The organism is Paraburkholderia sp. J7 (assembly GCF_905220155.1).
In the GTDB taxonomy this organism is placed as follows: Bacteria; Pseudomonadota; Gammaproteobacteria; order Burkholderiales; family Burkholderiaceae; genus Paraburkholderia.
In genome coordinates this window covers 170,476-211,265 of the sequence record NZ_CAJMYZ010000019.1, presented here as the reverse complement: position 1 = coordinate 211,265, position 40,790 = coordinate 170,476, and the positions used below count along the sequence as shown (strand labels likewise).

At 65.2% G+C, this 40,790-nt stretch carries 35 protein-coding genes (1 of these 35 running past the window's edge); 16 read left to right on the top strand and 19 right to left on the bottom strand.

Features of this window, described 5'->3' with window-relative positions; all coding sequences use genetic code 11:
* Positions 1–477: 477 nt before the first annotated feature.
* The 3 genes from U5A58_RS28375 to U5A58_RS28365 are packed head-to-tail and all read left to right on the top strand — an operon-like array spanning position 478 to position 2,260.
* Complete coding sequence (locus U5A58_RS28375) at positions 478–1,155, top strand: CsgG/HfaB family protein (RefSeq protein ID WP_321936612.1); 678 nt, start codon at positions 478–480, stop codon at positions 1,153–1,155.
* Between the two features lie 59 nt (positions 1,156–1,214).
* Positions 1,215–1,580 (top strand): DUF4810 domain-containing protein, encoded by a 366-nt coding sequence (locus U5A58_RS28370; RefSeq protein ID WP_321936613.1) that lies wholly within the window; start codon positions 1,215–1,217, stop codon positions 1,578–1,580.
* 14 nt (positions 1,581–1,594) lie between these two features.
* The gene (locus U5A58_RS28365; protein WP_321963886.1) at positions 1,595–2,260 is read left to right on the top strand and encodes a DUF799 domain-containing protein; all 666 of its coding nucleotides are present in this window, start codon (positions 1,595–1,597) and stop codon (positions 2,258–2,260) included.
* A gap of 102 nt (positions 2,261–2,362) precedes the next feature.
* On the opposite strand, the gene rpoD is transcribed toward U5A58_RS28365, so the two are convergent.
* The 4 genes from rpoD to U5A58_RS28345 form a co-directional block, all read right to left on the bottom strand.
* Complete coding sequence (rpoD, locus tag U5A58_RS28360; protein ID WP_321948602.1) at positions 2,363–4,342, bottom strand: RNA polymerase sigma factor RpoD; 1,980 nt, start codon at positions 4,340–4,342, stop codon at positions 2,363–2,365.
* 411 nt (positions 4,343–4,753) lie between these two features.
* Positions 4,754–5,344, bottom strand: coding sequence for a class I SAM-dependent methyltransferase (locus tag U5A58_RS28355; RefSeq protein WP_321963885.1), 591 nt, complete (start codon positions 5,342–5,344; stop codon positions 4,754–4,756).
* Between the two features lie 128 nt (positions 5,345–5,472).
* Positions 5,473–5,910: a GFA family protein gene (locus tag U5A58_RS28350; protein WP_321963884.1), complete on the bottom strand. Its 438-nt coding sequence runs from the start codon at positions 5,908–5,910 to the stop codon at positions 5,473–5,475.
* A gap of 262 nt (positions 5,911–6,172) precedes the next feature.
* On the bottom strand, positions 6,173–6,514 hold the full coding sequence (locus U5A58_RS28345) for an XRE family transcriptional regulator (protein ID WP_321914148.1): 342 nt from the start codon (positions 6,512–6,514) through the stop codon (positions 6,173–6,175).
* Positions 6,515–6,593: 79 nt separating this feature from the next.
* Between U5A58_RS28345 and U5A58_RS28340 the strand changes: the two genes are divergently transcribed.
* From U5A58_RS28340 to U5A58_RS28330, 3 genes are all read left to right on the top strand, one after another.
* The gene (locus U5A58_RS28340) at positions 6,594–7,490 is read left to right on the top strand and encodes a hypothetical protein (protein ID WP_321963883.1); all 897 of its coding nucleotides are present in this window, start codon (positions 6,594–6,596) and stop codon (positions 7,488–7,490) included.
* The gene (locus U5A58_RS28335) at positions 7,438–7,686 is read left to right on the top strand and encodes a hypothetical protein (protein WP_321914146.1); all 249 of its coding nucleotides are present in this window, start codon (positions 7,438–7,440) and stop codon (positions 7,684–7,686) included. Before U5A58_RS28340 ends, U5A58_RS28335 begins: the two co-directional genes overlap by 53 nt.
* Positions 7,687–7,914: 228 nt before the next feature.
* The gene (locus U5A58_RS28330; protein WP_321963882.1) at positions 7,915–10,146 is read left to right on the top strand and encodes a tetratricopeptide repeat protein; all 2,232 of its coding nucleotides are present in this window, start codon (positions 7,915–7,917) and stop codon (positions 10,144–10,146) included.
* A 1-nt stretch (position 10,147) separates the two neighbouring features.
* Here U5A58_RS28330 and bcsR read toward each other — a convergent pair whose 3' ends face one another.
* The 9 genes from bcsR to bcsB form a co-directional block, all read right to left on the bottom strand.
* Positions 10,148–10,357 (bottom strand): BcsR/BcsP family cellulose biosynthesis protein, encoded by a 210-nt coding sequence (gene bcsR / locus U5A58_RS28325; protein WP_321914145.1) that lies wholly within the window; start codon positions 10,355–10,357, stop codon positions 10,148–10,150.
* Entirely contained in the window at positions 10,357–11,943 is a 1,587-nt protein-coding gene (bcsG, locus tag U5A58_RS28320; RefSeq protein ID WP_321963881.1) for a cellulose biosynthesis protein BcsG, read from the bottom strand. Before bcsG ends, bcsR begins: the two co-directional genes overlap by 1 nt.
* Positions 11,944–11,992: 49 nt before the next feature.
* A complete protein-coding gene (gene bcsA, locus U5A58_RS28315) occupies positions 11,993–14,587 on the bottom strand; it encodes a UDP-forming cellulose synthase catalytic subunit (RefSeq protein WP_321963880.1) in 2,595 nt (864 codons plus the stop codon).
* Positions 14,584–15,408: a cellulose biosynthesis protein BcsQ gene (gene bcsQ, locus U5A58_RS28310; RefSeq protein ID WP_321963879.1), complete on the bottom strand. Its 825-nt coding sequence runs from the start codon at positions 15,406–15,408 to the stop codon at positions 14,584–14,586. Before bcsQ ends, bcsA begins: the two co-directional genes overlap by 4 nt.
* Positions 15,405–15,608 carry a hypothetical protein gene (locus U5A58_RS28305; RefSeq protein WP_321914141.1) on the bottom strand — a complete coding sequence of 68 codons (204 nt, stop codon included), beginning with the start codon at positions 15,606–15,608 and terminating at the stop codon, positions 15,405–15,407. The genes bcsQ and U5A58_RS28305 overlap by 4 nt, the downstream gene beginning before the upstream one ends.
* Positions 15,609–15,617: 9 nt before the next feature.
* Positions 15,618–17,462, bottom strand: coding sequence for a cellulose biosynthesis protein BcsE (gene bcsE, locus U5A58_RS28300; protein ID WP_321963878.1), 1,845 nt, complete (start codon positions 17,460–17,462; stop codon positions 15,618–15,620).
* 87 nt (positions 17,463–17,549) lie between these two features.
* Positions 17,550–21,632: a cellulose synthase subunit BcsC-related outer membrane protein gene (locus tag U5A58_RS28295; RefSeq protein ID WP_321963877.1), complete on the bottom strand. Its 4,083-nt coding sequence runs from the start codon at positions 21,630–21,632 to the stop codon at positions 17,550–17,552.
* Positions 21,614–23,005 (bottom strand): cellulose synthase complex periplasmic endoglucanase BcsZ, encoded by a 1,392-nt coding sequence (gene bcsZ / locus U5A58_RS28290; protein WP_321963876.1) that lies wholly within the window; start codon positions 23,003–23,005, stop codon positions 21,614–21,616. Before bcsZ ends, U5A58_RS28295 begins: the two co-directional genes overlap by 19 nt.
* Positions 23,006–23,007: 2 nt before the next feature.
* Positions 23,008–25,395: a cellulose biosynthesis cyclic di-GMP-binding regulatory protein BcsB gene (bcsB, locus tag U5A58_RS28285; RefSeq protein ID WP_321963875.1), complete on the bottom strand. Its 2,388-nt coding sequence runs from the start codon at positions 25,393–25,395 to the stop codon at positions 23,008–23,010.
* Positions 25,396–25,829: 434 nt separating this feature from the next.
* Between bcsB and U5A58_RS28280 the strand changes: the two genes are divergently transcribed.
* The gene (locus tag U5A58_RS28280) at positions 25,830–26,498 is read left to right on the top strand and encodes an O-methyltransferase (protein WP_321963874.1); all 669 of its coding nucleotides are present in this window, start codon (positions 25,830–25,832) and stop codon (positions 26,496–26,498) included.
* A gap of 101 nt (positions 26,499–26,599) precedes the next feature.
* Here U5A58_RS28280 and U5A58_RS28275 read toward each other — a convergent pair whose 3' ends face one another.
* Positions 26,600–28,831, bottom strand: a complete 2,232-nt coding sequence (locus U5A58_RS28275) for a TonB-dependent siderophore receptor (RefSeq protein ID WP_321963873.1) — start codon at positions 28,829–28,831, stop codon at positions 26,600–26,602.
* Positions 28,832–29,329: 498 nt separating this feature from the next.
* Here U5A58_RS28275 and U5A58_RS28270 point away from each other — a divergent pair, with 498 nt between their 5' ends.
* Together U5A58_RS28270 and U5A58_RS28265 are read left to right on the top strand one after the other, a co-directional pair.
* Positions 29,330–30,061, top strand: coding sequence for a PIG-L deacetylase family protein (locus U5A58_RS28270; protein ID WP_321914134.1), 732 nt, complete (start codon positions 29,330–29,332; stop codon positions 30,059–30,061).
* A complete protein-coding gene (locus U5A58_RS28265) occupies positions 30,058–30,753 on the top strand; it encodes a 4-carboxy-4-hydroxy-2-oxoadipate aldolase/oxaloacetate decarboxylase (RefSeq protein WP_321963872.1) in 696 nt (231 codons plus the stop codon). Before U5A58_RS28270 ends, U5A58_RS28265 begins: the two co-directional genes overlap by 4 nt.
* A gap of 89 nt (positions 30,754–30,842) precedes the next feature.
* On the opposite strand, the gene U5A58_RS28260 is transcribed toward U5A58_RS28265, so the two are convergent.
* The 4 genes from U5A58_RS28260 to U5A58_RS28245 form a co-directional block, all read right to left on the bottom strand.
* Entirely contained in the window at positions 30,843–31,970 is a 1,128-nt protein-coding gene (locus U5A58_RS28260) for an aminotransferase class V-fold PLP-dependent enzyme (protein WP_321963871.1), read from the bottom strand.
* Positions 31,971–32,167: 197 nt separating this feature from the next.
* Positions 32,168–32,602: a hypothetical protein gene (locus U5A58_RS28255; protein ID WP_321963870.1), complete on the bottom strand. Its 435-nt coding sequence runs from the start codon at positions 32,600–32,602 to the stop codon at positions 32,168–32,170.
* A 47-nt stretch (positions 32,603–32,649) separates the two neighbouring features.
* On the bottom strand, positions 32,650–33,909 hold the full coding sequence (locus U5A58_RS28250) for a LysR family transcriptional regulator (protein WP_321914131.1): 1,260 nt from the start codon (positions 33,907–33,909) through the stop codon (positions 32,650–32,652).
* Positions 33,910–33,949: 40 nt separating this feature from the next.
* Entirely contained in the window at positions 33,950–34,663 is a 714-nt protein-coding gene (locus U5A58_RS28245) for a GntR family transcriptional regulator (protein WP_321963869.1), read from the bottom strand.
* Positions 34,664–35,036: 373 nt separating this feature from the next.
* Here U5A58_RS28245 and U5A58_RS28240 point away from each other — a divergent pair, with 373 nt between their 5' ends.
* From U5A58_RS28240 to U5A58_RS28210, 7 genes are all read left to right on the top strand, one after another.
* Complete coding sequence (locus tag U5A58_RS28240; RefSeq protein ID WP_321963868.1) at positions 35,037–35,882, top strand: gallate dioxygenase; 846 nt, start codon at positions 35,037–35,039, stop codon at positions 35,880–35,882.
* Positions 35,879–36,238, top strand: coding sequence for a protocatechuate 3,4-dioxygenase (locus U5A58_RS28235; protein ID WP_321963867.1), 360 nt, complete (start codon positions 35,879–35,881; stop codon positions 36,236–36,238). Before U5A58_RS28240 ends, U5A58_RS28235 begins: the two co-directional genes overlap by 4 nt.
* A gap of 202 nt (positions 36,239–36,440) precedes the next feature.
* Positions 36,441–37,556: a porin gene (locus tag U5A58_RS28230; protein WP_415774304.1), complete on the top strand. Its 1,116-nt coding sequence runs from the start codon at positions 36,441–36,443 to the stop codon at positions 37,554–37,556.
* A gap of 160 nt (positions 37,557–37,716) precedes the next feature.
* Positions 37,717–38,826 carry an NAD(P)/FAD-dependent oxidoreductase gene (locus U5A58_RS28225; protein WP_321963866.1) on the top strand — a complete coding sequence of 370 codons (1,110 nt, stop codon included), beginning with the start codon at positions 37,717–37,719 and terminating at the stop codon, positions 38,824–38,826.
* Between the two features lie 39 nt (positions 38,827–38,865).
* Complete coding sequence (locus U5A58_RS28220) at positions 38,866–39,159, top strand: antibiotic biosynthesis monooxygenase (protein WP_321914126.1); 294 nt, start codon at positions 38,866–38,868, stop codon at positions 39,157–39,159.
* 455 nt (positions 39,160–39,614) lie between these two features.
* Complete coding sequence (locus U5A58_RS28215) at positions 39,615–39,965, top strand: PAAR domain-containing protein (protein WP_321963865.1); 351 nt, start codon at positions 39,615–39,617, stop codon at positions 39,963–39,965.
* Positions 39,854–40,084 carry a T6SS effector amidase Tae4 family protein gene (locus U5A58_RS28210; RefSeq protein WP_321963890.1) on the top strand — a complete coding sequence of 77 codons (231 nt, stop codon included), beginning with the start codon at positions 39,854–39,856 and terminating at the stop codon, positions 40,082–40,084. Before U5A58_RS28215 ends, U5A58_RS28210 begins: the two co-directional genes overlap by 112 nt.
* A 429-nt stretch (positions 40,085–40,513) precedes the next feature.
* On the opposite strand, the gene U5A58_RS28205 is transcribed toward U5A58_RS28210, so the two are convergent.
* Positions 40,514–40,790, bottom strand: partial view of a CmpA/NrtA family ABC transporter substrate-binding protein gene (locus U5A58_RS28205; protein ID WP_321963864.1) — the 3' end only. Its footprint extends 845 nt past the window's final position; 277 of the gene's 1,122 nt are visible here — the last part of the coding sequence; its start codon lies beyond the right edge, outside the window — the gene reads right to left on this strand; its stop codon occupies positions 40,514–40,516.

The following is a 40,790-nucleotide window of genomic DNA, read 5'->3' as shown; positions in this document are numbered from 1 at the left end:
ATGCAACACCTCTCCCGCAGCATTTCACAGCCGCGATAACGGAAAGCACGACTCCGTTTTTAAAACGTATTTCCCTAATGCGTTAATGCGATTCAAAATTTCGCAAAATCAATCTAATAAGCATTAAATAACCAATCTCCTAAAGTTTCTCTAAAACCCGCCGATACATGCGTTTGTAGTTTTTAACTACGAATTAAAAAAACACGCTACATCGACAAGAATCCGGGGGCTTCCGCGTGCGCGCTTGCGCACGGGAGGCGAGAAACATGCAATGCCGATGGAATAACCACGCGCGCAGCGACACACTGCGCCCTTTGTGCTCGCCCGCACCTCCGTGCGCCGGGCCGACATGCCCCACGTGCGCGCCGCCGCACAGCACCGCATTTCGCCGCTCCCATTTCTCCAGTCGCTTCAATCCGTGCGCGCAGCAAACGCGCGCGCCTGCTGTCGTTTCTGTTCCACCACCAAGGAGAATCCATGAAGTTGTCCAGAACCTGCGGTGCCGTGCTGGCCGCCGCCGCTATCGCGGCGCTGAGCGCCTGCGCGACGGAGTCGTCGCGTTCGCTGCCGGTCCCGCCGGTCGCGAGCGCGCAGCGCCCGGCCGTCGGCAAGCCGGTGCAGATCGCAGTTGGCAAGTTCGACAATCGCTCGAGCTATATGCGCGGCATCTTCTCCGACGGCATCGACCGTCTCGGCGGCCAGGCGAAGACCATCCTGATCACGTCGCTGCAGCAAAGCGGGCGCTTCAGCGTGCTCGATCGTGACAACCTCGACGAGATCCGCCAGGAAGCCGGCTTCACGAAGAAAGCCCAGGTGATCAAGGGCGCGAACTACGTCATCACCGGCGACGTGACCGAGTTCGGCCGCAAGGAAGTGGGCGACCACCAGTTGTTTGGCATTCTCGGAAGCGGCAAGAACCAGATTGCGTACGCGAAGGTGAACATCAACGTCGTCGATACCACGACTTCGGAAGTGGTCGCTTCGGCGCAAGGCGCGGGCGAATACAGCCTGTCGAACCGCGAAATTATCGGCTTTGGCGGCACCGCGAGCTATGACTCGACGCTCAACGGCAAGGTGCTCGAGCTCGCGATCCAGGAGGCAGTCAACCATCTGGCCGATCAGGTCGACGCGGGCGCGTTGCGCACCGCACATTGAGCGCGCGCGTCGTCCGCGCTTCACGCTCGATCACAACAACTACGCATACGGGGTTTTCAATGAAATACATCGGCACGCTTCGGGGACTCTGCCTGCCCGTCACGGCAGCGACGCTGCTGCTCGCGGGCTGCGCGAACACCACGCCGCCGCTTTACCAGTGGACCAGCTATCAGCCCGCGGTCTACGACTACCTGAAGGGCCAGAAGGCGCCGCAGGAACAGATCGATGTGCTCGAGAAGTCGTTGCAGGAGATTCGCGCGAAGGGCAACACACCGCCGCCGGGCTTCCATGCGCAGCTGGGCATGCTGTACGCCAACGTCGGCAACGACACGCAAGCCATGCAGGAATTCGACGCCGAGAAGCATCTCTTCCCGGAGTCGACGACCTATATGGACTTCCTCATGAAGAAACCGAAACAACAATAAGCGAGCGTACCGATATGTCCAGATTCTCTTCCCTCAAGCTCGGGCTGGCCCTCTGCGCGCTCGCGCTGCTGGCCGCCTGCGCGCAGCCCGTCAGGCACGCGGACTACACGGCGTTCAAGAACGCGCGTCCGCGCTCGATTCTCGTGCTGCCGCCCGACAATGCGACGACCGATGTGAATGCGTCGAACAGCATGCTCTCCCAGATGACGATGCCGCTCGCCGAAGCGGGCTACTACGTGATTCCGGTCGCGGTCATGGAGGAGACGTTCAAGCAGAACGGTCTCACGACGGCAGGCGATATCCAGCAGACCTCGCCCGCGAAGCTGCGAGAGATCTTCGGCGCCGACGCGGCGGTGTATTCGAAGATCACGCAATTCGGCACGCAGTATCGCGTGCTCGACAGCGCGACGGTCGTCACGGCGTCGGCGAAGCTCGTCGATCTGAAGAGCGGAGACGTGCTTTGGCAAGGCTCAGCGACCGCGAACAGCAACGAGGGCAATAACAGTAGCGGCGGCGGTCTGATTGGCATGCTCGTGATGGCGGCGATCAAGCAGGTCGCGAATTCGCTGACCGACAAGAGCCACGATATCGCTGGTGTCACGAGCTATCGCCTGCTGCACGCGGGGCCGCCGACCGGTCTGCTCTACGGTCCGCACTCGCCGAAGTACGGTACGGACTGACCTGCGCTCGCGTCAGACCAAACAAAAAGGCCCGTCACCGAAGTGACGGGCCTTTTTCATTCTGGCTCCGAAACGCGCCGCGCTAGAGCGCGACTAACGCGATCAGCGCTCTAGGAACGGCCGCAGCTTGTCTGCGCGGCTCGGGTGCATCAGCTTGCGCATTGCCTTGCTCTCGATCTGGCGAATACGCTCACGCGTCACGTCGAACTGCTTGCCCACTTCTTCGAGCGTGTGGTCCGAAGTCGTGTCGATGCCGTAGCGCATACGCAGCACCTTGGCTTCGCGCGGCGAGAGCGCCTTGAGCGCTTCGTCGATGGCAGCGCGCATGTTCGCGTGGATCGCGGCATCGGCCGGCGAGGCCGAGCCTGCGTCCTCGATCATGTCGCCGAGCGTCGCGTCGCCGTCGTCGCCCACCGGGCTTTCGAGCGAGACCGGTTGCTTGGCGATCTTGAGGATGCCGCGCACCTTCTCTTCGGTCATGCCCATGCGTGCGGCGAGGTCCGCCGGATGCGCTTCCATGCCCGTTTGCTGCAGGATCTCGCGCGAAATGCGGTTGAGCTTGTTGATCGTTTCGATCATGTGCACCGGCACGCGGATCGTGCGCGCCTGGTCGGCGAGCGCACGCGTCACGGCCTGACGCACCCACCACGTCGCGTACGTCGAGAACTTCCAGCCGCGGCGATATTCGAACTTGTCCACCGCCTTCATCAGGCCGATGTTGCCTTCCTGGATCAGGTCGAGGAACTGCATGCCGCGGTTCACGTACTTCTTCGCGATCGAAATCACGAGACGCAGGTTGGCCTTGACCATCTCGCCCTTCGCCTGACGCATCTTCGATTCGGCAACGGTCATGCGGCGATTGATCGCCTTGATCTGTTGCAGCGACAGCGATGCGGCCGCTTCGATCTCGGCGAGCTTGCGCTGTTCTGCCTGGATAGCCGGCAGGCTGCGCTCGATCGCGGGACCGTACTTGCTCGACGCGGCTGCGGCGCGCACGCCCCAGTCCAGATCGGTTTCGTGACCCGGGAACTGCTCGACGAAGGCTTCGCGCGGCATGCCGCAGCGATCGACGACGATGGAGAGCACATTGCGCTCAATCGCGCGAATTTGCGCGACCTGCTCGTGCAGCAGCGAGCACAGGCGGTCGATGGTGCGAGCCGTGAAGCGGATCGGCGCGAGTTCCGTCTGGATGTCGGCGCAGATCTTCATTTCCGAGGCCGACGCACGCGCATTGGCGTCCGACGTGCAAGCCATCTGTTCGAACAGCGTGCGAACGCGCGCGAAGATCGCGAGGCTGTCTGCCTTCAACTGTGCGAGCAGGGCTTCGTTCGCCTTGCTGTTGTCGGCGTCGGCGTCGTCTTCGTCATCGCTCGAATCGTCCGATTCTTCTTCGTCGGAGGCCGCTTCGACGTCTTCGCTGGCGTCGGCTTCGGCCGCGGCCGGTTCTTGCGCGGCTTCGTCGCTGCCGATGCCGTCGACGAGTTCGTCGATGCGCATTTCGTCAGCCGCGATGCGGTCGGCGTCGGCAAGGATGGTCGCGACGATCGACGGGCATGCCGCGATCGCCTGGATCATTTCCTGGAGACCGTCTTCGATACGCTTCGCCACTTCGATTTCGCCGGCGCGCGTGAGCAGCTCGCTCGAGCCCATTTCGCGCATGTACATGCGCACGGGGTCGGTGGTGCGGCCGAATTCGGAGTCGACCGTCGAGAGCGCGACTTCGACTTCTTCGTCGGCTTCGTCGTCGGCCTGCTGGTCGGCGCGGGAATCTTCGTTCAGGAGCAGCGTGTCGGCGTCGGGCGCCTGTTCGTACACCTGCACGCCCATGTCGTTGAACGTGGCGACGATCGTTTCCAGCGCGGCCGTCTGCGCGAAGTTGTCGGGCAGATGGTCGTTGATGTCCGCGTGCGTCAGATAACCGCGCTCACGGCCGAGCTTGATGAGCGCCCGCATTTGATGCTGGCGTTTTTCGAGTTGCGAGCCTGCGTCCATGGGCGTCGTATCGCCGGATTTGTCTTTCGACGAACGGCGTGCGGGGCGGGCAGACGAGATCAGCGCGTCGTCCCGGTCATGGCTTGTCAATACATTCTCCTCGAAGGGATAGCCCGACAAGGGCAAAAAGGGTCACGCGCCAGCGGCGTGGCGTCCTGGCGATGACGAAATTGCAGGGGAGTGGGCGGGGGCGCATGCCGGTCCCGCCAAGCGAGCGCCAAACGTCGACGACGTGGCAGCCTGGATTTTCGTGCAATGCAGAAAGACCGCGTATGGTAGTGCGTTACTGCATGCGAGGCAACCTGAATCGTCGTGTTTGCGGCACATTGTCCGCCTTCAGGGTCGTACCGCTTGCTAACGCTCCACCTTACATATCTCCTACATGAGTGCGTTAGACCATTTTTCAAGCGAATAGTTCACGTATTTGTCACTCGCTCGGTGCCTGGCGCTCTGTTGTTTCCCCACTAATCCCCGTTGCCGGATCGTCGTGCGCGGCAACGCTCACGCACGAATCGCGACAATACGTTGAACGCGTTTGCCGGAAGAGCGGTTGACCGCGTCCTCGTCGAGCGCGAGGGACGTGCCCTCGAGCGCGCCCGTCACGAGCGCGGGGTCGAAGGCACTATATAGACGCCCCGCAGGGTCGCGTGCGCTGTCGCCTTCGGTTACGCGCCAGCTAAGGTACAGCACGCCACCGGGCGTGAGCAGCTCGACGAGGCGGCGGCAGGCCGGGCCGATCTGCGCGACAGGCAAATGCATGATCACGGTTTCGCAGAGGACGTTGTCAAAGCTCGCGGCCGGTACATTCTCCAGATCGGGCAACGTGGCAAGGCCGAACGCGTATTGCGGGTATTCAGCGGCAGCCTGCGCGATCAAACCCTGCGACGCGTCGTACCCGGCCGCCGGATAACCGTGTGCGTTCAGCCACGCCACGTCGCGACCCGATCCGCACCCGATATCGACTGTCCGTCCCTCGGGGCGGAAATGCTGCGTGAGACGCGCATAGAGGTCGTCCGGCTCGGGCTGGTTTGCCCATTCGGCTGCGTAGCTTGCGGCGCCGCTCGTGTATGTCTCGATCGTCTTGGAGTCCATATGGGGCTCGGAGTCCTTGGGGACAAGGGGAAGGGACGCTTCGAGACTAGCCGAACCATGTACCGGCAGGCAGTAGTGCGGCGATACCGGTATGGTCGCTGCCACGCATGTCTGCAGGAACGCACGCGTCAGGGCGGGAATTCGTCGTACTGGGGGAGCGAGTCGGCGATCTCGAACCACGGCGCTTTCGAGCGCACGAAGATATGGCCGGCGGGCCGGATGTCGGGCGCATCGGTCAGCGTGCCGAGCGTTACGTGCACATAGGCTCCTTCGCGCACAACTGAATAGAGCAGCGAGCCGCAGCGGCTGCAATGCACGTCATGGGCGGCCTGAGGGTCGCCGTAGACCAACGTCTGCGCTTCGCCCTCGGTCAGGCGCAGCGCCTCGCTTTCGATGCCCGCAAAGGGCTTGAACGCGGACCCGGTCGCGCGGCGGCACTGCGAGCAGTGGCAATTGAATGCATAGCGGAATGCATTCGCGACCGTATAGCGCACGGCGCCGCAAAGGCACTGTCCGCGCAAAGTAGCGGGAGCATTCGTGTGGGCGGGGGAAGTGTCGGCGGACATCGTGGACGCGGTGCTCAGGTAGCGAATCTCACACACTGCAAACGGGCGGCTGCGGTGCGATGGGTGCTCTCACATCATACGTTTGAGTCACCCGCAGCGCAGGAAAACGTCAAGGTCACCACATATGGGGATTTGCCGGCCCGCCGTGGCTTGCGCACGGTTCGTGGCTCCTCTGAAACCCCGAAATGCAAGGCGAATTTCCCATGGATGGTTACCTATGCGTCCTCGCGCAAAACGCTTCATGCCGCCGGCCCAATTGAATCTATGCGGGCCGTTCCCTCAGCTCCTTCAATCCCTTGATGACGACCAGCAGCGCGCGGCCGTGCTCCTCCGAGCCGTCCCACGCCTCGACGATCGCGTTGCGCAGCAATTCGTTGTACGCGGCCGCGTGCCGGCTGGACGGCGGCGCCTTCACGCCATAGAAACTGCATAGCTTATTGAATGACGCGCTCCGGCGTACACGCCTCCCGTTCGACGTGCGAAGACGCGAGACGGTAGGCTGACTGACCCCGGAAAGCCGCGCAATTTCGCTGGCCGAGCGTGAATCGTCCGATAACCGCCGCAGCAGTTCCTGCACCGGAAAATAAGTATCTGGGGCTTCCATGTCATGCATTATACCTATACAGTAACGGTTATTGAATTGCTCACCCTAATCAATGAGCAACTGCATTCCGAGGAAGTCGATGGCACTGAAACACCTACCGCCCACGTTCTGCTGGTCCCGTATCGGGCCGGAGGCCGGCATGGATCTCCCTACGCTGATTCTGCGCAAGGAGTGGGAGCGCCGGCAGGGCGGCGGGCGTTTCCTGTGGGGCATCGGCCAGTCGCTCGGCAGCAGCGCTCAGGTCGCGGCGCTGCGCACCGGCTCGCTCCTTGCCCTGTTCTCAACGGCGGCGAGCCGTCCGCGCGTAGCGCAAGACAAGCGCGGCAAGCGTGCCGGCGTGGTCGTGTGGAATGCGTGGGTCGACGCAAGCGGGCAGGTGCGCCAGCTTCCGCAGCACGTGTTCGTCACGAGCAGCGCCACGCTGCCTTCGGGCGCCGCACGCGAGCATCACTACGCGCTGGTATGCGTCTCGCCAACCGAGCTCAGCGTCGGCAGTTCGCTGCGGGTGTTTCCGGAGCGGCTGCGCAGCGTGAGCACGGCGAAGCCGCCGGGCCGCTCGCAGGGCACCGTAGTGGTGGATTGCGTCGAGCGCGCCGCCGAGGCGGGCGGCAAGAGCCATCCGCTCGTGTTTACGGCGGAACTGGAGGCGCCGTACTTTGTGCGGCTTACGCAGCCCACGCTCGTCAAGGCGCGCGATCTCGCGGCAATTCACGAGGCGTCGCGCATGGGCGACTTCGACACCTACGCGAATCTCACCAAACGCGTGCGCAGCGAGGCCTGTGCGCAGCAGGCGCGTGGCGTGACGCGCGATCTCTTCGACGTGCCGCCGGCCGACCACACGGCGTCTTCACGGCTTGGCGGCGCAAGAACGCGTCACGTCTCCCGGGCGGGAGACTGGACGCAACTCACGATGGAACTCTTCCATGGCGATTCACATCCGTTCACAAGAGGCCGAGGCTGCGCAACGCTTTTTTGAGGCGAGCCGCAACGTCGACCGGGCATTTCGCGCCCTGCGTGCCGAGGTCCAGGGCGACATCGCCGCGCCACTTGCCTATGGCGTCGCGCAATCGCGGCTCGACCGCGCGCTGGACGAACTGGCGCGTGCCGAGGCGTTGTTCGATTCGGTGACTGAAGTCCAGGCGCGTCAGATCAAGGATCATAAGGACCACTGAAGCACCGCTCGCTGGCCTGCATGCCGCTTCCGCGCAGCCTTCTTGCTGAACGCGCGGACCAGGGCGGGCCTGGAGCGCGCTGCGGAGCAAGCCGGCTCGGCCTGGCGCTACAACGGGCGCAATCCAGACGGCCAGTTTCGAGACGCGGCAATAATCGAACGCTTTGCGTCTACACGCATCGCCATCTTCGGACGTTTGCTATCCGAAGCCATGGAAGCGTTCACCCTCATGTCGACCTCCCAAGCTTCCCGCGACGCCACGCCGCACGCGCAAGCAACGCAAGCACCCTTGGCCGCCGCCGAGTCCGCGTGGCAGCGCGGCGAAACTGAAGCGGCGCGCGCCATGTGCGAGCGCCTCATCGCCGCCAATCCGCACGACGCCGACGCGCTGAATCTCGCCGGCCTGATCGAAAACGGGCGCGATCCGCTCGCCGCACGTGCGCTCATCGCCCGCGCGCTGGCCGAGCGGGAGGACCCGGTCTTCCTCGTGAACCTCGCCTTGACCTGTCAGCGCGCGACCGACCGCGACTTCGCGATCCGGGCGCTGCATCGCGCGATCGAGTTGCAGCCGGACTTCGCCGTGGCGCTGAACAATCTCGGTCAGCTCTACGGCGAAGCGGGAAACTGTGCCGAGGCCTCGCGCCATTTCGAGCGTGCCTTGGCGCTTGCGCCCGCCCATGTGGCTATCCACTTCAATTACGGAACGACCCTGTACAAGTCCGGCGAGTTCGCGCGCGCGGAAGCGGTACTGCGGCGCACGCTGGAACTGGCGCCCGGTCATGTGAATGCCTGGAACAATCTTTCACAGGTGCTGCTCGCCACGAACCGCAACACGGAAGCGCTGGCCATGCTCGAACACGCGCGTACGCTCGCGCCGGACTCGGTCGACCTGCTCACGAATCTGGGCTGCATGCTGCTGGGCGCGGGCCGTGTCGACGAAGCGCAGGCCGCACTCATACGCGCGCTCGAACGCGAGCCGGGCAGAGTGTCCGCGTGGAACAACCTCGGCAACCTCATGATGCAGACGGGCCGCATCGACGAGGCGCGCGCGGCCTTCACGCGCGCGATCGAACTCAAGCCGGATTTCGCCGCCGCGCACCTCAACCTCGGCAACACGTGCAGCAAGTCCGGCAGCATCGACGAGGCCATTGCCTGCTATCGGCGCGCCATGGCCTGCGATCCCGCGCATGCCGGCGCGAACAGCAACTTGCTGTGGTCGCTGATGTTCGCCATCGACGACGGCCACGCGCTGCGTGCCGAAGCCGAGCAGTTCTCGGCCCGGCACGAAGCGGCGCTGCTGGCCGCGAGCGCGGGCGCGCACCATGCAAACACGCCCGAACCCGCGCGTCGGCTGCGCATCGGCTACGTCTCGCCCGACTTCCGCAACCACTGCCAGTCGCTTTTTACGACGCCGCTGTTGCGCCATCACGATCACGAGGCGTTCGAAATTTTCTGCTACTCACTGGGCGCACAGACCGACGAGGTAACCGCCCGGCTACGCGGTTTCAGCGATGTCTGGCGCGACGTGCGCGAGGTCGACGATGCGCGCGTAGCCCAGCAGATTCGCGACGATCGCATCGATGTGCTCGTGGATCTCACGATGCACATGGACGGCGCGCGGCGCCTGGTGTTCGCGCGGCGGCCCGCTCCGGTGCAGGTGGCGTGGCTCGCCTACCCCGGCACGACGGGCAGCCCCTCGATCGGTTGGCGTCTCACCGACCCCTGGCTCGATCCGGAGGGCGAGCCGCACATCGACGATCAATACACCGAGCGCTCGCTGCGCCTGCCAGAAGCGTTCTGGTGCTACGACTCGCTCGCAACGAATGTGGATGTGAACTCACTGCCGGCGCTTACGGCCGGACACATTACGTTCGGATGCCTGAACAATCCATGCAAGCTCACCGACGCCACATTGGCGCTGTGGTCCGGCGTGTTTGCCGCGCTGCCAAACGCGCGGCTGCTTCTGATGGCGCCGCCCGGCAGTGCGCGCGAGCGCTTGAATGCGCGCTTTGCGGCACACGGCATCGATCCGGCGCGCGTGAGCTTCGTGGGTTTCCAGGCGCGCGCCGATTATCTGCGCACTTACCGGCAGATCGACATCGCGCTGGACACGTTTCCGGCCAATGGCCACACCACGAGTCTCGACGCCTTCTGGATGGGCGTACCTGTGCCCACGCGCTACGGCCGCTCGGCGGTGAGCCGCGCGGGGCTCTGCCTGCTTGCCAATCTGGGTTTGCCGGAGCTGGCGGCGGCAAGCGACGCCGGGTATGTGGCCGCCGTGACGGCGCTCGCGCGCGATGTGCCGCGCCTCGCCGCGCTGCGCGCGGGCTTGCGCGCACGCATGGAAACCTCGCCGCTCATGAATGGCGCACGCTTCGCGCGAAACATGGAATCCGCCTACCGGCAAATGTGGCAAGCGTGGTGCGCTCAGGAGGGCGCGACCCGCGAAGGCGTGCGCTGACTCAGCCTTTGCTCTCCTGCGTTGGCAGCTCCAGCACGGCCGCCACGAGCGGCCAGCGTTTCGCGGCCGCTTGCCAGGCGTCCTCGGCCTGAACGTCGAGATAGCGGTCGCGGTCCACGCCCTCGACCAGGCGCGCGAGCGCGTCGATATCGCTCGGTAGCGCAGGACCGCTGCGCGAACGGCGGCCGGACCCCCACAGGCGTATCGCCATTACTTGCCCTCCACCCACACGCCGTCCGGCGTGTGGATCACATAGCCCGTGGGCGTCGTCATCGTCACCGTGCCTTCGTTTTCGCCCACCATGCGCGTTTGCGGCAGGTTGTTCGCATACTGCGCGAGCGGCGGCGCGCCCGTGGCGAACGGGCTTTGCGCGACGAGGTTCGCGAGCAGTTGCGCAAGCGCGAGAAAGCTCGTGGGTGTATCGATCGTCGTCACGCCGCCGGTGTGCTCGCTGCCGGGCGGCAGACCCACCACCTTCACGCCTACCGGCACATGCACGATGTTCGGCGTGGGAATCTCGCGCATGCCGGCGATCTGGTTTTCTTCGCCACGCAGCGCCGCGCCGTGTTCGGGGACGAACACGATCACGGCGCGGCGGCCCGATTGCGCGACGAGGTTGATCAGCTTGTCGACGTCGCCGAGCAGATTCTGCAGGCGGATCGGGTAGGACTGCAGGCTCGTGAGATTGGTGTTCGGAGGCGGCAGGCGGTTGCCGTCGTGCAACGAGACCGTGTTGTAGTAGAGCGCGACCGGACCGCCGCCCGCGGCAATGCGCTGTTTGTACCAGCGCGCGAGTACGTCGTAGTCGCCAACCAGCGGCGAGCCGTCGAACTCCTTCATCGCTTCCGGCAGGCCTTCGTTGGAGGGAATCGTCACGCCCGGCACTGCCATTTCATTGATCACCGTGCCGCGGAAATTGTCGAAACGGCCGTTGTGATTGAGCAGCGCCTGCGGCTTGTAACCCGCCTGCGCAAGCTGCGCGAACAGGTGGCACTCGGGCGGCGCCGGGTCGTAGAGCGACTTGTGCGGCTCCTGCCCGCAGGTGGCGCGCAGGACGCGAATGGCGGCGGGGCCGCTATAGCTCGCGGCGGAACTGAAGTTCTGGAAGATGTAGTCGAAGCGCGAGAAGAGCGGGTTGTTGCGCATCTTCACGACGTCCATGTCGTCCCACGAGAGCGAGCAGATGTGCACCACGATGATGTCGAACTGCGCGTTCGCGTCCGTCGTGAGCGGCGTGAAGTTCACGCGCCGGCCCTCTTCGTTGGCGCGAAACGCCGCTAGCTGCTGGTCGTAGCTGCCCGACTGCTCGTCGCGCTTCTTGCCCGTGCCGCCGTCGTCGTCGCCGTTGCTGGCGAGCGAGGCGTTGGCGGTGGCGTTCGCGACGAAGGTGCCCACGCCCTGCCAGATCGGCATGACGACGAGCGCGATCAGTACGAGCGTCGTCACGCGCACCCAGCGGTTGATGAGGAAGTAGAGCAGCACGCCAAGCACCGCGGTCACGACCATCGAAAGCGAAATCACGCGCCGCGTGAGTTCGAACATGTACGAAGGCGTGAAGGTGAAGAGCACAGGAATCTGCGAGATCGCCCGGCCGATGTCGGGCATGCTCGACTCGTGGTACGCAATGGCGATGCCCGCGACAACGGCGGCCACGTCGCGCGCGATTCGCAGCCACCGCTTGTGCAGCGGCACGAGCAGCAGGACGACGAAGGCGAAGTTCATCCACCACTCGGGCTTGAGCGTGCCGATCGAGTAGAGGTACAGCTTGGCGAGGAAGTAGAGATTCCAGAGACCCATAGTGTTTCGCGTTCCAGGGTGTAGCGGCTTGATATGGCGGTTGCGTTTCTCAGGGCTGGCGGGCCTGGCCGGCCCGGCGTCGCGTGAAGAGGTTTTCCAGCGCGTCGAAGAGCGCGTCGATGAGGCGCATGTAGCCTTGCCAGCTCAGCTCGATCAGCTGGACGAGGCCGTGCAGCGGCGCATCGGAGGGCGGCACGTCTTCCCACTCGAGCCAGGCGTCGGCGCGGCCGAACGTGCATTCCACGAGCTTGCGCTCCGTCTCCACCGTCATGTCGGTAAAGCGCACGCCAAGGCGCCGGTCGGCGAGACGCGCGACCACGGCCGGGAAGTCGTGTTCCAGCACGCCGCGCGCGAGCGTCACGTTGATGCGCTCGCCGGGCTCGAGCTTCGCCACGGCGTCGGCGGGCAGCATGAGGCCGAGGCCGCCCATCGAATAGTTCTCGGTCTTGCAGGCGAGCGTGCGGCCGTCGGGCAGTGTGAGCATGGCGGGCACGCGCAACGGAATGCGGTGCGCCACGCGCACCTGCTTCGCCTCTTTGGCCACGCCGAGCGCCAGCCCGAGAATGGTGAGATTCACCCCGGCCCAGAAGAGGTTCATGAACACGGTGGCGGGCTCTTCGGTTCGCCAGATCGTGAGGCGGCCAATGCCGGCGAGTATGGAGCACACGTTGATGCCAAGCAGCACGAGATAGGGCTTGGAGATCGTCCAGTCGAGATACTCGTGCTCGATATGGCCGCCCTTCGAGGTCACGTTGAACTTGCCGAGCTTCGGGTTGATGAAGGCCATGGTGGTGGGCAGCACGATGTACCACGCGAGCACCGACTCGTAGGCCTCGGCCCAGAACGAGTGCCGGTAGCGCCCCTGGATGCGCGAGTTGGCGATCGCGGCAATCACCAGATACGGCACCACGTAGGCGAGGATCACGGGCGCGGGCGTGTTGATCACGTGCAGTCCGAAATACAGGTACGCGCCCGGCATCACGAGGAAAATGAGGCGCGGGAAGCCGTAGAAGAAGTGCAGCATGGCGTTGCTGTAGCACATGCGCTGGAAGAACGAGAGGCCCTTGCCGATCCACGGATTGTCGACGCGGAAGATCTGCGTCATGCCGCGCGCCCAGCGAATGCGCTGGCCGATGTGGTCGGCGAGGCTGTCGGTGGCGAGGCCCGCCGCCTGCACGGTGCGCAGGTAGGCCGAGGTATAGCCGTGGCGATGCAGCCGCAGCGAGGTGTGGGCGTCTTCGGTCACGGTCTCGGTTGCGATCCCGCCGATGTGTTCGAGCGCCGCGCGCTTGATGACCGCGCATGAGCCGCAGAAGAACGTGGCGTCCCAGAAGTCGTTGCCGTCCTGGATCAGGCCGTAGAAGAGGCTGCCTTCGTTGGGCACGCGGTGGAACGTGTCGAAATTGCGCTCGAACGGGTCGGGCGAGAAGAAGTGGTGCGGCGTTTGCACCAGCGCGCAATTCTTGTCGGCGAGAAAGACGCCTACGGTCGTTTGCAGGAAGGAGCGTGTGGGAATGTGGTCGCAATCGAAAATCGCGATGTACTCGCCCAGGGTGAGCGGCATCGCATGATTGATGTTGCCGGCCTTCGCGTGCGTGTGCTCGGCGCGCACGATATAACCCACGCCGGCTTCCTCTGCGAAGCGGCGGAATTCATCGCGCGTGCCGTCGTCGAGAATGTAGACGCGCAGCTTGTCGCGCGGCCAGTCGATCGAGCTGGCCGCGAACACGGTTGGGCGCACCACCGAGAGCGACTCGTTGTAGGTCGGGATATAGATGTCGACGGTCGGCCAGTCGGCGGGGTCGTCGGGCAGCGGCTGCGGCTTGCGGCGCAGCGGCCAGGCGGTCTGCACGTAGCCGAAGATCAGCACGATCCACGTGTAAAGCTCGGCCGCGTAGAGGACATAGCCCACGATCGCCTCGGCGGGGCTCGTCAGGTGCAGCGTTTGCGTGCTGCGCCACCAGACGTAGCGGCCCGTCATGAGAATCGAGAGCATCACCATGAGCATGGTGGCGAGACGCCCCGGCAGGCGGCGCGCGATCATCACCACGACGTACACGAGCAGGAACAGCAGCACCTGGCCCGCGAACGGCAGCGGCGTCGTGCACACGGCAATGGCCGCGATGAACGCGAGCCACAGAAGGCACTGGCGCAGGAAAGGCACGCTGTCGAGCGCTGCCGAAAGCTTCTCGAGGCGCTGCTCGATGCCATCCCACGGCACGTCGGGCAGGCGTGCGCCGATTGCCGCGCTCGCGCGCGAGGCACGGCGATAGATCGGTTCGAGCCCCCTGCCGAGCCACGCGCGCAGTGCGAAGCGATGGTGCCCTTGCGGCGCCTTGTGAAGCTTGCGCAGGTCGGCGGCAAGGCGCTGTCGCGCGCGGCGCGGGCGCAGGAAGAGGCGCAGCAGCCAGGCGCCGGCGGTGTCGTCACGGCCTATGTTCAGCCGCTGGCGGATGTCCTTGCCCAGGCGCGCGAAGGCGAGTGCGGGCACGTCGCGCTGGCCGGGGCGCGGCGGCCGGAAGAAGGCGCGCAGCAGCCACTGGCCACGCGGCGCGTCGGGCGCGAGATCGAGCTCAGGCGCGCTCAGGCGGCGTAGCGACGCCCAAAACGCGATCCACAGCGCAGCGATCTTCTCGCGGATCATGGCGTGCTCCCACGCGCGGCATGTTGCGCGAGCAGTTCGTCGGGGGCGTCGAGGCTTGCGCCCGTGCTCCAGTGCGAGAGCCACGAGGCAATGCCGTTGAGGTCGTGCGCGGCTTGCGAGCTGGGCGCGCTCAGGCAGAAGTTTTCGCCGGCGGCGAGTGCTGCGGGCACACCGGTGTCCGCATGCACGAGATACGGCAGCATGGCGGCGCCGAGGCGCGCGCGCAGCAGCGAAACGACGTCCATGTGCAGCTGGCGCGCGGGCGCGACCGCATTGGCGACGAACACGCTGCGCTTGCCGGCGCGCACGAGCGCGGCGATCAGGCGCGGCAGCGTTGCGCACGCGGTGGCGCAGGGCGCGAGGACGCAAAGCACGAGGTCGGCGGCGTCGATCGCCTGGCGCGCGTGCGCCGAGGGCCACGTGCCCGCGTCGACGAGCGCAATCGCGTGCGCCGGCAGGTCCACGCGGGCGAGCAGTTCGCGCAGCCAGCCAGGGCGCGCGTCGAGCAGGGCGCTCGCGTCGTCGTCGAGGGACGCGTGGCCGTTCGCGAGGCTGCCCCATGGCAGCACGAGCACGCCATCGTCGCTTTGCAGCGCGGCGCGCGACCAGGCGTCGTCGGCGCCGGGGCCGCCCGCCAGATGCGTGACGAGGCCTTCGCGCGCGCTCTCGCGCAGTCCGAAGTGGAGCGCAAGCACGTTGCGCGGGTCGCATTCGGCGGCGAGCGCGACGTGCTCGCGCGCCGCCAGCAGCCCCGCGAGCGCGGCAGTGAGCGTGGTGCGGCCGGCACCGCCGACGCTTGAGACGATGGCGATGGTTTTCATTGGCGCGGCCCCGTCTGGCCGGTGCGGCGCTGGCCGCGAATCAGCAGGGCGTCGAGCTGGGGCGGCAACTGGAGCGGGCGCGAGCGCGCGGGGCGCAGCCACATGGGCAGGAAGCGCCCAAGACGCAGACGCCAGGCGACGAAGTAGAGCGGCACGGCGAGCATCAAGCCCCAGACGAAGTAACCGAGGAATACGTTCATGTCGCTCTCCTATGCTTTGAGCGGCAGCGGCGCGCGCTGCGGCGCGGCTCGCGGTTTCGCGCTGTCGCCGCGCGCGGCGGGGTCGAGCGCGGACAACAGGTCACCATTTATGGGAGCGATATTGCGCGGCGTCGCGTTTGCCGTCGCTGTCGTTGCAGCCGACGCTGCGCCCGGCGCAATCGCGGAAGCCGCCGCTGGCGGCACGGTCTGGCCGTTGGCCTGGACCGAGACGGCCGCGGGCGCGGCGGGCTGCCCCTCGTTGATCGCGAGCCAGCCCGAATAGTCGGGCGGCGGCGCGGTGTCGATCTCGTCGGCGAACGCTTCTAGCGCCTCGGTGATCGCGCGGCCGTCGCCGTAGCGCTCCTCGCCCTGGAACAGCTCGGCGAGCGGCCGCTTGAACACGCGCTGGCATACGGCGTCGGCGTCGCTCATGCGGCATGCAAAGAAGAACACGTAGAGGCTGTCGCCGCTCGCCGTCACGATATCGCCCGCGCGGCGCAGATGGCACACCTTGAGCGCATCCACGTGCGCGATTTCCGGCATTAGCGCGAGCCGGATCAGCACGCTCGGCAACTGGATCACGCGGCTGCGTTCCACCGCCGCGCGCACCAGTTCGACGAAGTGCGCCGCACCCACGTAGCCGCTCTCCTCGCCGTGCACCACGGCGGCGAGCGCCTGGCGGTAGTCGGCGGGCATGGGCCGCGAATACACCTGGCCCTGCAGACTGTCGACGATGGCCTCGACCTGCGCGAGCGGTGTTTGCCGCGCAATGACCCGGTTCGCACCGAGGTTGAGCATGAGCGACTCGTAGCGCATGGCCACGGCGTCCTCGCGCACGATGATCTTGAGCGCTTCGCCGCACTGCAGGCGCAGCGTGTGCACCTGTTCCGCGAGCGCTTCGAGGTCGCGGTTCACGCTGAAATCGAGAATCACCGTGGCTGCGACCGAAGTGCGCGCTGCGGCCACGGCGGCCTCGTTGTTGTCGACGATCTGCCAGGCCTGCGGCAGTACGCGTTCGTGCAACATGGCGTCGCGCGAAACAACAACGCGGCCTTCGTCGGGCGCGAGCAGGCCCGCTTCGCCGATCTCGGTTTCGAAGGTGCCGCCAGAAACGGTCAGGCGGTGGTCGACCGCGGAAAAGCGCAGCGGCACGCTCTGGCTGCCGTGCACGGCGTCGCCGGCGCGCCAGAACGCCACTTCCCAGCGATACTGCCCCTGCACCTGGTGCAATTGCGCAGCGCCCGCAAAACGCGCCTGGAACGCGGCCAGCTCGGGATGCTCCTGATCGTCGCCAAGGCCTGGGGGCGCCACCACCATCAGCACGCCGTAACGATACTGCGCGCACCATCCTGCGAGCTGCGCGCCCTGACTCGCAAGCGCAGCCGGGTCCTGCCAGTTGAAGAACGCCTCCGCGCCTTCGATGAAAAACTGGCTCTCTGGCGCGGCGCATTGTGCGGCGAGCGCGTTGAGCGCTTCGATCAGTACCTGCACGCCGTCGCGTTCCTGGAGTGGACGCACCGCGCATACGTTTGCCCACGCGTGCGTCGAACCGTTCTTGTCGAGATCGACGCCATGGTCGCGCAACGTGGCCGCGAGGCTTGCGCCGTCGCGCGTGGAGAGCACGGTTGCCGGACCCGTGAGCGCGGCGGCGGCGGTTTGCCAGAAGAGCGCGTCGCGCGCCGGCGAGGCGCCCGCGTAGACCACGTGCACCTGGCCCGCGCCGAGCGAGGCGAGCGAGGGCGGCAGGCCGTCGATCGCGAGCGGCTCGCGGCGCGCGAGACGCGAGAACAGCGAGCGACGCGTATCGCGGCTGGCGCCGGCGGGCGCTGCGGGAAGGGTGGCGGGATCGGTCATCGTGTCGCTCGTGTCGCGGATTTCATCGTCGCGGGTTTCATCGTCGCGGGTTTCATCGTCGTCATGCGCGCTCGCTCTGTGGCCACGTCAATAGGCCGAATAGGGGACGACCGGCCGCGGCGGGAACGGCACCGGCCCCTTCTGCGGCGAGAAGAAGTAGCGCATGTAAAGCACGCCCACGTTCGGCGCGTAGTCGCGCGAGCGGTCGATCGAAAAGCGCCCGCCCACCACGAAGTGCTCCGTCACGCGGTATTCGAGCGCGGCTTCGATCGTATAGCTGAAGCCGCCGCCCGAGCCGCCGCCGAAATACGGCGAGCCGAGATCGTTGGCGCTCATGAACGCGAGCGCCTGGGCCTGCAGGCCTGGCCGCGTGGGGTAGAACGGCGACTGGTTTTCGTTCGTGAACGACATGCCCACCGACCCGTCGATCTCCCACGAAAGCTTCTTGTAGCGGCCGGTCCAGTCGAGCGGAATGCCGATCGAAAAATAGCTCTGCGGACTGTAATAGCCGCCGTTACCAAACGTGTAGTTGTGCTCGTTCTTCGAGTACTTCCAGTAGTTGAGGATCAGGCCGCTCGACACGATCTGGTCGGGCCGCCTGAACACGGACCAGTCGTAGCCGCTGCGCACCTTGAACTCCTGGTTCGTCTCCACGTTGGTGCCGGTCAGGAGGCCGAAGCCAATGCTCGTGAAGATCGTGCCGGGCCCGAAGTCCTTCGCGCCGCGCACCGTGAAGCCGTTGCGCACCACGCCGCCCCACTTCTCGCCAGTGACCGGATCGATGCCGCCCGCGTAGGAAACCAGGCTGGCGGTCACGGGCCGGCGCGAGACGTCGAGCGACAGCGACGAACTGTTCTGGAAGTCGTGGCGGTACTGAATGCCGCCCAGCACGCTCGTGATCGGAAAGCCCACCGGCGTGCTGCCGATGTCGGCGCGCCAGCTGTTGTTCGCGCCGCTGAACTCGTAGCCCGCGGCGAGCGCGACGCCCTTGGCGGTCTCGTTGATGTTCCCGAGTCCGGCGTTGCCGAGCGCCGCGATCTTGCCGTACTTGGACGCAGTGTCGAGGTCGCCGCCGGGCAACGTGCCGGCGTTCAGGTAGACCGTATCGGCATGGAAGAAATAATGGCCCGTGTAGCCGTCCGGAATGCGCACGTACAGCGGGACTTCGCTGGCGTGCAGTTCGGAGATGCCGGGGTCGCCCGAGAGGTTCGACTGATACCATCCGGTCGCGACCTGCCCCTGCTTGCGGTCTTCCAGACTCTGCAGCGCGCGGCCGGCCGATGTCGTGCCGTCGGCGTCCGGCTGCGTGCCTTCGGCCTCTTCCTGCGTGCGCGAAGTGCGATAAAGGTTCGCCGCCTCGTTGTAGTTGCCGCGTGCCTGCGCCACGCGCCCCGCCTGGATCGTGATGTCCGGGTTGTCCGGATATTGCTCGCGCAACGGATCGACCACGGCGGAAGCCTCGTCGTTCAGCCCGAGCGCGGTGAAGCGCCGCGCCACGGCAAGGCGCGTGTCGATGTCGTTCTCCGCGGTGTCGGCCAGCACTGCGCGCACCATGTCGGCGGCCTCCCGGTCTCGGCCCATGCGCTCCAGCATACGCGCAACGGCGAGGCGTGCATCGGCGTCGTCGGGTTGCGTGGCGAGCACCTTCTGCGCCGCGGCCATCGCGCCCTTGTAGTCGCCCTTCGCGTCGAGCAGATCCACCTCTTCGAGGAGCCACCGCCGGTTCGACTTGAGGCGGTCGGGCACGGCGTCGAGCGTGTGGCGCGCGGCCGTGAGGTCGCCCGCTTCGATCTGCCGGTCGGTTTCGCGCACCGCCAGGCGCAGCTCCTGGTCGTCGAGACTGGCCAGCTGCTCCTCGGTGATGCCGGGCTGATCGCGCGTGGCGTCGATCCAGTTCGCCCACGCGTCGTCGCGATTGGCCGCCGCCAGCAGCTCGCCGTAGCGCACCCGTGCGCCGTTGGCCGCCGGGTCGTCGGGGTGCGCCGCGAGCCAGTCCTGCACGAGTTTCAGGCCCCGGTCCGGCTCGCCGATGGCGATCCACTCGCGCCCGACCGTGGCGAGCATTTGCGGGTCGTTGGCCGCGTTGGCGTCGGCGGCGGCGGAGTCGAGCAGCGCGCGCGCTTCGTCTTCCTTGCCTTGTGCGATGAGCTGGCGGGCCTGCGCGATCTTCTTCTGCGCGGCGAGGTTGCCCATCAGCTCGCGCATGCCCTGGCTGCGTTCGGCCTCTGGCACAGCCGCGAGCTGTGCGGCGGCCGCGTCGACATCGTCCACGGAATTCAGGTAGAGCGCCGTGGCGTAGCGCATGTCGGGCGCCTGCGAAACTTTCAGGCCGTCTTCCATGACCTGGCGGCCCAGCGCGGGCAGTCCCAGATCGCGGTACTGGCGCGCGAGCGTGAAGCGCGTCCAGGCGTCGTCGGGCGTGAGGCGCACGGCCTCTTCGAGTTTCGCGATGGCCGGGCTCTTGCGGTTGTCCGCGAGCAACTGGTCGGCCTGGATCGAGAGCAGCTCGGCGTGCAGGCGTTTGAGCTCCGCCGTCGAACCGCTCACGCGCGGCGTCGTGGCGGCGATCAGCGGTTCGATTTCGTTTTCGCGATGGGTTTCGCGCAGCACCGTCACGAGGCCGCGCAGCGCGTCCATGTCGGGCTTGGGGGCGTTCACGAGCGGGCGCAGCACGGCTTCGGCTTCTGGCCACTTCTTTTGCGCGATGAGCGCGTTGGCGAGAATGTCGCTGGCGGTCGTGTTGCCAGGATCGAGCTTGAGCGCCTCGCGCGCGAGCGCTTCGGCTTGTTCCGGTTTGCCTTGCGAATTGGCATCGCGCGCCTTCGCAATGGTGCCCCAGATGGTGGCCGTCTTTTCGAGGCTGCGCCACTTGCCGGCGTTGTCCGGATCGAGCTTGAGGGCGCGCGCGAACAGTTCGCGCGCCTCGTCGTGGCGGCCTTCGCGCAGTCGCACGAGGCCGAGCGCGCCGATGGTTTCGCCGTCGTTGGGGTTCGCCCGCTGCGCGCTTTGCAGCGAGGTTTCGGCGTCCTTGAGATCGCCGCGGTCGAGTTGCGCGAGGCCGCGCGCGCGGTCGGCGGCGCCAGGGCCGGGCCGGGCGCGGGCCTGGGTCGAAGCGCCGCTCGTTGCGGCCGCACGCGAGGGCGCGGGCGCGGTGACGACGGCCTGCGGGTTCTGCGCCTGGGCGAGCGCCTGCGCCTGGCCTTTCGCGCCGAGCTTCTTGCCGAGATCGGCGACGGTCTGCTGCGCGTCGGTGTCGTCGGGCACTTCCTGCAAATAGCGCAGATACCACACGTAGTAGGCCGGATCGTCGCGCCCCGCGCTGCCGAGCGCGCGGCGCCACAGTTCGAGCGCAAGCGCGCGATTGCTGTCCTGACGCTGGTACACGCGATAGATGAGGTTGAGGCCTTCCATGCGCGTGTCGGCGCGGTCGGTCAGCAGGTCGCCGAGGATCAGCGCGAGGCGCGGATCGTTCGGATTCTGCTTCACGCGCGTGCGCAATTCGCTGATCGCCTGCGCGCGGCCCGCGGTCGTACCGGCGAGGATGCGGTAATAGTCGCGTGCGAGATCGCCCGCGGGCGCGCCGTTCGGAAACAGCTTGAGCAGGCGTGCCGAGGCTTCCTCGCTCTTGCCCGCGGCCGAGAGCAGACGGATCTGGGCCATCTCCATCTTGCCGCTCGTGGCGATGCGGTAGGCGTCGTCGAGTTCCTTCGTCGCGCTCGCGTTCGGGGCGATTTTCTTGAGCTGCGCGAGGATTTTCGCGGCCTCGGCCGGGCGGTTCGAGCGCAGCTCGATTTCGCCGAGCAAGGCGAGCGCGTCCGGCTGCTTCGGGTCGAACAGCAGCGCTTTTTGCACGAGCCCGCGTGCGACGTCCGGGCGATTCTTGCCTTCCCACATGCGCGCGGCCGAGAGCAGTTGCTCGGCCTGGGCGCCTGGCGTGGCGGCGTTGGCCGCTGGCTGCGGGGCTGTCTGCGCGGAGGCAGGATACGGCGACGCGGCGACGAGCAACGCAACGAGCGGCGCGATGTTCGGCAACAAGCGGCTCGGCGGCGTGCCGGGACTGGCGAGGCCGGGCAGCGCGCACGCAGCGAGGCGCCGCGCCTCACGGCGCGCGCTGCGCGCACGGGCGGCGCGGCGAGCAGACGCGAGGGCGTTCAGCGCGGCGTGGGGCATGCGCTCGTCCATGCTGGGGCAACGCGGCCTTGCGCGTCGAAATGGTAGAGGCCGTCGAGGTAGCCGAGCCCGAACAGCATCAGCACGCTGCTGTAGTAGCCAGGCGGCGACTTCTGCGCGAGCGTGCGGCTGCGCTCGGCCTGAGCGTTCGCGAGATCGCTGCGGCCAAGCGCGGCCAGGTACGGCGCGACCGCGGCGGAAAAGCCACCGTTGCCCTCGTTCGGCCCCGCTGTACCCGTAGTCGTGTCGACACGCTCGGGCGGAAAACCCTGTGCGCCGACAAAGTCCGCGAGCGGCTTGAAGGTGGCGAGCGTGCTGGCGCGCAGCGGCTCGTCGCTCGCGAGCATGCCGGCCCACAGGTACACGCGAATGGCGTTGTAGGCGCTTTCGGCGTGCGTTTGCGCGTCGGGGGCGAAGCCGCCTTTCGCGTGATATTCCACCCAGTCGGGCGAGTAGCCCTTGGGCGCGGTCTCGTTGACGAGTCTCGCCGAGGAAGCCAGCAGCGCCTTCCATTCGCTCGCCTGCGGCAGCGCGAGCATGAAGCGCCGCATGACCTGGAGCGGCACGTAGCTCGGGTTCAGGCGCCAGCCGTCCTTGCCGATCGTGAAACCCACGGGCCCTGGCAGCACCGTGCGCCCAAGCCCCGGCAGCACGGCAGTTTCCTCGCGCACGATGTTGCGGGCCATGATCGTGCCGAGCGCGGTATAGCGGCGCTCGTTCCAGAGGCGCCCGGCTTCGAGCAGCGTGTAGGCGATCCAGAGGTCGGCGTCGCTGGCGGGGTTACTGTCGATCACGCCCCACTGGGGCTCGCCGGCGTGCGCGGCGCTGCCCGGCGCGGGAGTGGAAGCGCCCGCAGCCGCGACCGGCTTGCCGTCATCGCCGATATCGCGGCGCCCCCAGATCCATGCGGGCAAATGCGAGGCGAGATCGCCCTGCGCGAGATTGTTTTCGGTCCACGTGAGGACCTTGTCGAAACTCGCCCGGTCGTTCGCGACCAGCGCGAAGAAGAGGGCGTACGACTGCCCTTCGGAAACGGTGATCTGGCGAGGCGTGCTCGCATCGATCACGCGGCCGTCGGCGCTCAGCAGCGTGCTGCGGAATGTGCTCCATGCGGGCCAGGCGCAGGCGGCGGGGCTGGCGGACTTTGCGGCGGTGGCGCTTGCACCTGGCGCACCTGGCGCACCTGGTGCGGCCGGCGCAGCCGCGTGCGCCGTGGCAGCCGGCATCAGCAGTGTTAGTGCGGCGAGTGTCCCGAGCGGCCCTGGCGGCCCGAGCGGCGCGCAGGCGAGCGCGCCGGCCGCGAGCCAGCGCGCGAACCGGGGCGCAAGCCGTGGCGCCAGATCCGGCGCGAGCATAGCCAAACCCGAGCGCATGATCAGGTCCCGGAGCGGCGGGTGGCCATGCGGCCGAGCGCCCAGAACACGGTGAGCGCAACGATCAGACCGGCCAGAATGCCCGCGAGCGCCATCAGCGACGGGTAGCGCGAGATCAACACCCAGGCGCGCGCATACCACGGCAGATCGCCGACGAAATAGCGCTCGCCCACGCGCAGGCCTTCAACCTGGCCGTGGCGCACGAGCGTGAGGTCGCCGTGCATCTGCGAGATCCTGGCGCCGTCCTGAAGCGCGTCGAGCACGTCGCCGAGCTGGGCCGACGAGGTGGTGGCGAGCGCCACCACGCTTCTGCCCGACTTCAGCGGCGACTCGAAGCCGATCAGCGCCGCCATCGGTCCGCCGAGCGTGACGATCGAGCGACCCGACGGCGTCGGGTCTTCGTCTTCGGTGCCGCCAAGCCAGCCGGGCCAGCCGGAGCGCTGGTCGCGCGTGGTCACCTCGGTCCTGCCGCGCTCGATGAGAAGCGGCAGGTCCTTGCCCCACTTCTCGAGCAACTGCGCGCCCGAGCCCACGCCGAGCACGAGCAGGTCGCTGTTGCGCACGGTGTCCACCTGGCTGGCCGGTACGATCGTCAGGCGCAGCGAAGGCAGGCCGGTCCACTGGCCCATGTGGCCGAGCAGCGTGAGCACGGCTTCCTGATCCTTCGTGTCGGGTTCGTCCGGAATCACGAGTGCCGTCTCGGAGAGGTCGGCCATGCGCGTGAATGGATAACCGCTGTTCGCGAAGTAGGCGAGATTGGGCAGCGCCGTGTAGTGCGCGAAGCCGCTGAAGTCGATGACCGAGTCGGGATCGACGGCCGCGCGCGCGATGTCGGTGGCGGTGGACGTGCACAGGCCCGTCTTCTGCGAATCGATATGAAACTGGAACTGGAACTGGTTGTCGCTGCCCACGCGGAACGCGGGAATCTCCAGATTGGTCGCAGCGCGCGTGTCCGAGCCCGAGAGCAGCGGCACGTTGATGCGCGCTTCGTCGGCGGCGCGCGTGACGGGCCGCAAACGCTGCGAGCGCACGAGCTGATCGTTGATGCTCACGTTGAGCACCGAGTCGTTCCACGCGGAAGGCGCCGTGTAGCGATAGCGGATATCGAGCGGCACGTTGCCCCGCGCCCACGCGTAGAGGTCGGCGGGCACGCGCAGATTCACGCGGATCGCGGGCGGGTTGTAGCCCGACACCTGGAGCTGCTGCGGGTCGGTGACCAGCTCGCGGAACAGCACGGGCCGGTCGGTGGGCACCCAGTTCGGCGCGTCGTAGGGCTTGCGCTCAGGCCCGAGATCGATCGACTTCACCATCACGCTGTTGCCCGTCATGCCCGCCTGCCCGAGCGCGAGTGCATAGGCGGCGTTCTGGAGTTCCTCGGGCGTGCGGCCCGCGAGCACGAGGAGCTTGCGTCCCGACTGCGGATCGGCGGCCGGGTTCGCCATGACCGAGATCGTGGGGCCCGTGATCTCCGGCAGCTTCAGCCCCTCGGGCACCTGCCCCGGCAGCACGAGCGCGATGGCGTTGGCGTCGGGTGGCACCGTGCGCGTGACCGGGAAGCGCGAGCCGCGATAGCTCGCGAGCGCGCCGAGCCACGACGAGACCACGCCCGCCGCACGCAGCACGGGCACGCCCGCGTTGGCGGCCAGCACGAAGGGCACGCGCACGAGCCGGTTGTCGTGGCGGTCGAAGAACGGCACGGGCAGCAGCGCAAGACTATCCGGCAGGACGATGCCCGCCGTGTTGAGCGTGAGCGACGTCTCGGGACTCACGTCGGCCCAGAGGCTCGAATGATAGGCATCCTCGCAATGATCGAGCGTGTAGTGCGCGATCATCTGCACGGTGATGCGGTTGTAGTCGGTGAAGAGGCGCGGATCGAGATCGATCTCGCTCGTCACGAGTTGCCCGGCCGTTTCCTTCACGAGCGGAATCGTCGCGACGACTTCACCGTTCACAAACACCTTGAGATGCGAAAGCGACCAGATCAGCGAGGGCGAGTAGGTGTAGACGAGCTTGAGCTTCGCGCCGGTCACCACTTCGTCGGTGCGCACGTCGACGCTCATGCCGGCGGTGGGATCGAGCCCGCGCAGCGCGATCGGCCCGTACACACCCATCTGGCGCAGCGTGAACGTGCGTGAGCGCGGCTCGCCAAGCGGCGCGGGCGCGGCAGGCTCGGGAATGACGGCGCCGGGCGCCGTCTGGATGACAACGGGCCCGGTCACCGCGGCGGAGGCCGCTGCCGGCGCGGCGGCGGGAACGTCGCTTGCTCCGGGCGCTGCCGCCTTGATGGTCTGCGTAGCCGCGATAGCCGATTTGTCCACCGCGAAGAGGCTCGCCCCCAGCAGCAATCCGGCGACGAGCGCGCCCAGCCCAACTTGAACGGATAGTCGCATCGCAACAGCCCTTTGTTTTCTTCGCAGTGACTGTCTTTATCCAGTAAAGACAGCGATCAGGGATATTAGCGGCGTGGTGCCGCCAGTCGTTATCTCGAAACGGCGTCAATGTGGGTGGAGTGTAGCGGAGAGACGAGGATCGTGCCCTATGAATGCACGTGTTTATGCCTGTTGCGTAGCGCGCGCAGACGACGGGCCGGCGCGGCCTGGCGGCCGATTTGACAGTTGCGCGCGTGGGTGCGGCGGCCCGGTTGGGGCGTTTGACAATTCCTGAGCGCGCAACAAAGAGCGGCGGCGTTGCGAATGCGCAACGCGGGGTCTTGCGCCTCGCGTGCCGAGTCAGCTTTCAGAATCATTCAATCAGGATGCCGAACTGATGTTGCGCGAGCGGATGCGGTAATCTTGGCAGCGTGATCCAGACGGGGAACAGGGTAATGAACGAGCAAACGTGGCAAGCAGTGGATGACTGGTTTTGCGACCGGTTGATCGGTCCGGATGACGCGCTCGACGGCGCGCTCGCGGCAAGCGCGAAGGCGGGCCTGCGTGCGATCAACGTGGCGCCTAATCAGGGCAAGTTTCTGCATCTGCTCGCGCGCATTCAGGGCGCGCGGCGCATACTCGAAATCGGCACGCTGGGCGGCTATAGCGCGATCTGGCTCGGCCGCGCGCTGCCCGCCGATGGCGCGATGGTGTCGCTCGAATTCAGCCCGGAGAACGCGGCCGTTGCGCGCGCCAACATCGCGCGGGCGGGGCTCGATGCGAAGGTCAAGGTCGTGACGGGACTTGCGCTCGAATCGCTCGACGCGCTGATTGCGCAAGGCGAGCCGCCGTTCGACTTCGTGTTTATCGACGCGGACAAGAGCAACAATCCGAACTACCTCGAACGCGTGCTGAAGCTATCGCGTCCCGGTACGGTCATCGTTGCCGATAACGTGGTGCGGGAAGGGCGCGTGGCCGATCCTGCACATCACGAGGACGATGTGGTCGGCTTGCGGCGCTATTTCGACATGCTGGCGCACGACAAACGGCTGGAGACGACCGCTGTGCAGACGGTGGGAAGCAAGGGCTGGGATGGGTTTGCGATTACCGTGGTGGGCAGATAACGAACGTGTGTTGTCCGTAGACATACGGCAAAAGCAAAAAGGGCCTGGCAGATGAACTGCCGGGCTCTTTCTTCACAGCGCTATGTGCGCTCGATTGCCGATCAGAAGTCCGTCGTCATCGAGAACAACACGGTACGCGGCGCACCCATCGTCAGATAGCCACCGTTGGTCGACGACCAGTACGCCTTGTTCGCGAGGTTATACACGTTCGCGCGGAACGTAGTCGGACGCCCGAACACGTTCGTCGCATAGCGCGCACCGATATCTACCGTGTCCCATGCCTTGATCGACATGGTGTTGGCCGCGTCGAAATACTGCGGACCCGTATGCGTCCAGCGCGCCGAAAGCGTGAGGCCTTGAACCCAGGGAACGTCGTACTCGGCGCCGAGGTTGAGCAGGAAGCTCGGCACGCCCACCGGCGTCTTGCCGTCGGTCGAGCCGCCATCGGTGTCGAGCTGTACGGCATTGATATAGGTTGCGCCCGCAATCAAACGCACGCCCTTGTACACCTCGCCGAACACCGACGCCTCCACGCCGCGATGGCGCTCGTTGCCGTTGGCCACATAGGCGCCCGCGCTATTGGTGTACGTTTGCGGCTTTTCGAGCTGGAACAGCGCGAGCTGCGCGCCGTACTTGCCGTTGTCGTACTTGGCGCCCACTTCATACTGCTTCGTGCGTTCCGGCGCGAGCTGCGCGCCATAGTTCGTCGTGCCTTGAGGGGCAATGCCGCCTGCCGAAAGCGACTCGCTGCGGTTCGCGTAGATCGACACGTTCTCCCACGGCTTGACCACGAGGCCGAAGAGCGGCGTGGTGATCGAGTCGTTGTAGTTCGACGTTTGCAGCAGCGTGGACGACGAGTAGCCGTTCGACAGAATCTCCTGGTGACGCACGCCCACCGTGAACAGCACGCGGTCATGGAAGAAGCCGAGCGTGTCCGAAGCGGAGATGCTGCGCAGCAGGTTCAGCGCCGTGATCGGCGGGTTGCCGTCCATGCCGGCCTGTATCGTGGTGGCCGGATACGGCACCTGCGGCGTGTTGTAGAGATCGGTCGTGAACGGGCCGCCATAGGTCCAGCCCGACTGCGTTTCCACGCGCACGATCGAGGCGCCCGCGGTCACGAAGTGGCTCACCGGGCCGGTGTCGAAGTGGCCGCGCACGCCCGCTTCCGCCGAGGTCGCGCCTTCCTTGCGCACGACGCCCAGGCGCGAGCCATAGGTGTTCGTGGGATCGGTGTAGTAGGGCGAGAAGTATTCGCCGTGCTCGTTCGTGTGGCGCACGCCGCCCGTCACATACGCGGTCCAGCCGGGCAGGAAGTCGTACTCGGCGCGCAGGATGCCGACCGTGTCTTCCGCGTCGCTATACGACCAGGTTTGCGCGTAGTTGTGCGTGGCCGAAGGTACGGCCGGGATCTCGTCGCCGAGGACGTAGACCACCGGGCGCCCGTCCGACACGTGCTGGCGCTGATACAGGAAGTCGCCTTCGAGGCGCAGCTTGTCGCCGCGCCAGTCGAGCGTCACGGCCGTCTGGTTGTTGCGGCGGTTTTCGCCGTCGATGCTCGTTTCGCCGTCGCGGTTCGACTGGTTCACGCGAATGCCGAACTGGTCGTTGTCGCCGAAGCGGCGGCCCACGTCGATATGCGTGCCGAACTCGCCCGAGGCGCTGCCTTCGAGCGTCACGCGCGTGAGCGGTTTGTCGTCGGCGCGCTTCAGTTGCAGGTTCACGCTGCCGCCAATCGCGCTGCCGTTGGGCGAGGCGCCGTTCACGAACGCGCTCGCGCCCTTGAAGATGTCCACGCGCTCGAGCGCGGCGGTCTCGACGAGCTGGCGCGGCGTGATGCCGTAGAGGCCGTTGAGCGAGACGTCGTCGCTGTCGAGCGTGAAGCCGCGAATGACGTAGATCTCCTGGAAATTGCCGTAGCCATAAGCCGTGCGCACAGCAGGATCGTTCGAGAGGACGTCGCCGATGGTGCGCGCCTGCTGGTCTTCGATCAGCTTCGCCGTGTACGTCGCCATGCTGAACGGCATGTCGATGTTCTTCTGCGAGCCGAACACGCCGAAGTCGCCGCCGCGCGCCACCTGGCCGCCGCCGAAGGTCGGCTGCAGATCGCCCGGCAGCCTTTCCTGGGCCGCTTGCACTTTCACGGCGGGCAGCGTGGCGTTGCTTGCGTCACCGGTTGCGGCGGCGCCGCTCGCCGCCGTGGGCGTTGCGGCAGCTTGCGCGAATGCCGCGGCGGGCAGGCTGAAGGCGACAGCAATGGCGGCGAGGATGGCAGCGCGGGAAGTCGGGAGACGCGAAGGCAAGTTGAAAGACGAGGACAAACGTGATGCGGACATAAAAAGGGTTCGTAGCAAGGTAGCGCTGGCGCTCCGTGATGCCTTGGTGCTGCGCTCAGGCTCCGGGCGAATGGTTATGCTTTGCCGGTCAGACAGGGCTCGCGGAGCTGGCCCCATGAGCGGCCCGGAAAAGTATGCGGATTGTATTGCAAATGAGAATGCTTGTTATTTAAATATTGCTGTCAATAGGTGTATTCAGCGTTTACGCAACAATTTCAGCATCAGGCATTCGATGTGGGCGCAACGAAAGGTTCGAAAAATTTCAGGGTCGTAAGACTTGAGTGCGTACGTTTTCACTCAACGTTGCGCGCTCAACCAATGCAGTACGCGCTCCTGACTGCCGCATGGGAAAAACCCGGCCCGGTTCGTTCGCAAGACGATTTGTTTGCGGTGCCAATAAGCAGATTCGATACCTTTAGGCAGTCCTTTCGTTGGTTCGCGAGGCGCGCCCAAACCTACAATGGAGCTTCGTGATGAAGGACGTCTGGTGAACCGGAAATGACTGAACAATCGATGCTCGTGGTGAGCGCACACAGCGCGGATTTCGTATGGCGCGCGGGTGGCGCGATTGCCCTGCACAGGAAGAACGGCTATCGCGTGAAAGTGGTGTGCCTCTCGTTTGGCGAGCGCGGCGAGTCGGCGAAGCTCTGGCGCAAGGGCCCCGACATGACCATCGAGAAAGTGAAGGCCGCGCGCCGCGAGGAGGCGCTCGCCGCCGCGGAGATCCTGGGCGCCCAATGCGAGTTCTTCGATCTGGGCGACTATCCGCTGCGCGTTTCCGATGAAGCGCTCATGCGCCTCGTCGATGTGTATCGCGACGTGCAACCGGCCTTCGTGCTGAGCCACTCGCAGAAGGACCCGTACAACTTCGATCATCCGCTCGCCATGCATGTGGCCCAGGAAGCGCGCATCATCGCGCAGGCCGAGGGCCACAATCCGGGGCAGAAGATCGTCGGCGCGCCGCCCGTCTACGCGTTCGAACCGCACCAGACCGAGCAGTGCGAGTGGATTCCGAACACCTTCCTCGACATTACCGAAGTGTGGGACGTGAAGCGCCGCGCCATTGAGTGCATGGCGGGCCAGGAACACCTTTGGGAGTACTACACGCGTGTCGCGCAGCAGCGCGGCGTGCAGGCCAAGCGCAACATCGGCATTACGGCGAAGCGCGACATTCAATACGCGGAAGGCTATATGCGCCTGACGCCCGCAGTAGTGGGAGATCTGTCATGAAACGCGGTGTAGTCGTCACCCAGATTCCGCGCGCCGACGCGCGCCACATCGAAATCCTCAAGGAAGCCGGCTCGGCCACCGTGCACGAGGCGCAAAGCCGTCTTGGCTTGCTCGCCACGTATTTGCGGCCCATTTATTCGGGCGCCGCGATTGCGGGCTCGGCCGTGACCGTGCTGATGCCGCCCTCGGACAACTGGATGCTGCACGTGGCCGTGGAGCAGTGCCGTGAAGGCGACGTGCTCGTGGCCGCGCCCACGTCGCCCTGCGAAGACGGCTACTTCGGCGAACTGCTCGCCACCTCGCTTGCGGCGCGCGGCGTGCGCGGGCTCATTATCGACGCGGGTTGCCGCGACGTGCGCGCACTGAAGGCGATGGACTTCCCGGTGTGGTCGAAGGCCGTTTCGGCGCAAGGCACGGTGAAGGAAACGCTCGGCTCGGTGAACGTGCCGGTGGTGTGCGCGCAGCAGATCGTGCATCCGGGCGACGTGATCGTGGCCGACGACGACGGCGTGGTCGTGGTGCCGTTCGACACGGTTGCGAAGGTCGTGGAAGCGACGCAGGCGCGCCTTGCCAAGGAAGAAAAAACGCGCGCGGTGCTCGCGGGCGGTACGCTCGGCCTCGACTATTACGGCATGCGCGAGCGCCTTGCCGAAAAGGGCCTGCGCTACGTCGACACTGCGGCAGACGCTTGATTCCGGTACGCACGACGCACTAGCAGCAAGAACGAAAACGAGCGCCGCAAGGGCGCTCGTTTCGCTTTGTGACTACATGAGGCGTTGCGTCAGAGAATGCGCTCCAGCGCCTTGGCGAGCCTGTCGACCGCGCCTTCGACGTCATGCAGTTTTTCGAGGCCGAATAATCCAATGCGGAAGGTCTTGAAGTCTTCCGGCTCGTCGCACATCAGGGGCACGCCGGCCGCGATCTGCAAGCCGGCGTCGGCGAACTTCTTGCCGGATCGTATGCCATCGTCGTCGGAGTAGCTGACCACGACGCCCGGCGCCTGAAACCCTTCGGCCGCTACGCTTCGGAACCCCTTGCTCGCGAGCAGCGCCCGAATGCGCTTTCCGAGTTCGAGCTGCTCCGCCATTACCTTGTCGAAGCCGTAAGCCTCGGTTTCCTTGATCACGTCGCGCAGCGTCGCGAGACTGTCAGTGGGCATCGTGGCGTGATAAGCGAACCCGCCGTTCTCGTAGGCTTCCATGATCTGCAGCCACTTGCGAAGATCGCAGGCGAAGCTGGTGCTGGTCGTGGCATCAATGCGTTCGCGGGCGAGCGCGTTGAGCATGACCAATGCGCAGCAAGGTGAAGCGCTCCACCCCTTTTGCGGGGCGCTGATCAGGATATCGATGCCGCTCGCCTCCATGTCGACCCAGACCGTACCGGAGGCGATGCAATCGAGTACGAACATGCCGCCTACGGCGTGCACAGCGTCGGCCACCGCACGCAAATACGCGTTGGGCAGCATCATGCCGGATGCGGTTTCGACATGCGGCGCAAAGACCAGATCGGGCTTGTTCTCCTTGATCGCAGCAACGACTTCTTCGATGGGCGGCGGCGCATAGGCGGCTTGCCTTCCCTGTTCGACCGGGCGCGCCTTCAACACGATCGATTCAGACGGAATGCTGCCCATGTCGAAAATCTGCGACCAGCGGAAGCTGAACCAGCCGTTGCGAATGACGAGGCATTTCTTGTTCGTCGCGAACTGGCGGGCAACGGCTTCCATGCCGAAAGTCCCGCTGCCCGGAACAATCACGACCGACTTCGCGTTGTAGACTTTTTTCAGCGACGCGGAGATATCTCGCATGACGCCTTGAAAGCGCTGCGACATATGATTGATCGAGCGGTCGGTGTAGACCACTGAATATTCGAGGAGTCCCTCGCGGTCGACGTTGGGAAGTAAACCTGGCACGCTCGCCTCCGATAAAGGATGAACATTGTGAGCAGTATTTGCGGTTCGCTACTGCCGCACCAATGCAAAATGTTTTATGCCGCGACGGAAATAGATTCTAACGAAAGCCGTCTGTAGCTTGGGGCATATTTTTACCGGCTATCCGGCGCACGCATGAAGCGTCGCGTCGCTCGTGACAATGGTGCGATGCGGCAGAGTCAGTGCCTGCCTTGGTCGCGCGCGGGCGGCTGCGGATTATTGGCCGGGTTCGTATCGAACCGGCTCACGCTTTCGATGCCCACCTGATCAGCAAGGGCGGAGAGCCGCGCATGCAGCGAGTCGGCGGCCTCGCTGCCGTAGACCTCTTCACCGCGAACGTAGACCGTAAACGACTTCAGGTATTTCGCTTTTTTCTCGCGATTGCCAATCGTGTCTTTCGTCCATTGATATAACGGATAGCGCTCGCGCCCCTCGCGTTCCGCTGCGTCGACATAGTCGGCGAACGCGTCGAACTGACACTTCAAAGAGGCGTCGTGCTCGCGCAAAACAGCTTCGAGCAAATCGCGCCCGTCGTAGGGCTTGCCCGCACGCAGCGCTTCGGCCAACGCGGGGGTGACGGTGATACGGACCTGGAATTGCCATGCTTCTGCCATGTATGCACTCCCGCGCTGGCGAACCACTACGCTCCGTCGCACGACGATCAGCCCGCGCGCCGTCCCTCCACCACGCGCGTTGCGGGCGCAACGTCCATGACCGCGAGCCGGATCGCGTCGATCAGCGCACGCGCCGCAGGCGAGGGCGAGCCCTGCGCGCGCAGCGTGAGCCCGATATCGCGGCGCGTGTGCTGCAACGGCACGTCGAGGATCACCAACTGGCCCGACTCGATTTCGTAATGCAACTGCTGCGCCGAGAGTGCCGTGATCATGTCCGTGCCGAGCAGCAGCCCGCGAATCACGGCGAGATCGGCGGTTTCGACGGTGGGCAGCGGCGGCTTGAGCTTCACGCGGCGGAACTGCGCCTCGAGCAGCCCGCGCGAGGGCGAATGCGTGCGCGAAAGAATCCATTGTGCGTCACGCAGATCGTTCAGCGTGAGACCATGCTTTTTCGCAAGCGGATGATCATGTCGCGCGAGCACTACCATGTCTTCCGACATCAGCCTTTCATTGCCGAGGCCGCTTGCCGCGTCGTTTTCGCGCAGCGCGCCGAGCACGAAGTCCACGTCGCCCGCGCGCAGGCCCGCCACGAGCAGCTCATAAGCGCTTTCGTCGGTCACCACGCGCACGCCCGGATGCTGCGCGGAAAGACGCGCGATCGCGGCGGGCAGGATCAGCGTGCGGCCCAACGGCAGCGCGCCCACCGTCACCGAGCCCTGGATATTGCCGTGCAGCGCCGCGATATCGTCGGGCACGTGGCGCAATTCGTTGAGCGCGCGCCGCACGTGCAGCAGGAACGTTTCGCCTTCAGCCGTAAGCAGCACGCCGCGCGGTCCGCGATGGAAGAGCGTGACGCCCGAGCCGCTTTCGAGCACGCGCATGGCGCTGCTCACTGCGGGCTGGCTGATGCCGAATGCATTGGCCGTGCTCGGCATGTGGCGATGCCGCGCCAGCGCGACGAATAGCTGCAGCCGCCGTGTGTTGAGCAAATACGCGGGCAGCGTGCCTTCGCTCAACGCGCGACGGCGCGCCTGGCGCGCGGCGCACCACTGCGCCAGCTCTTCCAGTTCGCCAAAAATGCGCGCGCAGCGCTCGAGCACCACGCGGCCCACGGCCGTGGGCAGCATGCCCGATGGCTTGCGCTCGAAGAGCGGCGCGCCGAGCGCCGTCTCCAGTTCCTGTACCGAGCGCGTGACGGCCGACTGCGCGCGATACAGGGCCGAAGCGGCGCGCGTGGCGCTGCCGGTGTCGGCAACGAGGCGAAAGGCGCGCAGATGCGCGAGATTCAGGAGTTCGGGCTGGCTCACGGCGCGATCATGTCGTTTTGGGTGGGATACGTGCCGTGTCTCATGCGGCCACTGCGGCGGCAACTGCGCTCAGATGCAGGCGGTCGACCGAGAGATTGAGGCTCTCCTTCGAAATATGCGTGTGCTCTTTCATCAGCGCTTCGACGCGCGCGCCTTCGCCGTTCACGAGCGCGCCGACAATCGCGTGATGCTGGCGGTGCGCATACGAAAGCATCATGAACTGGCGCTGCTGCGCGGCCTTGTCGAACACCACCGTGCCCGGCGAGACGAATGGAATCTTGTCGTTGAGCGCGAGCGCGGCGCTCACCGCGAGATTGTGCGCCGCTTCCACAATGAGTGCGTGGAAGCGGCCGTTCATCGCGGCGTAGCGCGTTTCCGCTTCGCTGTCGAGCACGCCGGCCGCGAAAATCGCGTCGCCCTCGCGCAGGCAGTCTTCGAGCGCGCGCGCGAGCGCCGCATCCACGCCGCGCTCGGCGACCGTGCGTGCGGCGAGTCCTTCGAGCACGCCGCGCACGTCAATGGCGTTGAGCACGTCGGTCACCGAAAAGCGCCGCACGGTATAGCCGCGCGCGCCCGAGCGCTCGACGAGGCCCTCGGTGGCGAGCACACTGAGCGCGTAGCGCAGCGGCGTGCGCGAAATACCGAGGCGCTCGGCGAGCTGGGCCTCGACGAGCCGCTCGCCGGGCGCGAGTTCGCCGGACAGGATGCGCGTGCGCAGCGCCTGCACGATGGTTTGCTGGGTCGTCCCGTTCATGTCTTGCGTGAATCGCAGTGTGCGAGGCGCGCGGCGTATGGCGCGCGTGGCCCTTGCGAGTTCGTTCTTTTGATATCTGTTTCGTTTATGAGGGCGTTGCCGGGGCGGATCTTCCGCACTTCCCGCAATGGTCTTTCAGGATACCAAAAACCGTTACGGCGCGCGGGTTTGAGCGATCGGCCGAGTGTGCGAAAACGCTCAAAAGCCCTGAATTCATGAGGAAAAGGGAAAAATTCGTGGTTAACCCTTGCTTACGGTTTGGGCGGCATTTTTGTAATTTCGTATCCCAATTGATGGATCGAAGGCGTCTGCCGACGTATCCGGTCCAGCGCGGCGCGAGTGCGCCGCATGAACAGCAGCAGAGGGCAAGATCATGGCAAGAATAGTGGGCGGCATCGGCACATCGCACGTGCCGACGATCGGCATGGCATACGACAAGGGCAAGCAGAACGAACCCGCGTGGGCGCCGCTCTTCCAGGGGTACGAACCGGTGGCGCAGTGGCTCGCCGAGCGCAAGCCGGACGCGCTCGTGATGTTCTACAACGACCACGCCAACAGCTTCTTCTTCGACTGCTACCCGACCTTCGCGCTGGGCGTTTCCGCCACGCACGAGTTCGCCGACGAAGGCGCGGGCAAACGCGCGCTGCCGGACATCGCGGGCCACCCCGACCTCGCGATCCACATTGCCGAGCAACTCGTGAACGACGAGTTCGACCTCACGATCTTCCAGGACAAACCGCTCGACCACGGCTGCAATTCGCCGCTTTCACTGATGCTGCCGCACGAAGGCGGCTGGCCTGCGGCGCTGGTGCCGATCCAGGTGAACGTGCTGCAGTATCCGCTGCCGACCGCCAACCGCTGCTACCGGATCGGCCAGGCGCTGCGCCGCGCGATCGAATCGTTCGAGCAGGATCTCGATGTCGTCGTGGTGGGCACGGGCGGCCTTTCGCACCAGGTACACGGCGAGCGCAGCGGCTACAACAACACCGAATGGGACATGGAGTTCCTCGACCTGATCGTGAACGATCCGGAGCGCCTCGCTCGCATGAAGCACGTGGATTACGTGCGCCTCGGCGGCGCGGAGAGCGTGGAGACGATCATGTGGCTCGCCATGCGCGGGGCGCTGGGCGGCAAGATCCGCGAAGTCCATCGCAACTACTATCTCGCGACCAGCACGGCGATGGCGGTCACGGTGTACGAAGAAGAGGGCCAGCAATGAATCCGCAACTGGTTGGCATCGAGGCATTGACGGGCACCTACCCGTTCGACATTCGCCAGAGCATGAAGGCCATGCGCCTGAACCGCTTCTTCTGGGAAATGCGTTTGCCGCAGGCGCGCGAACTGTGGCTGAGCGATCGCAAGGCCGCCTACGACGCAGCCGCGCTTACCGATGAGGAGCGCGCGCTCGTCGACGCAACAGACTGGCTCGGCCTCATTCAATACGGCGTGTGCTTCTTCGTGCTGGAGAAGTTCGCGCGCGTGGTGAAGATCACGAATCTCGGCATGTACGCGAGCATGCGCGGCGAAACCCTCGAAGCGTTCCTGAAGACGCGCAAGGTGCCCGACGCGGTCTGAGCGCTCGATCGACCGTTTTATCCCGCTTGATCTCCCGATTCGCTTTTGCGCTTAAGCGGGCGTTTTGCCCGCTCGAGCGCGTTTGACCCGCGTGGCCCATATGCCGCGCGCTTGCTTGCGGCTCGCCTGATCTCGGGGCGGCGAGCCGGATAACCTTCGATGCTCGAATAAACAGGTTTGTTCAAAACAGGAGACTTGGAGAATGCAGGATCATAAGCAGTACAAAAAAATTGCATTGGCGATTACGGGGGCCATCGGCGCGATGGCATGCGCGGCACCTGCGTTCGCGCAAAGCAGCGTGACCCTCTACGGGATGATGGACACGGGCATTACCTACGTGAGCAACCAGGGCGGCAAGCACAACCTCAAGATGGACGACGGTGTGAACGGCCCGAACCTCTGGGGCATCACCGGCACGGAAGATCTGGGCGGCGGCACGAAGGCCTTTTTCCAGCTCGTCAACCAGTTCCAGGTGGACAACGGCGCCTTCATGCCGAACAAGAGCCTCTTTAGCCGTACCTCGATTCTGGGCCTGAGCAACGACAAGCTGGGCAAGCTCACGCTCGGTAACCAGTACGACTTCATGACAGACTCGTTGTATTTCGCAGGCAACGATCCGGCGGAACTCTCGGGCCACTTTTATGATTTCCGCGCGGGTCCGTTCCAGAAGCTCGCGCTGCCGAACAACGCGACCGGTGCGTTCGACTGGGACCGCATGGCAGGCGAGACCGTCAACAACTCCGTGAAGTATCTGTCGCCGACGTTCGGCGGTTTCAGCGCGGGCGCGATGTACAGCTTCGGCGGCGTGGCCGGTTCGATCGGCACGGGCAACGGCACGAGCTTCGCGCTGAATTACGCGGCGCATGACTTTGGCGTGAACGCGGCCTATACGAATCTCAAGACCGTCGTGACGGGCGAAGGCGACGTGAGCGTGCGCAACTGGGGTATTGGCGCGCATTACCGTTTTGGCGGCTGGATCACGAACGCGCTCTTCACCACGGTGCATAACTCGGCCAACGGCGGCTCGGTGTACGAGGGCTCGGTAGGCGCGCACTACAACTTCACGCCTGCGCTGAGCGCCGGCGCCTCGTACATGTACATGAAGGGCAACGAGGTGGTCGACAACAATCACGCCCACCAGGTCGCGGCGATCGTCGATTACGCGCTCTCCAAGCGCACCAGCGTGTACGTGCTGGGCGTGTACCAGCGTGCCAGCTCGGGCGGTCTTGCGCAGATCAACGGCATGAACTCCTCGGACGGCGCTTCGAGCGGTCAGAGCCAGGCGGTTGCGCGCGTGGGCCTGCATACGCACTTCTGATGCACGTCTAGCCTCATTTTCTCCGGTAGTTGTTTGACGCCGCCCGATCGCCTGATCGCGCGGCGTTTTTTCATGCTGCGCGTCCTTTCACGCAATACACGCGAATTGGGCAAAATAGCGCCAGTCGAAACAGCACTCGCGTGACGAGAAAGGAAGTTTCATGACGGACACGGTGGATTGCGTCGTGATCGGCGCGGGCGTAGTCGGTCTCGCGGTTGCGCGAGCGTGTGCGCAGCAAGGCTGGGAAACCGTCCTCGTCGAGGCGGAAAACGCCATCGGCACGGGCACCAGTTCGCGCAACAGCGAAGTGATACACGCGGGCATCTACTATCCGCAAGGCTCGCTCAAGGCGCGGCTGTGCGTGCGGGGCAAGCACCAGCTCTACGCGTATTGCGAAGAGAAGGGCGTGGAGCACAGCCGCTGCGGCAAGTTCATCGTCGCAACACACGAAGGGCAGCTCGACGCGCTGCGCGCGATTCGCGCGGCGGCGGCCGCCAATGGCGTGAACGACCTGCGCTGGCTCGAGCGCGACGAGGCGCGCGCCATGGAGCCCGCACTCAATTGCGTGGCGGCGCTCGAATCGCCCTCCACGGGCATTGTGGACAGTCACAGCTTGATGCTCGCGCTGCAGGGCGACTTCGAAGCGGCGGGCGGCATGCTCGCGTTTTGCTCGCCGGTCACGGGTGGCCTGGTGACGCCGGGCCAGCCGACGCTGCTCAAGGTTGGTGGCGACGAGCCGATGGAATTGCTTGCCACGCGCGTGGTGAACAGCGCGGGCCTCTACGCGCAGCAGGTAGCGGCTTGCATCGAAGGCGTGCCGCAGCAATCGATCCCGCCGGAGCGCTACGCGAAAGGCAATTACTACTCGCTTACAGGCGCGGCGCCGTTTTCGCGGCTCATCTACCCTGTGCCGGAGGAAGGGGGCCTGGGCGTCCATCTGACGATCGACCTTGGCCACCAGGCGCGCTTTGGCCCCGACGTGCAGTGGATCGACACGATCGACTACACCGTGGACCCGGGCCGCGCGGCGAAATTCTACGAGGCGATTCGCACCTACTGGCCGGCGCTGCCTGACGACTCGCTGCAACCGGGTTATGCTGGCATCCGCCCGAAGCTGGCCGAGGGCAAGCATGGCGGCGACTTCGTGATCCAGGACGCGCGCGAGCACGGCGCGAGCGGGCTCGTGAACCTCTACGGCATTGAGTCGCCGGGGCTGACGGCTTCGCTCGCGATTGCGGACGAGGTGATCGAACGTCTAAACATGAACTGACTGCAGTCGCGAATCAACGCGAATCACAAGGAGAACAGGATGGTCTACGAGATGGCGCATATCGCAGTGAGCGCAGGCAAGAACGCCGAATTCGAGGCGGCCGTGGCGCAAGCGCTGCCGCTCTTTCACCGTGCGCGCGGCTGCCGCGCCGTGGAACTGCAGCGCGGCGTGGAAGAGCCGAACCAGTATGTGCTCGTCGTGCAGTGGGATACCGTCGAGGATCACATGGTGCACTTTCGCGAGTCGGATGACTTTCAGGAGTGGCGGCGCCTCGTCGGCCCGTACTTCGAGAAGCCGCCGGTCGTGGGGCACACGCAGGTCGTGGTGAAGTAACCGCAGAGCGCGGGCGGGTTGCGTCGCAACGCTAGAAAAGGAAAACGCTCGTAACCTGTCCGTCATGTCCCTGTCTACTTTGCTCGCCGTGAGCGCGAGCAGCTGCGCGTTAGCTTGATCCCGTTGAGCTACGCGAAGCGTTGTGACGCGAGACCTGTGCCTTCTTACAAGCGTCCGGCAACCCCGATTCCCATTCTCATACAGCAAGCCGCGATCGTTCGTGCGCCGCGTGTAGTCGTCGCGTCGTAGCAGTTAGCGACACGCCTGACCATTCTCAGCGTGAAAAGAATTCGGATCAGTCCGATTGCGCGAGATTTTCAAAGCACCAAGATCGATTATAGGCGCTTGATTTAGTCTGCCCTCTCGTCGGTCGCAATGCCGGCCGAATATTTTCATCGACTCAAGTGAGGTATGAAAATGTCGGATCAACAGAAATGCAGTGCAGAGGTCTCTGAATGAGACGAGCCATTTTGAAACTGGGAGACAAAACGACAGCGGGCGGTATTGTGCTCGAAGGCATGGATACCTGCATGCATCACGGAACGCCGATGACATTCATCGGAGCGAAGGTATGGTGCCCTGCCTGCGACTCGGAGGGCGTAATTGGCTGGAAAGGGCCACACCAAAACGCAACGATGATGGGCAAGCAACAGGCGCTGGAGGGCGATATCTGCCTTTGCAATTGCGATGCAATATCAAGGGGCGCACTGGAATTGTCTTTTTCGCGGGGTACTGGGCACGGAAAACTGATGGTGCAGGGCAGACAACCGGCGATCATATCGATCTGTGGAATGGAAGCAAGCTAACTTCACCGGGCTTCGAGGGGCGTGCTACATCGTTCTTACGTTTTACCCTTGGGGTATCGTCTGCGTGGTATTCTGATTTAGGAAAGTCAAAACAAATTCTCTTTTGGGAAATTAAGTGAGCCGAGCAGCCCGGTCGATCATTTATTTTTTCTTGGGTGCTCTGGTGTCGTGGCAGTCTGCTGTCTGGATAAGCCGTCTGGCGACAAGGCTGTCGTGGCCGCTAGTCGGTACACGTTGGCATGATTGCTGGGACTTCGAGCATTGCCAGGTATCGACAATTGGCTATGTCGTTATCGTTGTATTTATCGTTGCACCGAGCTTGTTGTGGGCAATCGCCGGATTCACGCAGCCAAGCGGTACTTCATCACGTTACCGTCGTGTGATGTTGCTTGTGATTGTTACTCTGCTATTCTACGTCGCGTTCTACATCGCTGTATGGCCCTGATGCCCATGCGACCTATGTTGCAGATCTGCCAGCCCCTTGATTGACGATCAGACATATCTCTGACGCGACGACGCCAGGCCTTTCACGCGTTAACTAAAGCCCCTCAACCTCTGATTCCAAATCGCTCGACATACCCCACGCTATCGAGGCCATCCCATTTTAGCCCGTCGACGAAGACCGGAGTGGAGAACTCACGAGGCACTTCAATCCCCATCGTCGCGGCCGCTTGCGCATACATCGCCGTCTGATTGAGCGCGCAAGCGATCTCGCGATAGTCGCTTCGCCGCGCGAGCATGCCCCATCGTTCGAACTGCGTAAGAAACCACACGCCCTCCGATTCGCGCGGGTAGTTCACGCGGCCTTCTTCGAAGAACTTCATT

Bases quoted from the DNA above. Each gene is read 5' to 3' on its own strand.
- U5A58_RS28230 (WP_415774304.1), top strand. From the start codon at position 36,441: ATGCAGGATCATAAGCAGTACAAAAAAATTGCATTGGCGATTACGGGG.
- U5A58_RS28240 (WP_321963868.1), top strand. From the start codon at position 35,037: ATGGCAAGAATAGTGGGCGGCATCGGCACATCGCACGTGCCGACGATC.
- U5A58_RS28235 (WP_321963867.1), top strand. From the start codon at position 35,879: ATGAATCCGCAACTGGTTGGCATCGAGGCATTGACGGGCACCTACCCG.
- U5A58_RS28255 (WP_321963870.1), bottom strand. From the start codon at position 32,602: ATGGCAGAAGCATGGCAATTCCAGGTCCGTATCACCGTCACCCCCGCG.
- U5A58_RS28375 (WP_321936612.1), top strand. From the start codon at position 478: ATGAAGTTGTCCAGAACCTGCGGTGCCGTGCTGGCCGCCGCCGCTATC.
- U5A58_RS28365 (WP_321963886.1), top strand. From the start codon at position 1,595: ATGTCCAGATTCTCTTCCCTCAAGCTCGGGCTGGCCCTCTGCGCGCTC.
- bcsQ (WP_321963879.1), bottom strand. From the start codon at position 15,408: ATGAAAACCATCGCCATCGTCTCAAGCGTCGGCGGTGCCGGCCGCACC.
- bcsZ (WP_321963876.1), bottom strand. From the start codon at position 23,005: ATGCGCTCGGGTTTGGCTATGCTCGCGCCGGATCTGGCGCCACGGCTT.
- U5A58_RS28280 (WP_321963874.1), top strand. From the start codon at position 25,830: ATGAACGAGCAAACGTGGCAAGCAGTGGATGACTGGTTTTGCGACCGG.
- U5A58_RS28245 (WP_321963869.1), bottom strand. From the start codon at position 34,663: ATGAACGGGACGACCCAGCAAACCATCGTGCAGGCGCTGCGCACGCGC.
- U5A58_RS28275 (WP_321963873.1), bottom strand. From the start codon at position 28,831: ATGTCCGCATCACGTTTGTCCTCGTCTTTCAACTTGCCTTCGCGTCTC.
- U5A58_RS28345 (WP_321914148.1), bottom strand. From the start codon at position 6,514: ATGGAAGCCCCAGATACTTATTTTCCGGTGCAGGAACTGCTGCGGCGG.
- U5A58_RS28295 (WP_321963877.1), bottom strand. From the start codon at position 21,632: ATGCCCCACGCCGCGCTGAACGCCCTCGCGTCTGCTCGCCGCGCCGCC.
- U5A58_RS28305 (WP_321914141.1), bottom strand. From the start codon at position 15,608: ATGAACGTATTCCTCGGTTACTTCGTCTGGGGCTTGATGCTCGCCGTG.
- bcsE (WP_321963878.1), bottom strand. From the start codon at position 17,462: ATGACCGATCCCGCCACCCTTCCCGCAGCGCCCGCCGGCGCCAGCCGC.
- bcsB (WP_321963875.1), bottom strand. From the start codon at position 25,395: ATGCGACTATCCGTTCAAGTTGGGCTGGGCGCGCTCGTCGCCGGATTG.
- U5A58_RS28220 (WP_321914126.1), top strand. From the start codon at position 38,866: ATGGTCTACGAGATGGCGCATATCGCAGTGAGCGCAGGCAAGAACGCC.
- U5A58_RS28225 (WP_321963866.1), top strand. From the start codon at position 37,717: ATGACGGACACGGTGGATTGCGTCGTGATCGGCGCGGGCGTAGTCGGT.
- bcsR (WP_321914145.1), bottom strand. From the start codon at position 10,357: ATGGCGATACGCCTGTGGGGGTCCGGCCGCCGTTCGCGCAGCGGTCCT.
- U5A58_RS28370 (WP_321936613.1), top strand. From the start codon at position 1,215: ATGAAATACATCGGCACGCTTCGGGGACTCTGCCTGCCCGTCACGGCA.
- bcsA (WP_321963880.1), bottom strand. From the start codon at position 14,587: ATGATCCGCGAGAAGATCGCTGCGCTGTGGATCGCGTTTTGGGCGTCG.
- bcsG (WP_321963881.1), bottom strand. From the start codon at position 11,943: ATGGGTCTCTGGAATCTCTACTTCCTCGCCAAGCTGTACCTCTACTCG.
- U5A58_RS28215 (WP_321963865.1), top strand. From the start codon at position 39,615: ATGAGACGAGCCATTTTGAAACTGGGAGACAAAACGACAGCGGGCGGT.
- U5A58_RS28330 (WP_321963882.1), top strand. From the start codon at position 7,915: ATGTCGACCTCCCAAGCTTCCCGCGACGCCACGCCGCACGCGCAAGCA.
- U5A58_RS28270 (WP_321914134.1), top strand. From the start codon at position 29,330: ATGACTGAACAATCGATGCTCGTGGTGAGCGCACACAGCGCGGATTTC.
- U5A58_RS28340 (WP_321963883.1), top strand. From the start codon at position 6,594: ATGGCACTGAAACACCTACCGCCCACGTTCTGCTGGTCCCGTATCGGG.
- U5A58_RS28350 (WP_321963884.1), bottom strand. From the start codon at position 5,910: ATGTCCGCCGACACTTCCCCCGCCCACACGAATGCTCCCGCTACTTTG.
- U5A58_RS28335 (WP_321914146.1), top strand. From the start codon at position 7,438: ATGGCGATTCACATCCGTTCACAAGAGGCCGAGGCTGCGCAACGCTTT.
- U5A58_RS28265 (WP_321963872.1), top strand. From the start codon at position 30,058: ATGAAACGCGGTGTAGTCGTCACCCAGATTCCGCGCGCCGACGCGCGC.
- U5A58_RS28355 (WP_321963885.1), bottom strand. From the start codon at position 5,344: ATGGACTCCAAGACGATCGAGACATACACGAGCGGCGCCGCAAGCTAC.